This is a genomic window from Cryobacterium flavum, from assembly GCF_900103805.1.
Taxonomy (GTDB): Bacteria; Actinomycetota; Actinomycetes; order Actinomycetales; family Microbacteriaceae; genus Cryobacterium; species Cryobacterium flavum.
This window is the reverse complement of the sequence record NZ_FNIB01000012.1, coordinates 1-57,671: the sequence shown is the minus strand read 5'-3', so window position 1 is coordinate 57,671 and position 57,671 is coordinate 1. Positions and strand designations below refer to the sequence as shown.

The following is a 57,671-nucleotide window of genomic DNA, read 5'->3' as shown; positions in this document are numbered from 1 at the left end:
CTCGAAATCACCTGGATGACGCCGGCCGAGGCCGCCTCGCCGGGGGTCTCCGCCGAGATGGAAGGCGGTCGCGGCACCCTGCTGCGCGCGGCCCTGGCCTCCGTGGGTCAGCTGTACTGACCCGCTGAGCGGATGCCGCGCGCGGCATCCGCTTGGTTACTGCTCCAGCGCCGATCCGAGGCCGAGCGTGTTGAGGAACAGGCGTACGTAGCGGTCGACGTCGACGTCGAGGGCTACCTCGGCGGCCTCCCACGCGGTCGCCAGCCCGTGCACGATGTCTTCTCCCGGGTGGATGCGCTTGTCGACCAGCGTCTGTCCGCGCCCGTAGCCGGCGAGCTGCACCCGCAGCGGCAACATCTCGATGGTGAGGGCGCAGGGATCGACGAGGGCACAGAGGGCTCCGGCGTCACCAATGAGGCCCGTGTATTCGGCGTTGCGGCCCGACCCGAGCGCGATCCGGTTGCCGAGTAGTCGACCGACGACCTGGGCGAGGTTGGAGTCGCTCTGCACGAGGGCACCGGCGACATACTCCGGGATCGACACCTGGTTGAACACGTCGAGACCGTACATGAACGTGGGCACGCCGGAGTCGAGCACGATGGCCGCGGCTTCCGGGTCGTGCCAGACGTTGAATTCGGCGACGGCGGTGGCGTTGCCGACCGTGGTGGATCCGCCCATGAACACGATGCGCTCGATGTTGTTCACGACGTCGGGGTACTGCCGCAACAGCAGTGCAAGGTTGGTCTGCGGCGCCAGCCCAACCAGGGTGACCGGGTGCGGGCTGGCCTGGATCAGTCTGTGCATGAGCTCGATCGAACTGATCGTCTCCGGCTGGCGGTCGGTCGGCGGAAGCTGCAGCGTGCCGAGGCCGCTTTCGCCGTGGACATGCGCGGCCGATCGGGCTGGTTCGAGCAAGGGGCGGCGGGCTCCGGCCGCGACCGGAATGTATGGGGCCTCCGCTACGTCGAGAATACGCAGGGTGTTTTCGACGACGCGCTCGAGGGAGGCGTTGCCGGCCACGCAGCTGATGCCGAGCACGTTGATGCCCGGGTGCGCGAGGGCAAACAGAATGGCCAGGGCGTCATCGACCCCGGTATCAACATCGAGGATGACAGGGATCGCCTCGGGGGCTGCGGAAGGACTCATCCGCTCACCCTATTGCTTTGAATATGCCCAAAACCCCCGTTGGGGGCTTTTGGGCTGCATTCGAGCGCTGTACGGCGAACTTTGCACTTGTGAGCGGGACCTAGCGAACCAGACGCACCTCGTGCAGCTTTTCGCCGAGCACCTCCTCATTACGCTCGAGGCCGTCCGCGACGTAGCCGTTGCGGGCGTAGAAGGCGTGCGCCCGGGGGTTGTCGGCGGCGACCCACAGCGACGAGGCACCGGGGTCGACCACGGAATCGAACAGTTGCTGGCCGACACCCGAGCCGTGGTTCGCCTCCAGCAGGTACATGAAAAATAACTCGTGCGGGGTGGGACGGTCACCGTCGCGCGTCGGTCCGCTGCCGGCGAATCCGACGATCTCGCCATCGACAAGGACGACTTTTTGACGGTATTCCGCGCCCTGAGTTGTGAAACGGCGCCAGAGGGCCGCGAGGCGCTGGGGCCGCAGCTGTGATAGGGCGGCCTGGCTGAGCAGGTGATCGTACGTTTCATGCCAGCAGGCGGCGTGTACGCGGCCCAGGCTTTCGGCATCCGCTTCTTCAACGGGTCGAACGACAACTGTGGTGTTCATGATTCGACACTAACCGTGTTTGCGGGTGCCCCGTGACGCGGGGCACGCAAAACGGGCCGGCCTCCGAGGAGACCGACCCGTTTTAGTAGGCGGATGCTGCGGCGGTTTAGCCCTGCGAGCGGCGGGGAGCAGAACGGCCGGCTCCACCCGAGCCGGGTCCGCGAACGAGTCCGCCGACCTGGAGGCTGCCGACGCGGGCTCCGCCGGAGCGGCCGGCGGCCGAACCGGAGCGGGGCGCGCTGGTGGCAGCGCCGGCCGGACGACCGGTGCGCTCACGACGAGCTCCACCGGCGGGAGCCGAGTCGCGGCTGCGGCCGCCGTCGTTGCGGTCAGTGCGAGCGCCGTCGCGGCCTCCGCCGGAGCGGCTGGCGCCGGCATCGCGACCGCCTTCTGAACGGCCACCCTGCGAGCGACCGCCTTCTGAGCGACCGCCCTGTGAACGGCCACCCTGCGAGCGACCGCCCTGTGAACGGCCACCCTGCGACTGGCGCTGTTGCTGCGGCGCTTCGACTCGGGGCGCCGGCTTGACGTAGGCGGCGACATCGCCGACGAGGGCGTCGACGGCGGGGGAGGCGGCATCGACGCGCTGCGGGGTCACCTTGATGGCGGCCTTGCGCAGAAGCGCGTCAGTGTCGCGCTTTTGCTCCGGCAGTACGACGGTGACGACGTCACCGGTGCTGCCGGCCCGGGCGGTACGGCCCGAACGGTGCAGGTACGCCTTGTGCTCGGCCGGCGGGTCAACGTGAATCACGAGTTCGATGTCGTCGACGTGCACGCCGCGAGCGGCGACATCCGTGGCGACGAGAACCTTGACCGTGCCGGCACTGAAGGCGGCGAGGTTACGGTCACGAGCAACCTGCGAGAGGTTTCCGTGCAGGTCGACGGAGGGGATGCCAGCGTCGGTGAGGCTCTTGGCGAGCTTCTTGGCCTGGTGCTTGGTGCGCATGAAGAGGATGCGACGGCCGGAGCCGCTCGCGAGCTTCTGCACGAGCTCCTTCTTCGCGTCAACGCCGGAGACCTCGAACACGTGGTGGGTCATGGCCGAGACGTGGCTGTTGGCCTCGTCGACCGAGTGCATCACCGGGTCGTGCAGAAAGCGCTTGACGATCTTGTCCACGCCGTTGTCCAACGTGGCGGAGAACAGCATGCGCTGGCCGTTGCCGGGGGTCTTGTCGAGGATGCGGGTGACGACCGGAAGAAAGCCGAGGTCGGCCATGTGGTCGGCCTCGTCGAGCACGGTGATCTCGACGGAATCGAGGTTCACGAAACCCTGCTTCATGAGGTCTTCGAGGCGGCCGGGGCAGGCGACGACGATGTCGACGCCGGCCTTGAGCGCGGTGACCTGACGGCCCTGCGAGACGCCGCCGAAGATGGTGGTGGTGTTGAGGCCGTAGGCCTCGGCGAGCGGGGTGATGGCGTTGGTGATCTGCGTGGCGAGCTCGCGAGTCGGCGCGAGAATCAGGCCGAGCGGGCGACCGGGGCGACGCTTGCCGCCGGCGAGGTTGCCACCGAGGCGAGAGACCATCGGGATAGAGAAGGCCAGGGTCTTGCCCGAGCCGGTCTTGCCGCGGCCGAGTACGTCGCGGCCGTTCAAAGTGTCAGGAAGGGTGTCGACCTGAATGGGGAAAGCGGTGTCGATTCCCTGTGAAGAGAGAACCTTGACCAGGGGAGCCGGCACGCCGAGCGTACTGAAAGTTGTAGATAAAGCTGTAGACAAAGTGGTGCCTTTCGGGGCATCAGTCTCCTCGCCCGTTTGTTTACCGCGCAGCGATAATCGAACCAGGAGGATTCACATGGCGAAGGTGCCGAAGGGCACATCCGTTCGCCGTAAGAATGTTTCATTCGAAAAATCAGGTCAGCTTGGTGGGCCGCCGGATAGAGAAGAGGGCGTTCTACGACGCAGCGAGCACAACTACGCACTCGCAAGTACTCCCACTCTAGCGGATGCTGTCAAATCGGCTCCGTGCCCACCCGTTTTTACCCTCGTATCCGGGGTGCTGGACCGAACTGCGGAGCTTTTCGGAAAATTCGGACAATATCGCACCCGGAGGCGCGCGAATCGGTGAATTCTCCGCAGTTATGAGCGGGCACCCGGATAGCTAGGAGTGGTCGCCGTGGTAGAGCTCGCCGACGGGCACCGGGGTGTCGATGATGTTGCCGACCTGCGGCAACGGGCAGGCCCACATCGGGTCGTACGCGCAGGAGGGATTGTAGGCGAAGTTGAAATCGAGAATGAGGGTGTCGTCGCCAACACCCGGGCCGAGATCAGCGCCCTTCATGGTGTCGAGCAGGTAGCGCCCGCCGCCGTAGGTTCCGTCGTTTTTGCCGGCCAGGGCGTCTTTCAGCGGCAGGAAAAGTCCGCCGCCGTAGCTGGCGAGCCGCCACACGTCGAGCGAGCCGAGGTACGGCAGCCGCACGGTTCCGACCAGATCGAACGGCACGGTGCCGTCGGTTCCGGTCTCCACCTGCATGCGATACGGCTGCTCGGCGCGGTGAACCTCGACCTCGAACCGCCAGTCCGGGTCGTAGGCGGCAATCGGAAGCCCGGTGAATGCCGAGCGGTCATCCGGCAGTAGCGGCGACGACGGATGCCCGGCGAACAGTTCGTCGCGCCCGGAACGCCACAGATCGTGCCCGCTCTTCGGGCTGCTCGCGCTCAGTTGCCGCACCCCGGCATACAGTCCGGTCACGCGACGGCGCCAGTCGGCGATCTGCAAGGCTCCGAGGGAAGAACTCATACGGGCTACGCTACCGCCGCCGGGCGCGGCGCACAGCAGGCATCCGCTAGTCGCGGGCGGTTTCGGCGGTGCCGGTGGAGTCCGCTGACTGCGCCGGCGGCACGAAGTTCGGGTCGTCGATGCCGAGGTCGTGCTGCCAGGTGGGGGCGAGGCGCTTGAGCCGCAGCAGGCGCCACTGCCAGAACGCCCAGAAGGTGGGCCAGAGCGCGAGCGTGGCAGGCCGCCCGCGAAAGATGAGCTGGTCGCGGTAGAGCGTTTTTCCGGTGCCGGCCGGGTCGGGCGCGATGGCCATGCGGTGGTCCCACAGCGTGACCGCGCTGAGCGCACCGGATACCCCGCGGCCGGTGTCGCGCAGAATGCGCACTCCGTCGGGTCGGTGCGTGGAGTCAGCGAGTCGAATGACCTGGGTGCCCATCGGTACGAGGCCGAGCGCGGTGAACACGGCGGGGTGTTCGCCGGGCTCCCAGCGGGTGGGAAAACCGTCGGCTTCGAGGGACTCGACCGCCATGAACGGGCTGCTCACCTCCCGAAACACGGCGGGGCTGTGAATGGCGTGCCAGGCGGCATCCGGTGTGCAGTCGAGGATCTCTTTCAGCAGTACGCGCATGGTTCTAGTTTGGTCTGACGACGGCATGCAGTACAACTAGACAGGTGGCAATTCGGTTCTGGCTGGGCGTTGTGCATCGCGAGCATGTGCTGCGCGGTGTTGATTTGGGAATTGCCCGCGCCAACCGTGGTGCCGGCGACATGATCGCGCAGATGGGCGAGGCTGACGGTATCGTCTACTACTCGCCGAAGACCGCGATCGAGGGCGAACCGCTCAAGGAATTCACCGCGATCGGTCGCATAGCGGATGCCTACGCGTACCAGGTCGGCGACCCGGGTAACGAATTTCGTCCGTGGCGACGCCGGGCGGACTACGACCTGGATGCCTGGCCCACCAGCATCCGCCCGCTGTTGCCCGTGTTGCAACTGACCCGCGACAACCTCAGCTGGGGTTTTCAGCTGCGAGCCGGCGTGCTGGAGATCTCGCGGCACGACTTCGAGATGATTCGGCAGCAGATGCGCCGGCCCTCCGCCGACGACCGGTAGGGCGTTTGGTCAGTAATCCCTTATTAGACTCAAGCCCATGAATGGCGATCTCTGGTGGGTACCCTCGGTCATCGTTATCGGCCTCGTTGTGGCCGGAGTCTGGGCGCTGGTGGGCGCCTCGCGGCGGCGCACCCGGGCCAGGCTCTGGCAGGTGAGAGCAGTGGCCACCGAGCTGGAACGCAACGCGTCGAGCAGCCTGGTGCGCGCCGACGACGTGGTGCAGGACGCCACCGACGAACTCAGCTTCGCGATCGCGCAGTTCGGGGAATCGGCAACGCGGGAGTTCGCCACCGCGCTCGCGACCTCGAGGCGACAGCTCAGCGATGCCTTCGCGCTGCAGCAGAAACTCGATGACGCGGTGCCGGACAGCGCTCTCGAGCGCAACCGCTGGAACCACCAGATCGTGCAGCTCGCCGACGAAGCGACCGGTCGGCTGACCAACCAGGCCCGCGATTTCACGGCCAAACGTGGTGTGGAGCGCAATGCGCCGCAGCAGATCGACGAACTGCGCCGTCGACAGGGCCGGGTGTCCGACCGCGTTGCGGGCGGAGCGAGCACCCTCACGAGGCTCGGCCTCAGCTATTCGGCCGCCGCGCTCGCGCCGATCAGCGGCAACGTCGACCGGGCCCGCACGGCTCTAGACGCTGCGCGGGCGAGCGCCGATGCGGCGGCGGCGCGCCTGGCAGCTACTGAGCCGGTCGGCGAGCAGCTGCAGGCAGCCGAGCACGCCCTGTTCCAGGCGACGCAGCTGCTCGACGCGATCGAAACCGGCGAAGACCAGCTCCACCGCGGCTTCGCAAACCTGCAGAAGGCGCTGGATGCTGCCGGTACGGAACTCGCCGAAGCCCGTGCCCTGCGCGATGGCCACGAAGAGTCCGACACGAGCGCGTCGCTTAACCAGGTCATCGCCGACGCCGCCTCCGTGCAGGCGTCTCTCCGCGAGCCCGGGCGGCCGAGCGACCCGGCCGCGGATCTGGTGACCCTCGAGGCCGCGATGAACGGGCTGGACAGCATCCGCTCGGAGGCGCGCAACCGCCAGCTGCGCCTCGACAACGCGCGCACCGCCCTGGCCGGGGCGCTGCTCACCGCGCGCAGCCAGATCACCGTCACTCGCGACTTCGTGGCCGCGCACCGCGGACGGGTGCAAGCTGCAGCCCGCACGCGCCTGGCCGAGGCCGAGCGGCAGCTGGCGCTCGCCGTGGCCGAAAGTGACCCGGTGACCGCGCTCGACACCGCGCGCCGGGCGATGACCCTCGCAACGGATGCCGACGCCCTCGCCCGCTACGACACGCACTGAACCCGGCCGGTGACGCACTAGGGCCCAGCGGATGCCGCGGCCCGGCGCCGGATCGCCGGTGTGATCTCCCGCCTGAGCCAGGTGATGGCGTGCGCTTGGTCGAACCGGCGGGCGCAGAGCCCGCAGGCCAGGGGCCGGGTGGGCTGCCGGTACCGAAAGTGGGTGTGCCCGGCGGGGCAGGTGCCCACCCACGGCGCGAGCTCATTGGCGATCTCACCGTCGTGGGTGCGCTTGCCGTCGTAGCCGAGGTCGTGTGCCATCTTCTTCCACCGCGGGCCGTGTCCGGCGCGCGGGCCGGCCAGGGCATGCGCGAGCTCGTGCAGCAGAATTTGGTAGACGTCGTCGTCGACGTAGCGCGAGGCGAGGTAGCGCGACACGGTGATGTGCTTCTTGCTGAAATTGCAGAGGCCCGCCCGCTTCTTCGCGTTGTCGAAGCCGAAAGTCCAGCTGGGGTCGAGGTGCAACACGATGAGTGCGTCAGCCCAGCGGCGCACCTGAGCGAGGTCGGCCATTAAGGACCAACCTGAACTTGGCGCAACTCGACTTGGTAGAGCCGGTCGTCACCGGCCGCCGGCGAGCCCCGGCCATCCGTGTTATTACTCACAAACCACAGTGTGCCAGCAGGCCCGGGCACCACGTCGCGCAATCGACCGAAACTGTGCGCAAACCACTCGGTGGGGGTGGCTGTGGAGGAGTCCGTCGTGATCGGGATGCTCCACAGCCGTTCTCCGCGCAGGCTCGCCATGAAGATGGTGTCGTTCACGATGGTGATGCCGCTCGGGCTGGCCTGGTCGGTCGACCACTGCTGCTCCGGGTCGATGTACGCCGAGTTGCCGGCCTGGCCTTCGACCAGCGGCCAGCCGTAGTTGCCACCGGGAACGATGCGGTTGAGCTCGTCCCAGGTGTTCTGGCCGAACTCACTCGCCCAGAGCTGTCCGTGCGAATCCCACGCCAAACCCTGCGGATTCCGATGCCCGAACGAGTACACCAGCGTGCCGAACGGGTTGTCGTCGGGTACCTGCCCGGTCGCGGTCATGCGCAGGATCTTGCCACCGAGGGCATCAAGGTTTTGGGCGTTGACGGTGTCTCCCGCGTCGCCAGCGGTCGCATAGAGCAGGCCGTCCGGGCCGAACGCGATGCGCCCTCCGTTGTGGTTGCCGGCCCGGGGGATACCGCTCAGAATGACGGTGGGCGCCCCCAGGGTGTGGCTGCCGGGGGAGCCGGCCAGCGGCATCCGCTCGATGCGGTTGTCGTTGGCCGTGGAGAAATAGGCGTACACCCAGCCGTCTCCGCCGGGGGCTGCTTCGTCGGCCAGAAAGGCCAGGCCGAGCAGGCCGCCTTCACCGTTCGGCTGCGCGGCCGACACTTTTCCCGCCTCACGCAGGCTGCCGTCGGTCAGCAGCTCCCGCACCCGGGTCGTGTCGCGTTCGCTGATCAGCGTGGCGCCGTCTGGCAGCCGCAGAATCGACCAGGGCGCCTCGAGTTCCGAGGCGATGACGACCGGTTCGCCGAGCGGATGCACCGGCGCGAGCGGGCCGGCGTCCGTCGCGGTCGGTGCGGGCCCGGCTGGTGTCGAGGTCGACGGAGTAGCGCTCGGCGCGTCCGCGCTGCAGGCGGCCAGCACGAGAACCAGCAGGGTTGCAGATGCGACGGCCGCCGCTCGCCCAAAAGTCACCGTTCACCTCGCCTTCGTGGTGAACACAGCATGCCGTAGAACTCGCTCGGGGGCCACTGTCTCCGGCCGACGGGCAGCACAACTCCTGCAATTTCTGGCTGAGCGCATCGGGCGCCGCGTATTTTCGGACCTGTATCGAGCGCCCGCTGCGAATTGCAGGAGTTTTGCGCGGCAGCCAAAGTGGAAGGTGGTCAGGCCGCGGACCCGCGGGCCGCAATGTGCGATTCAACGACGGCCACGGCGAGCAGCGAGCTGTCGAGTTCGTCGGCGTCGGCGCCGTCCTTCTCCCGAAGAAACACGGCCGCGGTGAAGTCAGCCAACGCGACCTCGAGGTTGCCCTGGTCGAAGTACACCTTGCCGCGGTGCTGCCGGGCATAGGCGGCGAGGCGGGTCCACTCGTGCACCTCGGAGTCGAGTATGCAGTGCGTCAGCTCGCTCGCGGCCTCATCGAGCTTGCCCTGAAATTGCAAAACCTGCGCACGACGGATGCGACTGGCCACCGCCTGCTCCCGGTTGCCGGTAAAGCGGGACTGCCGCAGCGCCTCATTCGCGATCTCCCAGGCCTCATCGAGCCGCCCGACCAGCCGCAGCAGGGCGACCTTTTCGTTGAGGGCGGCCAGGCTGCGCAGATTGCCGAGTTCGACGAGTCGCTCGCCAGCGGCCAGCAGGTCGACTTTTTCGCGCAGGGTGATGGGATCGTAACCGATGATGAAGCTCAGGGTGTGTTCCTGTATTGACGAGGGCGGCCGCGGCCGCAGGGGAAAGAACGGGTGTGCCCAGAGTACCGCCGCCGGTGAGAAACCGGCCGAAGCCGGGGCGGTGTCGCGCCGGTGGGGGTCGCATCGGGGGAGTTATCTAGGGCAACGTTCACAACTGCGGAGATCTGGGCTGATTTGTCAAACCAAGGGGTGCGGTGACCCGAATTGTGCAGAATCTCCGCAGTTCGGAACGGATGCTCGGCTAGTGCCCGATCTGGAAGACCGTGCGGCCGGGCAGCGGCGACTGCGTCGAGGTCTCATCGGTCGCCACGAGCGAACCGGCCATGAACGCCTTCAGCTCGGCGCCCTCGATCACCTTCGCCGGGTGCGGCCCGTTAGCGAGCAGCCGCGGAATCCAGTTGAGGTCGATCGGCGTGTGCGCCGCCACGAACACGATGTTGCCAAAACGGCGGCCCTTGAGCACCTGGGTCTCGGCGAATCCGATCACGTGCGGGAACACCGCGGAGAGGGTGGCGGCCTGGCCACGCGCGAACGCGAGGCCGGGGCCATCCGCTACGTTGACTGCGAGCACGCCGCGCGGCGACAGCAGCGGGGCGGCGAGCGCGAAGAACTCACGGCTGGTCACGTGCTTGGGGGTGCGCGCGCCCGAGAAGATGTCGACCACGACGAGGTCGACCGCGCCGTTCAGCCCGGCCGGCAGCTTGCCGAGCACCTCGCGGGCGTCGCCGTGGCGCACCCGCAGCTGGGCGCGCTTGTCCCAAGGAAGAACCTCGCGCACGAGATCGATCAAATCGCTCTCGATCTCCACCACCTGCTGGCGCGAGCCCGGTCGGGTCGCCTCGACATAGCGGGGCAGGGTGAGGGCGCCGGCTCCGAGGTGCACGGCGGTGATCGGCTCGTGCGGCTCCCCGAGCAGATCGATGACATGCCCGATGCGCTGGATGTACTCGAAGAAGAGCTCGTCGGGGTGGTCGATGTTCACGTGCGACTGCGGAGTTCCGTCGACCACGAGTTGAAAGCTGCCGGGGGTGAACCGGTCCGGTTCGATCACCGCCGTGTGTCCGCTCAACTTCAATACGACAGAGGGATACCCGTCCGTCGCCACTTCGCCCTTGCGCCCAGTACTCATCCCCCCAGTCTGCGCCCTCTGTGTGTGCGGTACCGGCAACATCCGCTTTCGAGCGACGGGGAAGAGTGGGTTATACCTGAGAATCTGCTCGATCGCAACAATGAGGTGGACACATCAGTCAGGAAGGCATATAGTTAGCCCTTGCGCTCCCAGACAAACTATGCCTTCATATTGCGGTCGGCTTTGCGTGTTCAAGCCACCTTGAGGCACACCTCTTTCGAGGGTCTGCGGAGTCATCACCAATAACAGTAACTAGACCTGACGGGGTCCACGGAGGTTATTTCCTTGGCTGCTGCGCGCAACGCAACCACCAACTCACCCAAGAACGGCCGCTCCCACGAGCGTCTGTCGTTCGCAAAGATCAGCGACCACTTGAACGTTCCGGATCTGCTCGCTTTGCAGACCGAGAGCTTCGACTGGCTCGTCGGCAACGACATCTGGAAGGCTCGCGTCGCCGAGGCCCAGAAGGCCGGACGCCAGGACCTGCCGAATCGCACCGGGCTCGATGAGATCTTCGAGGAGATCTCTCCCATCGAGGACCTCGGCGAAACGATGCAGCTGTCCTTCACCAACCCGGAGCTCGAGCCGGAGAAGTACACCATTGACGAGTGCAAGGAAAAGGGTAAGACCTATTCAGCACCCCTCTATGTGAACGCCGAGTTCATGAACCACCTCACCGGTGAGATCAAGACTCAGACCGTGTTCATGGGTGACTTCCCGTTGATGACCCCCAAGGGCACCTTCGTGATCAACGGCACCGAGCGTGTCGTCGTGTCGCAGCTGGTGCGCTCCCCGGGCGTGTACTTCAACCGCGAGCAGGAGAAGACGTCTGACAAGGACATCTACTCCGCCCGTGTCATCCCGAGCCGTGGTGCCTGGCTTGAATTCGAGATCGACAAGCGCGACCAGGTTGGCGTGCGCATCGACCGCAAGCGCAAGCAGTCCGTGACCGTGTTCCTGAAGGCCCTCGGCCTCACCAGCGAGCAGATCCTTGAGGAGTTCAAGGGCTACGCGTCCATCGAGCTCACCCTCGAGAAGGACAACATCCTTACCAAGGAAGAAGCCCTCAAGGACATCTACCGCAAGCTTCGTCCCGGCGAGCAGGTTGCCGCCGAGGCTGCGCGTGCGCTCCTCGACAACTTCTTCTTCAACTCCAAGCGCTACGACCTGGCCAAGGTTGGTCGTTACAAGATCAACCGCAAGCTCGGCCTCGAAGCGCCGCTGAGTGACTCTGTACTGACGCTGGCGGACATCCTGGCCACCATCAAGTACCTCGTCGCCCTGCACGACAACCAGACCACCCTTCCGGGTCTGCGCGACGGCAAGATGACCGACATCAACATCGACATCGACGATATCGACCATTTCGGTAACCGCCGTATTCGTGCCGTTGGCGAGCTCATCCAGAACCAGGTTCGCACCGGACTGTCCCGCATGGAGCGCGTCGTTCGCGAGCGCATGACCACGCAGGACATCGAAGCGATCACCCCGCAGACTCTGATCAACGTGCGCCCCGTCGTCGCCGCGATCAAGGAGTTCTTTGGTACGTCGCAGCTGTCGCAGTTCATGGACCAGAACAACCCGCTCGCAGGCCTCACGCACAAGCGTCGCCTGTCCGCGCTGGGCCCTGGTGGTTTGTCCCGTGACCGCGCTGGCGTCGAGGTGCGAGACGTTCACCCCTCGCACTACGGCCGCATGTGCCCCATTGAGACCCCTGAGGGCCCGAACATCGGCCTGATCGGTTCGCTCGCCTCGTTCGCGCAGATTAATGCGTTCGGTTTCATCGAGACGCCGTACCGTCGTGTGCAGGGCAACAAGGTCACCGAGACGATCGACTACCTCACCGCGAGTGAGGAAGACGACTTCATCGTCGCCCAGGCCAACGCGCCGCTCACTAAGGACTCGCACTTCGCCGAGGCCCGCGTGCTCGCTCGTAAGAAGGGTGGCGAGGTCGACCTCGTTCCCGCTGAAGATATCGGCTACATGGATGTCTCGCCGCGCCAGATGGTGTCGGTCGCGACGAGCCTCATCCCGTTCCTGGAGCACGACGATGCAAACCGCGCGCTCATGGGTGCCAACATGCAGCGTCAGGCGGTGCCGCTGCTTCTCAGCGACAGCCCGCTCGTCGGAACCGGCATGGAGGTCTACACGGCCATCGACGCCGGTGACGTGCTCACCGCGCTGAAGCCCGGTGTGGTCTCCGAGGTGTCGGCTGACGTTGTTACCATCCAGCTCGATGAGGGCGGCACGCAGGACTACTACCTGCGCAAGTTCTCGCGCTCCAACCAGGGCACGAGCTTCAACCACCGCGTGATCGTCAACGCCGGTGAGCGCATCGAAGCCGGCGAGGTCATCGCCGACGGACCCGCCACCGACCAGGGAGAGCTCGCCCTCGGAAAGAACCTGCTCGTGGCATTCATGCCGTGGGAAGGTTACAACTTCGAGGACGCGATCATCCTGAGCCAGAACCTGGTGAAAGACGACACCCTCTCCTCGATTCACATCGAAGAGTACGAAGTGGATGCCCGCGACACCAAGTTGGGTAAGGAAGAGATCACCCGCGACCTTCCCAACGTGTCTCCGGACTTCCTCGCCGACCTCGACGAGCGTGGCATCATTCGCATCGGAGCCGAGGTTCGCCCCGGCGACATCCTCGTCGGCAAGGTCACGCCCAAGGGCGAGACCGAGCTTTCCGCCGAGGAGCGCTTGCTGCGCGCCATCTTCAACGAGAAGAGCCGCGAAGTTCGCGACACCTCGCTGAAGGTTCCCCACGGTGAGCGCGGTACCATCATCGGTGTCAAGGTGTTCGACTCGCAGGACGGCGACGACGAGCTCGGCTCGGGCGTCAACCAGCGCGTGGTCGTGTTCATCGCCCAGAAGCGCAAGATCACCGAGGGTGACAAGCTCGCCGGCCGTCACGGCAACAAGGGTGTCATCTCCCGCATTCTGCCGATCGAGGACATGCCGTTCCTCGCCGACGGAACCCCGGTTGACATCATCCTCAACCCGCTCGGTATCCCCGGTCGTATGAACTTCGGTCAGGTGCTGGAAACCCACCTCGGCTGGATTGCGAAGCAGGGCTGGAACGTCGAGGGCAAGCCGAAGTGGGCTGCTCGTCTTCCGGAGCACGCCTTCAGCGCCGCCCCCGGCACGAAGGTCGCTACCCCGGTATTCGACGGCGCGCTCGAGATCGAGATCGAGGGTCTTCTGGACTCCACGACCCTGACTCGCGACGGCGAACGCCTCATCGGTTCCTCGGGCAAGACTCAGCTCTTCGACGGCCGCTCCGGCGAGCCGTTCCCGATGCCGGTGTCCGTTGGATACATGTACATCCTGAAGCTCCACCACCTCGTCGACGACAAGATCCACGCACGGTCGACGGGTCCGTACTCCATGATCACGCAGCAGCCGCTGGGTGGTAAGGCGCAGTTCGGTGGACAGCGTTTCGGTGAGATGGAGGTGTGGGCGCTCGAAGCATACGGAGCCGCTTACGCCCTGCAGGAACTCCTGACCATCAAGAGCGACGATATCCTCGGCCGCGTCAAGGTGTACGAAGCCATCGTCAAGGGTGAGAACATCCAGGAACCCGGCATTCCCGAGAGCTTCAAGGTTCTTATCAAGGAAATGCAGTCGCTCTGCCTGAACGTCGAAGTACTTTCGGCCGATGGCACCGCAGTCAGCCTGCGCGACACGGATGACGAGGTGTTCCGCGCTGCGGAAGAACTCGGCATCAACATTTCCACCCGGTTTGAGTCGTCGTCCATCGACGACATCTGAGCTTGTCAAGGCAGGGCCCGCCCCGCAATCTTCGAAAACTTTCCAAGGAGAGAAATTGCTCGACGTAACAACATTTGACGAGCTTCGTATTGGCCTGGCTACCGCAGACGACATCCGTCGTTGGTCGCACGGTGAGGTCAAGAAGCCCGAAACCATCAACTACCGCACGCTCAAGCCGGAAAAAGACGGCCTGTTCGGCGAGCAGATCTTCGGACCCTCACGGGACTGGGAATGCTCTTGTGGCAAGTACAAGCGTGTTCGCTTCAAAGGCATCGTCTGCGAGCGTTGCGGTGTAGAGGTCACGAAGTCATCGGTGCGCCGTGAGCGCATGGGCCACATCGAGCTCGCTGCTCCGGTCACGCACATCTGGTACTTCAAGGGTGTGCCCTCGCGTCTCGGCTACCTGCTGGACATGGCTCCGAAGGACCTCGAAAAGGTCATCTACTTCGCCGCGTACATGGTCATCACGGTGGACGAAGACGGTCGCCACCAGGACATGCCTGGCCTCGAGAACGAGCTTCGCCTCGAACTCAAGACCATCGAGTCCAGCCGCGACTCGCGCATCGCCGATCGCCTGCAGCGCCTTGAAACCGACCTCGCAGCACTGGAGGCCGAAGGCGCCAAGAGCGACCAGAAGAAGCGCACGAAGGACGCCGCCGAGAAGGAAATGGGCCAGGTTCGCAAGTCCCTGGACGAGCAGATCGCGCACCTCGAGCGCGTGTGGGAGGACTTCCGCACCCTCAAGGTCGGCGACCTGAAGCCGGAAGACTCCGTCTTCCACGAGCTCCAGGACCGTTTCGGAATGTACTTCGAGGCCTACATGGGCGCCGAAGCCATCAAGAAGCGCCTTGAGGCTTTCGACCTGGTCACCGAGAGCGAAAACCTGCACCTGCAGATCGCTGAGGGCAAGGGTCAGAAGAAGATCCGTGCCATCAAGCGTCTGCGCGTGGTCAACGCCTTCATCATGACCGGCAACTCGCCGGCCGGAATGGTGCTCGACGTCGTACCCGTGCTCCCGCCGGAACTGCGCCCGATGGTGCAGCTCGACGGTGGGCGTTTCGCCACCAGCGACCTCAACGACCTCTACCGTCGTGTGATCAACCGCAACAACCGCCTGCGTCGTCTGCTTGACCTCGGTGCTCCCGAGATCATCGTGAACAACGAGAAGCGGATGCTGCAGGAGGCCGTCGACGCACTGTTCGACAACGGTCGTCGTGGTCGCCCGGTCACCGGTACCGGTAACCGTGCCCTCAAGTCCCTGAGCGACATGCTCAAGGGAAAGCAGGGTCGTTTCCGTCAGAACCTGCTCGGCAAGCGCGTGGACTACTCTGGCCGTTCGGTCATCGTGGTCGGCCCGCAGCTCAAGCTGCACCAGTGTGGTCTGCCCAAGCAGATGGCACTCGAGCTGTTCAAGCCGTTCGTGATCAAGCGTCTGATCGACCTGAGCCACGCTCAGAACATCAAGGCTGCCAAGCGGATGGTCGAACGCTCACGTCCGCAGGTTTGGGACGTGCTCGAGGAAATCATCCGCGAGCGCCCGGTCATGCTCAACCGTGCACCCACCCTGCACCGCCTCGGCATCCAGGCCTTCGAGCCTCAGCTCGTTGAAGGTAAGGCAATCCAGCTGCACCCGCTCGTCTGCGCGGCGTTCAACGCCGACTTCGACGGTGACCAGATGGCCGTCCACCTTCCGCTCTCGGTTGAGGCCCAGGCCGAGGCACGCATCCTGATGCTCGCCTCGAACAATATCCTCAAGCCGTCTGACGGCCGCCCGGTGACCCTGCCCACCCAGGACATGATCATCGGTCTGCACCACCTCACCACGATGAAGGAAGGTGTGGTCGGAGAAGGCCGCGCATTCTCCACCGTGTCCGAGGCCATTCTCGCGTTCGACCAGAAGTCGCTCGACCTGAACGCCAAGGTGCGCATCCGCTTGACCGACAAGTACTTCACCGAGGGCACGCAGCCCGAAGGCGTCGAGCTGGTCAACGGCCAGGCCGTCGGAACCGTTCTCGTCACCACGAGCCTCGGTCGCGCCATCTTCAACGAGGCGCTCCCGGCCGACTACCCGTACTTCGAAGACGTTGCCAACAAGGTCACCATGTCGACCATCGTCAACGACCTCGCGGAGCGGTACGTCAAGGTGGAGGTTGCTGCAACCCTCGACCGGATCAAGGATGCCGGTTTCTACTGGGCAACCCGTTCCGGTGTAACCGTTGCGCTCAGCGACATCCTCACCCCGCCGAACAAGCCGCAGATCGTTGCCGGCTACGAGAAGCAGGCCGCCAAGGTTCAGGCACAGTTCGAGAAGGGTCTCACGACCGACCTCGAGCGTCGCCAGGAGCTCATCCAGATCTGGACTCGTGCCACGGAAGACGTCGCCGCAGCGATGCAGGCGAACTTCCCGGCCGACAACACGATCAACCGCATGGTCACCTCGGGTGCTCGTGGTAACTGGCTGCAGGTGCGAAACATCGCCGGCATGCGAGGCCTCGTGAACAACCCGAAGGGTGAGATCATCCCTCGCCCGATCATCTCGAGCTACCGCGAAGGCCTGTCCGTCGCCGAGTACTTCATTGCTACTCACGGTGCTCGTAAGGGTCTGGCCGACACTGCTCTGCGTACCGCTGACTCGGGTTACCTCACCCGTCGTCTGGTGGACGTCTCGCAGGATGTCATCATCCGCGAAGACGACTGCGGAACGACGAAGGGCCTTGAACTGCCCATCGCCGGAACAGACGCCACGACCGGTGCGCTCCTGCGGGGCGAAGACGGCGGCCTCCTGGTCGACTTCAACGTCGAGAACGCGGTCTACGCCCGCAGCCTGGCCGCAGCCGCGGTCAACGCTGCCGGTGAGGTCATCGCCGACGCCGGAGACGACGTCGGAGACGTGCTCATCGCGAAGCTCATTATCGGTGGTGTCGAAACCATCAAGGTGCGCTCGGTACTGACCTGTGAGTCGGCTGTCGGTGTGTGTGCGGTCTGCTACGGCCGGTCGCTCGCTACCGGCCAGCTCGTCGACATCGGTGAGGCCGTCGGTATCATTGCCGCACAGTCCATCGGTGAGCCCGGCACCCAGCTGACCATGCGTACTTTCCACACGGGTGGGTCGGCATCCGCTGACGACATCACCCAGGGTCTGCCGCGTGTTCAGGAGCTGTTCGAGGCGCGTACCCCCAAGGGTGCATCGCCCATCGTCGACTCTGCCGGACGCATCACGATCGAGGATTCGGACAAGGGCCGCAAGGTCATCCTGACCCCCGACAGTGGCGACGAAGCTATCGCCTACCCGGTGCTCAAGCGTTCAACCCTCCTCGTTGAGGATGGCCAGCACGTTGAGCTGGGGCAGCAGATCATCATCGGCGCCGTCGACCCGAAGGAAGTTCTTCGCGTCAAGGGCGTTCGCGCGGTGCAGAAGCACCTCGTCTCCGGTGTGCAGGAGGTCTACCGTTCGCAGGGTGTACCGATTCACGACAAGCACATCGAGGTCATCGTTCGTCAGATGCTTCGCAAGGTGACCGTCGTCGAACACGGTGACACCGGACTGCTTCCGGGCGAGCTCGTTGACCGGTTGAAGTACAACGACCTCAACCGCACCGCGCTCACCGAGGGCAAGAAGACGGCATCCGCTCGCCAAGAAGTCATGGGTATCACCAAGGCATCGCTGGCGACCGAGTCCTGGCTGTCGGCCGCTTCCTTCCAGGAGACCACCCGGGTTCTGACCCAGGCGGCCATGGAAGGCAAGAGCGACCCGCTGATGGGCCTCAAGGAGAACGTCATCATCGGTAAGTTGATCCCCGCTGGCACCGGCCTTCCCCGCTACCGCGACGTCACCGTCGAGGCCACGGAAGAAGCCAAGGCTGAGCGTTACCCGAACCGCATCTTCACCGAAGATGCAACGTTCAATGAGGGTGACCTGAGCTTCGTCGACTTCGACAGCTTCTCGTCGGACGACCTGGCGCCGGGTACGTATAACTAACCCGCAGTTCTAAACGGATGGCCCCTGCTTCGGCAGGGGCCATCCGTCGTTTAAGCACTCGAGCGCGGTGCCGGGCAGCGGATGCCGCGTGCTGGCTTCGCGCGCCCGCCCCGCCGCCCGGGCCCACCGTAGGGAACCGGGCCCATGATCTATCCTGGTCCCACTTTCCGGGCCCGGGCCCGGAAAGTAGACGGAGGGCGAAGGGGAGAGGACGGGAAACGGGGTGAAGAGACGTATACTCGGGTTCTACTGCAATTGTGCCCAGTTTGGGGGAGCCGTGTGTGGCAACCCTGACTGAGATTCTTATTCTGCACGGTCTGCTTCCGATCGAAGCTCTCGACACCCTGTTGGCGGGGGATCCGGCCGATGAGGGCGCCGTTCGGCGGCTTGTCGACAGCGGAATTATCACCGAGCTGCAGTTCGCGAAGGCACGAGCCGCCCAGGCTAATCTTCCCTTTGTCGAACTGCTCGAGTATGCGGTCGAGGCGAGTGCCCTCGCCCTCGTGTCGCCGCTGGTCTGTCGACGACACGAAGTGCTGCCAATCGGAATTGAGGGCGGCCGGCTCGTGCTCGCAATGGTGGATCCCGGTAACGTGTTCGCGCTCGACGATGTCGGTGAGGCCTCTCGCATGCGAGTGTCTGCGGTGGTGGCCGAGCGCAGCGATCTGCTCGCGGCGATCGCTCGGTTCCATCGCGCCGACGACGAGCTCAGCAACCTCACGACCACGCTTGAGGAAGAACACGACTCGATCCTGTCGACGCCTGATCCGAGCGATGAAGCCAGCGACGATGCTGCACCCATCGTGCGCTTCGTGAACCTGCTCGTGAGTCAGGCCATCCAAGACAAGGCCAGCGACATCCATATCGAGCCCGGGGAGGTCAGCCTGAGGGTGCGGTATCGCATCGACGGAGTGCTGCACGAGATGCCGAGCGCACCGAAGAGCATTCAGAACGGCGTCATCAGCCGCCTGAAAATCATGGCCGACATCGACATCGCGGAGCGTCGCAAACCGCAGGACGGCCGTATGTCGGTCAGTCACGGCGGCCGCAAGATTGACCTGCGCGACCTGTCACTGCTCGACCACAACTACGACGCCTTCAAGGCGGCTTACTCCAAGCCCTACGGCATGATCCTCGTGACCGGGCCGACCGGGTCGGGTAAATCGACGACCCTGTACACCACCCTCTATTCGGTGGCCAGACCGGAGATCAACGTGATCACGGTCGAAGATCCGGAACGCCTGGTGCTCCACCCGCGCCTCGGCCAGCCGCCGAGCCGTGACATCCTTCAACTGGTAGAGCAGCCCGGTGGCGAGTTCACCCTCGTGGATCTCGGCGATGCTCACATTGACCCAGATCTCTTCGCCTTCGCTGCAGCGTATCTGCCGCTCGGAGCGTTGGCGGGCGTGCTGCTCGGCGCGGAACGGTGACGGGGCTGCATCGGGTTCCTCGATGACACAGAAGATATCCTCGACCGGCTTGTTGAGCACGCTGGCGGGAGCGCCGGTCAGCTCGAACAAACGCCGATTGCCTTCCAGAACGCGGCCGTCGAGGGTCACGATGGCGGTTCCCAACGGGGATGACGCGAACGCCGCTTCGAACCTGGCCTGCATGGCTGTCACTCTCTGTTCAGCCAGCCGCAGGGCCGTGACGCTGGCCAGGTGGCCGACCAGAACGCCGTTGTCATAGGTCGGCGCTGAATGTACCTGCACCCAGTTCACCTGGCCGTTCGGTGTGCGAAACCGCAGACTGGTCTGGTACGCCGTGCCGTCGGCCGCGTGCACGGCCCATTCGCTGCCCACCCGCTCAGTGTCATCGGGGTGCATGGCAGCGGCCCATCCGGAGCCCTGGGACTGCTCGGGGGTGAGTCCGCTAAGCGCCAGCCACTGGTCGTTCGAGGTGAGCAGGCCTCCGGTCGAATCCAGCTGCACGATCCCTGGAGATCCATGGTGGCTGCCTCGTTCGTCGACGCGCACGAAGACAAGGCAAGCGTGATGGCGAGCGGGACGCTGATGGCGGCGATTCTCCCGCCGAGACTCAGAAGTGGAGCGGCATTTTGCCGCGTCAATACTCCATGCCGGGCTTGAGACCGTCCTCCATCTCGAAACAGGGCGAGAAGGAGTCGATTTTCAGAGTCTTCCCAGAGTCCCAGACCCCCGCGCTGTAGGAGTCTCCCTGTGTCGCGATCATGTCTACCCGGAGTGTGCCGCCGCGAACGGCTTTTCGTTCCACGGTCACCCCGGGCTTTTGCTCCCACGCGGATGCGATCGCTTCGATGAGCTCCTCGCCATTCACCTCACCGATCAAAGTGAGGGTCGTGAGGCCGGGCCAGGTATATCCGCCCGCCGAACATCCCATGAGGTGTGCCGTCGTGAACTGAGACTGATCGCCCACATTTTGCGCTGGGACAAGGGCCGCAGCCTCGTCCGCCATCGCCACTGCGATGCCCTTAGCTGTCTGCAGATCCATCATCGCCTCACTTTCCGGGTCCGTCGACGTATACGACGCCAACACTGCTGCCAGCGCGACAATCCCGACGATGGCCGCCCATTTTCCTGTGGGATTCATCCGTAAATCAGCTCCTCAAGATCTACAAGGACCAGTCGATTGTTCACATCCGGAGAGGCCTAGGTTGTTGCTGTCAATCGGAAAGCCCTGCCTCATGGAGGACCCGGACGACTCAATCAATACTTCATGCCAGGCTTCGTGCCGCCCTCCAGCTCGAAACACGGCGAGAAGGAGGTGATTTGAAGTTCGGTGCCAGGAGCCCAAATCGACGCACTATAAAAGTCTCCCTGAACGCCCGTCATGTCTACCCTCGGTGCGCCCTGCCTGGTCTTGCGTCGCTCCACGACCACTCCGTCCTTCTGCTCCCACGCGGAGGCAATAACATCGATCATCGCCTCCGCATCGACATCACCGACCAGAGTGACAGTCGTTCGACCAGGCCAAGCCAACGTGTCATTCGCGCAGCCCAACAAATAGGTCATCTGCAACTGAGACTGGTCGCCCACATTCTCGGAAGGAACGAGTGCAGCGGTCTCGTCCTCTAATGCCATCGCGATGCCCTTCGCTGTCTGGAGATCCATGGTCGTCTCGCTTCCCTGATTTGTCGGCGCACATGAAGTCAGCACGGCTATAAGAATGAGCAATCCAGTAATTGCCGTCGTCTTTCCCTGGCGATTCATCCGTAAATCAGCTCCTGTAGGTCCACAAGAACCTCTTGATTATTCAAATCGTCGGTGGCGACGAGGTTGTGATTGTCCAACGGTACGCTCGGGTTCAATATCAACGCCCCTTCCCTATCCATTGAGATGAAGGGCTTCGGGCCTTGGTAGAACGGCCCGGCATCGAAGGCGCCGTTGGAGCGCGGGTTGTTCCCGTCTCCGACGACGCCAAGGCCTTGCGCGGATTGCAAAATATCTTCATAGGAGAAGTCGGCGTAGTTAGTGTCGGGATGGGGCTCCCACTCTTCTGGCATCCACGCTCCGGACAACGAGACGACCGAATCGTAGTGGGCTCCGGCGACCTCCGCCGAGGTGATGTTAGCGAGCCCCCAGCTGTGGCCGATAGCTATCGACGCGGTATCAGTGAGCCAGGGATCTAACGCCAGACCCGTTTCGAAGGCGGCGAGGGTCTTACCCGTCTTGTCTGCGAAGGCTGCGGAATTCGCGTCCGCTACCCCCACCGGTGTCCTTAACGCCGACTCTCCGAAATAGCCAACTTTCTCGCCGAGAGGACCATCCGTGTCTCCCGGAAATAGCCCGTCCTTATAGACGAATGCCACGGTGTCAGGATGACTAACGACGAACCATTGAGACAGTCGTTGAACCGAACCGTCATAGAACATGCCCATCTTGCTCATGGTGCCGGGGACATAGGTGATGCGGTGGCGTGTCTCGTCCGACGGCGTCCCCAGCATTTCCACGATACGCGACGCATCACGGTCGTACAGATACAGCTGGATATCGCCGTCCGCAGCGGCTTGCAAGTAGTCGCGCTCCAACGCAAGCTCCTTCAGGAGCGCCACGGCTTCGAAATACCCTTCGACAGACTCCAGCGAGGACCCGAGCTTGGCGGATTCGGCGTCGATTTCGGTGATTCTGGTGCTGGCGTTGAGGCGGTTGGCGGCGACGCGGGCGAGGGCTGGTAGTCCGTTCAACGATCCGAGCAGGGCCGGGGCCCCGGCGATGAGGGCGAGCTGAGCGGGTTCGCCCAGCTGCTGCCACCGCTCGGCGACGGTTTCGGGGGTGGCGGTCAGCATCCGCTTCATCAGGTCGGGATTGGTGGCGATCAGAACGGCCAGATCGGCTTCCGACAGCGTATTCATGCGGACGATCAGATCGTCGACCGACGACCCTGCTGCCCCAGACGAGCCAAACCAGGCGGTCGCACCGAGCACCTGATCCGACTCCAGATCGCGCACGCAGACGTCATCGGCGGTGCGGCGCCTGGTCGCCAACTCGTCCCACACCACATCGATGGCGGCGATCGCCGCGTAGGCGACCTCGAACGCTTCCTCCCGGCGAGTCTGGAGAACTGTGGTGGGCATGAAGATGAAGGTGTCACCCGGCTGGGCGAAGTCGGTCTTGCCGAATTGCAGGTCGTAGAGATCAGTGTCGGCGGTAATCCGCCGCGCTTCCAGCAGACGCTGCTCGCCCTGAATCTCATCGACCGTGACGGAATACGTTTGGAGCGCGGCGGCCTGGGCGTCCAACCCTCGAATCAGCAGGTCGATCTCCGGTACCAGCGCCACGAGCCGGTCAACAAAAGCGTCACGCGAGAGCGCGGTCCACCCGGTCGTTTCGGCGCAGGAATGCGCGCTGGTCAGCGTCGTCTGCAACGTGCGCAGATTCGCGGCCTTGGCGGAGCGAATTCTGGACTCGGACAGGATACTGTCCGGCTCGCCCAGCCCCGGATTCGCGACGGTCCACACGGTCAGTTCAACTTTCGGCCGAGGGCGCTGTCGGTGGCCCGAAACGTCTCGGCCACGGTTGCCGGAAACGCGCTCAACTCGGTCAGCGTGAGCGCGGCGAGTTCGGCGCGCTCAACCTGTTGCGCTGTGCCATCGCGCAACGCGGCTGCGACAGCGTCGCTCTGCAATCCGCCCTGTGGCCACCGAAAAGTCCAGTCTGAAAAGCTCAACTGCCCGGCCGCCCCCGACAACGTCGACGACAGATCGTCGAGCACCGAATCAGTCACGCGTAAAGCCGCCATCAGCATCCCCCGGCCAGATTCGACATGCCCCTTGTTGAACCGTACTGGTTCGAGCTTAGCGGCGGAAGGCGCTGACCTCGGTGGCCGGGGATTTGCTGACGCCTTGCCGTGCAGGCAGACCCGATTGCTGGATCGCCTTCCGCTTGGCGTTCCCACCGTAGAGGTCTGTCACGCGGGGTACGCTCGAGGAACGGGTTTGTCGCCGATGCGCCTGAACTCGATCCTGGGGGCGCACGTGCGGTTGAAAGTTACGTTGGCTCGGTCCAACGGTCAGAATGACGACATCGTCGTCACAACGGATGCCGCGGCCAGCATTTCCGACGTGGCCGGCACGATCGCTCGGGTCGATCCGCGATCGCCGCTGACACCGGGAACCACCGCGCAGCCGCTCACCCTGCGCACCGTCGCTCCCGGCGGCACCGACTGGCTGCTGCTGCCTCCCGACGCCCTGATCGGTGAGGACTGGGTCGGTTCCGGCGCCAGCGTTGCTCTGGCCGACTCGGATTTGTTCTACCTGTCCCAGGAGCACGGTGCCGCTCCGACGCTGGCCGTGATCCACGTGCTGACCGGGCCCGACGCCGGAGCCCAGATCGCTCTTGGGCGCGGTACGACCATCATTGGTCGCGGCGCCGACTGCGACGTCGTGCTCAGCGACAAGCTCGTCTCGAAACGCCATGTGCGTCTCGAAGTCGCTGCGGGTATCGACCTGATTGATCTCGGTTCGGCCAACGGCGTTGTCATCGACGGCGGTCTGGTGACGCGGCTGCGCATCGAGCAGAGTGAGATCGTGCAGATCGGCGACACCCAGCTGCGCATCACCGTCGTGGAGACGGTGGCCGCGACCGGCGACGAACACCGCGACGGTCCGGTGTATTTCAACCGGTCGCCGCGCGTGGAAGGTCGGTATGCCGGGCAGGAGTTCGCGGCGCCCGAGGTTCCGACCGAGAAAGACGACCAGCCGTTCCCGTGGCTCGCCATGGTGGCACCGGTGTTGCTGGGCGTGAGCATGTGGCTCATCTTCGACCGCCCGGCCGCCCTGTTGTTCGTGTTGATGAGCCCGATGATGCTCATCGGCAACTTCTTCATGAATCGCTCCAAGGACAAGCGGCTGCTGAAGCGATCGATCGGCCGGTTCGACACCCGTCTGGCCGCGTTGAGCGCCCAACTGCTGACCGAGCGCACGCTGGAACAGCAGGCCCGGCTTGGAGAATCGCCCTCGACCAATGAGACCCTCACCCAGTCGCTCGAGCGGGCCGCGCTCATGTGGACGCGCCGACCGGAGCATTGGTCCTTTCTCAACGTGCGGCTCGGCCTCGGTACGATGCGCTCACGCAACACGATCGACGCTTCCCTGCGCGGCGAGCTGCTGCCCGAGTTTCAGGAGCGTCTCGACGCCGTCATCACCGAACACGCCACGGTCGATCAGGTACCGCTCATCGACAACCTGTTCGATGCCGGCGCCCTGGGGATCGCCGGCAGCGCCCCCGCCTGTGTGGGCACCGTCAACTCCCTGCTCGTGCAGCTCACCGCACTGCACTCGCCGGCAGAATTGGCCGTCGCGTCGCTCGTTACCCCGCAATGGTCGAACGAGCTGGAATGGCTCAAATGGCTGCCGCACACCTCGTCGCCGCAGAGTCCACTGGCTGGCGGCCACCTGGCCGACAGCGCGTCGAGTGCCGCATCCGTTCTCGCTGCCCTTGAAGAGGTCATCGCCCAGCGGAATAAGTCCACGAAGTCTGCGCGGCGCGGCGCGATGGAGCAGGAGCGTGCCGCCCTCGAGCGGGGCGAAGAAGTCGGGTCGAGTAACACCGGCGAGGGCACGAAATCGCCCATCCCGGCGATCATCGTGGTCATCTCCGACGACGTCGCCGTTGACCGGTCACGTCTCGTTCAACTCGCCGAGAACGGTGCGGATGCCGGTGTCTACCCGGTCTGGATCGCTCGCACCGTGGCCGCGCTGCCCGCCGCCTGTCGGACCGCTGTCGAAATCGACGAGAGTACCGGGCTCGGCACCGTCTCGTTCGTGCGACTCGGTGAGACGATAACGGATGTCGCGGTCGAGTCGGTCGATTCGCCTACCGCCCTGCACTTCGCCCGCCGCCTCGCCCCGGTCATCGATGCCGGCGCCCTGATCGCCGACTCGAGCGACCTGCCCCGCTCGGTGTCGATGGTCACGCTGCTCGGCCACGACCTGGTCGAGGCACACGACGTCGTGATCGATCGGTGGCGCCAGAACGCTTCGATGCACGATCGTACCCCCGGTGCGGTGCCGCGCTCCAAACGCGCCGGAACCCTGCGCGCCATTGTCGGGTCCACCGGGGTGCAGGCGATGCACCTCGACCTGCGCACGCAGGGCCCGCACGCCCTGGTCGGCGGCACCACCGGCGCTGGCAAGAGCGAGTTCCTTCAGGCCTGGGTGCTCGGCATGGCCGCCGAATACAGCCCCGACCGGGTGTCCTTTCTGTTCGTCGACTACAAGGGCGGCTCAGCGTTCGCCGACTGTGTGTCGCTTCCGCACTGTGTGGGGCTCGTCACCGACCTGAGCCCGCACCTGGTTCGGCGGGCGCTCACCAGCCTGCGGGCCGAACTGCGCTACCGGGAACACCTGCTCAACTCCAAAAAAGCCAAGGATCTCATCGAACTCGAGAAACGCGGCGATTCCGACAGCCCGCCGGCGCTCGTTCTCGTCATCGATGAATTCGCGGCCCTGGTGAGCGAGGTGCCGGAATTTGTGGACGGCGTCGTGGACATCGCGCAGCGCGGTCGATCGCTCGGCATCCACTTGATCATGGCCACGCAGCGCCCCGCCGGCGTCATCAAAGACAACCTGCGGGCGAACACCAACCTGCGCGTGGCGTTGCGCATGGCCGACGAATCCGACAGCAACGACGTCGTCGGGGTCAAGGATGCCGCCCACTTCGACCCGGGGCTGCCCGGCCGCGGCATCGCCAAGACCGGGCCGGGGCGGTTGCAGCAGTTCCAATCCGGATATGCCGGCGGTTGGACGTCGCGTGAACCCGAAAATGCCGAAATAGGCATTGCCGAGTTGCGTTTCGGTGGAGAAACCGCGTGGGAACCGCCGAGCGACCCGCTCGCCGGGCAGGAGCGTGAGCTCGGCCCGACCGACCAGCAGAAGCTCGTTGCGGCACTGGTCGGTGCCGCCGGTGCGGCGCAGATCCCGCCGCCTCGGCGCCCGTGGCTCGACGAGCTGCCCCTGCTCTGCGATCTGGGCCCTATTCTTCAGCAAACGGATGCTGCACTCGTGCTCGGCCTGGCCGACGCACCGACCGAGCAGCAGCAACGCCCGGTGCGTTTTCTGCCGGACATCGACGGGCACATCGGCATCTACGGCACCGGTGGCTCCGGCAAGAGTGTTGCGTTGCGCACCCTCGCGATCGCGGCCGGCAGTACGAGCGACGGCGGGCCCGTCGCGGTGTACGGCCTCGACTTTGCCGCTGGCAGCCTGCGCATGCTGGAACCGCTACCGCACGTGGGCAGCATCATCGGTGGTGACGACACCGAGCGCATCATTCGGCTGTTCCGGCTACTCAAAGCCGAGCTGGAATCGCGTGGCAACCGCTTTGCCGAGGCCACCGCATCGACCATTGCCGAATACCGCACACTGGCGAACCGCCCGAACGAGCCGCGCATCCTGCTGCTCATCGACGGGTTTGGGGCGTTTCGCGAAGACTGGGAAGTGGCCAGCGGCCGGTCGAATTGGTACGACGTTTTTCGCAGCATCCTCTCCGACGGTCGTCAGCTGGGCATCCACGTTGCGTTCACGGCCGACCGTTCCGGCACGGTGCCCAGTTCCGTGCGTTCCAGCGTTCAGCGCCGCGTGGTGCTGCGGCTCGCTGACGATACCGGTTACAGCCTGCTCGACGTGCCCGGCGACATCCTCAACGCCAAATCGGCGCCCGGCCGCGCCATTTTCGACGGACTGGAGACGCAGATAGCGGTCTGGGGCGGTTCCGCCGTCGCCGCAGAGCAGGCCGCAGCGGTGCGTGTGCTGGCCGACACTTTGCGGGCGCAGGGCATTCAGGCCGCCCTGCCCATCGGAAGCCTGTCGCGAGATTTTCCGGCGAGCGAACTGCCTGACCGAGTCAAGACCCGACCCGCTCTGGGCCTCAGCGACGAGACGCTGTCCCCGGTGGGTTTCGAGCCGCGCGGCACTCTGCTCTTGTCTGGGCCGCCAGCCAGCGGGCGCAGCAACGCTTTGCGCGCACTCATGCACGCCTTCGAACGCTTTGACCCCACGATCGCCCGGTACTACATTGGCAACGCACGGTCAGGGCTGGCCGGGCTGCCCGGCTGGGTGGCGACTGCGACGACCGTCGCCGAGGCCGTTGACCTGGGCAAAGAAATCACCCTGGCGGTGAGCGCCGACCTGGCCACACCCAGAATCGTGATCGTCATTGAAAACCTCGCCGATTTTCTGCAGACCCCGGCCGATGCAGCGTTGGTCGAGCTCATCAAACAGGTCAAGCGCAGCGACCATTTTCTGGTCGCCGACGGTGAGACCGCGTCGTGGAACTCGTCCTGGCCGCTGTTCGCCGAGATGAAGAACACGAGGCGCGGTCTGCTGCTGCAGCCCGACACCATCGAGGGCGACATCCTGCTGAAGACTCCGCTGCCGCGCCTGAACCGCGCCGAATTTCCGCCCGGCCGCGGCATGATGGTATCCGGCGGCAAGGTTGTACGCGTGCAGCTGCCGCTCGTGGAGTAGTTGGGACTAGACCGAGGGTTCACCCCCCACTCGACCCGACGGGGTATTGCAGCTAGGTTAGGATCACACGCAGCCCGTTCGGGCTCATATCTTCTGGGGGACATCATGGCCAATCTCAACGTGACCTATTCCGACATGACGGATGCCGCTGGTCGGCTGACCTCGGGCAAGGACGACGTCATCACCAAGCTCGGCGAGCTGCAGACGCTCGTGAACAACCTGGTCGGCTCCGGCTTCGTGACCGACTCCGCATCCGGCGCCTTCCAGACCGCCTATGACGCTTTCACCCAGGGCACGACCCTCGCGGTCAACGGCCTTGATGGCATGAGCCAGTTCCTCTCCGCTGCTGCCGACGCACTCAGCAACGCGGACACCGAGCTCGGCAACGCCATCCGCGGCTAAGTATCCGTCGTACCACAGGGTTGGAAGAGAACTATGTCTGATTTGCTGGTTGATACAACCCTGCTCCGAGACATGGCGAGTGACGTCTCGCTGATTCGAACCGAGTTTGATACAGCGAAGACGACGAGTCAGAATTTAGCGGATGCCGTGGGTCACGCCGGTCTCGCCGACCGCGTGACCGCGTTCGCCAGCAACTGGGATCACCGCCGCAGCGAACCTGCGTGCATTGTCTGGCTGCGAGGGTATGGTCAGCGAGGCTGTGTCGGCTCTCGCTGAGCAGGCTGACGCCGTGGCTGAGCGCATTGAGCGCGCCCAGGAGCGCTATGAGGGTGTCGGCCTGGCGCTGATCAACTATGTGACCCCACTCAGCGAAGCGCAGGCAACGTCGGTGCAGGCGCTGAGCAATGCGAACACGGCCGGTCAGGCCAAAGCGGATGCCTATGCCGCCCAGACCAAATATCAGTATCAACTCTTTGATCCCAGCCTTAGCGCGGAAGACCGCCGCGACTACGAAAAACAGCACGACGACGCTGAGACTGACTGCGCCGACGCGGCCGGCCTGCTCGATGCCGCCGTCGCGCTGCTGCAGACTGCCATCGACCAGCGCGATGTCGCCGCGACCGTCGCCGCCGAGGCCATCTCTGACGTCGAGAACTCCGGCGACCTCAATGACACATTCTGGGACAACGTCGACCAGGTCTTCGACCAGCACGCCGCATTGATCGACAACTTGATTCTTGCGGCGGGGATCCTCGCCGCTGCCTTAGTCCTCGTCGCGCTCGCCATCCCCATCGCCGGGTGGGTGATCGCCGGCGTGGTCATCGCCGTTACGACGGCCACCATTGTGAATGCTGCCGCTCAGACCGCCACCGGGCACAAATCACTCACCGAGGGCATCATCGAGGTCGTTTTTGCGATTCTCCCGCTCGGGATGGGCAAGATCGCCGGAAGGCTGATCAGCCGGCAGGTGACGGCCGTGCACAGTGCCACCGCAGACGCCGCGGCCAACGCGCTCATGAAGAGCAAGGCCGGCCAGGGGATCTCCGGGTACACCAAGGCTGTTGCGAAAGCCGAGATTGATCAGATCGCAGCGAGCACTGCGCCGCGACTGCTCGCCCCTCCCGTAGTCGAATCACGTTCGGTGCCCCGCGCTCTCGCAGAGTGGGACGCAGTGTCCCGCCTCGAGTTGAAGTCCGGCCTCGTCTCCGAAAAGGTCATCGCTGCCGCCCAACCCGGAAAAATGTGGACACTCGGCGGCGCGTGGGCCCTTAACGAATTCGGAGCATCCTTTGCGGAAGAGGGCGTCAAAGCCGTCGCCAAGCCGTCGTACGTCGAAACATTCACGGTTCGGAATGAGGATTGGTGATGAGTCTCGCGCAGATCGAAGAAAAAGCACGTGACCGACTGATCGCCGTGCGCAGTTCGTATGCCCTCGTGGTGACGCTGTTCGTGATGGTCGCTGTTATTCCGCTTGGACTCGCCTTCAACGTGATCATGGTGGTCGTGCTGAAGATTCCCGGGAATATGGAGCCGGGTCCCGGTGTGACTAATGTTGATCGCCTCGCGGGAACTTTGCCATACCCGATACCGGCGTGGACGGCCCTGCTGTGTGCGCTCTCTCTTGCTGCGCTTCTGAAGATCTGCTGGAAGCGGAGTCGGCAACAGATGGTTTCCGCCCCCGGTGCCAAACTCATCTTGCAGATCTCTCCGATGTTCATCGCCCTGCTGTCGATCATCGGCTCCTTTGGGTCCGCAGCGTGCGCAATGTACTATCCACCTTCTGACGGATGGTTCTCCTGGTGGTGGGTCAACATCGCGGCTTTCGCCGCGGTGGCCGCGGTCGCCTTCTGGCACGGTAATCGTCGGCCGCAAAAGAAGAAGAAACGTCGTGGCGCCCCACGAAAGCCGCAGAATGCCTGACCTCGTCGACTATCTTCTGGTGCTTCCGCCGGGATGGGCCAGAATTCCCCTGGACGAACGTGCGAGCGCCGCGAGCAGCGCGATAGTGGACCGCGCCGTTGCCAACGCCCCCGCTGACGCCCAGGCCAACGTGCGTCGGTTCGTGACTGCACGACTGCGTGAAGTGGTGCGCGGTGCCCAGATTGTTTCGGGAACCGACCTGTACCTTCCGACGGAACTCATCCACGGTGCGCCGGTACCGCTGTCGATCATCGTGTCAGCCCCCCAGCTCGCCGCTGGCGAGAACTCGGCGGCAGACGCCCTTCTGGCCTTTGCGGCTCGTGGCGGTGCGACGGCGGTCGAGGTGGGTGGTCGACTCGCCGTACGCCAGGCCGGTGACGTACCCGTCGTCCTCACTGCCAACGGTGAGCTGCAGATTCCCGCATCGCGGCGCATCAGCTACGCCATCGTTCCCCCGACCGGGGATCGATTGCTGGTCGTGACGGGGAGCATGCTGCGGATGGACACACCGGAGGCCGACGATTTGCTGGATGCAGTCGAGCAATTGTTCGACGCGATGGCGCTGACGATCAGGTTCGCTCCGACGGCTGCGCGAGCCGCAGTGGCCGGAATGTTATGAGCATCTTCGTCGACCATCCGGATGACTGGATCGGGGTGCCGACCTTCGGCGTGGACGACCGCTGGCAGCGCCGGGAGGACTGGGCCCGAGAACTGGTCGACGCGATTGCTGACGGCGAGGGCGTTTCTCGTGAACAACGCGACCGCATCGAGAGCGTCTTCGCGATGCTTGCGAAATCCGTGGAGGAGCGCGGGGCCTCAGCATCGTTCCTTCGCCTCGGCGACTGGGACGGCCCGCTCGTTCTGGCGGACCTTCGGGTCGAGTCACGCCGGTCGGCGGGAACGATCTCGGTCGAGGACTATGCCGGCGCAGCGGACCCCGACGCCATCGATCCCCCCGTGGTCGAGCCGTTCGTCACCACGAGCGGCCTGGTGGGAGTTCGGTGCACGCGGTATCTGACCCCGGACACGTCCGTTCCGGGGGTCGTCGCGACCCGGGACTACGCCTGGGAGGTTGGTGAGACCCTGGCGGCGTTGCGCACAGCGACCTACGACCTGATCGAATTCGAAAAGTCCCTGCCGCAGGTCGATGCCCTTGCCAAGACCGTCTATTCCCAGTGACGCGCACGACTACTTAGCTAGGCACCCCCATTTTGGGGGTGTATCATTTGCCCCAGTGTGTGTCGAGGTCGAGTGTCGCCGTTAAGATTGAATCTGAGACCAGCTGCGTCTTTGCGAGTGAACACAAAGATGCAAGACAGAAACAATGCAGGTCGGGGGAGCGATGGGCAGGCGACTTCCTTCTGCTCCGCCCGTTTTGTCGGGCTACACCTACGTGCGCCCCCTCGGCACCGGTGGATTTGCCGACGTTTTTCTGTTCGAACAGAACATGCCCCGCCGTTCCGTGGCGGTCAAAGTGCTGCTGCAGGACATCGTCGACGCCGACGTACTGCGTTCCTTCAATGCCGAAGCAGACGTCATGGCGCGCCTCAGCTCGCATCCGTCCATTCTCACCGTCTACAACGCGAGCATCTCGGCCGATGGCCGCCCCTACCTGGTTATGGAATTCTGCCCCGGCTCCTATTCATCCCGGGAGCGTACCCAGCCGCTGCCCGTAGCCACCGTGCTCAATATCGCCGTGCGAATTGCCTGCGCCCTCGAGACAGCGCACCGTTCCAAGGTGCTGCACCGCGACATCAAACCGTCCAATATTCTCACCACGACCTTCGGCGGCCCGGTGCTCGGTGACTTCGGCATCGCCGCGTCGCTGGCCAGCGGTGCCCGCGACGAGATGTTCGCCATGTCGCTGCCGTGGAGCGCTCCGGAGATCGTCGACGAACGCACCACCGGTACGATCGCCACCGAGGTCTGGTCGTTCGGTGCCACGATGTATTCGCTTCTGGCCGAACGGGCGCCGTTCGAACTGCCAGCCGGTTCCAATGGGTCGCGGGTACAGCTGAAACAGCGCATTGGCCGCGCCAAATACACCAGCATCGGGCGAGCGGATGTTCCCGCCTCCTTTGAAAGCGCCCTCGCCCGCATGATGAGTCGCGACCCGGCAGCCCGCCAGGGGAGCATGCTCGAGTGTGCCTACGACCTGCAGCGGGTGGAACGCGACCTCGGCCTGCCCCTCACCGCGCTGGAGGTCGCCGACGAGGCCTGGGCATCCGCTGGTGCGCCGGTGGATTTTGATAACCACGAATCGCGTGGCGCTGTCATCTCGAATGTCTCTATTCCCACCCTTCGCCCCGGCCCGCGGCGCAGTACCCGCCGCCCCGCCTCGCAGACCCGCGAGGGCACCCTGCCGGACTCGAGCGACACGGCTCGCACCCGATTCACCCCGCTCACACTGAGCCTGCTTCTGTCCAGCGCTGTCATCGTCGGGATCGGCGCCACCGTGGGCGTGCTCGTGATCACCGGGCTGCTCTGATGGCCGGCAAACGGACTCGCCGCCGCCTGCCCGTGCTGTCAACGGCTCGTCTCGGCGTCATCCGCATTGCCGCTGTGTGCGCGATCGGCGCGCTGTTGGCCACCGTGGCGATCGTCGTCGATGGTTTCGACGTGAAGCAGACGCCGGTGAACGCGAGTTCGATCTGGGCTTTGCAGAGCGGCGACGGCAACCGGTACGCCCGCGTCAACACCGACCTCGGCGAACTCGACACCGTGAAAACCGTGCCGTCGCCGAGCGAACTGGTGCAAACCGATTCCACCGTGCTGCTCTACGCGCAGAACAACGAGAAGGTCGTCGACGTGAGCCTCGCGGCACCGATCGACCTCGGTGACGACGCCGGCGACTACGACAGCACGCCGGCCGGCACCCGAACCATCGTGTCGTCGGGTTCCTGGGTCGGTTATCTCACGAGCGCCGGAACGGTCTTCGCCGGAACCGTGGGCGCCGCGGAAGCACCGCGCGCGGTCAATCCCTACGCCGACGACGAGATAGCCGAGGGCGACACCCCGCGCGTCTACCGCTCCGACGCCATCGCGATCACACCGGACGGGGTGCTCTACAGCTACTCCAGCGAGGCCGCAAGCGTGCTGCGCTATTCCATCGTCGACGACAAGATTCGCAATAGTGACGACGTGACCGACGGCCCGGCCGAGCCCGGAAGCCAACTGAGCGTTGTCGGCGACAGCTGGGCGCTGCTCAGCGTGGTCGGCGACGAACTGTGGCTGGCCGGGCAGAACGCTCCGACCCCGACCAACCTCAGCGAACTGGCCGTGCTGCAACGCCCGAGCACCACCGCCGACGACGTGCTCGTCGCCGACCAGACCGGCCTGATCTCCTTCGCGCTCGCCGACGGGGCCCGCACCGAACTGGTCGGCAACTCTGAAACCGTGCTCGGCGCCCCCGCCGCGCCGACCCCTTTTAAAGGAGAACGCTACGCCGCCTGGCTGCCCGCCTCCGGGGTCGGCGGCACCCTGTTCAGCGAGAGCGACGGCGAATCCGCCCTCAGCTACGGCGCAGCAACTCCGACCGGCGACGCCGCCCCCGCCTTTCGCGCCAACGAATCGCTCATGATTCTCAATGACACCCGGAGCGGATGGGTGTGGACCGTTCCGGGCGGCGCCCTGGTCGCCAGTTCCCAGGACTGGACCCTCGCCGCGGCGGAAGAACCCCAGCGCCAGGACGACGTGGAGGAAGCTTCAGAGGTCGTTGAACCCAAAGCACCCATTGCCGTGCCCGACGCCTTCGGTGTGCGCATCGACCAGCTGGTCACGCTGCCGGTACTGCTCAACGACCACGACGCCAACGATGACGTGCTGAGCGTCGTGCCCGCCTCGGTCACCGGCCTCGACCCCGATTTCGGCACCGTCACCGTCACCGATCAGAACCAGGCTCTCGCCGTGCAGGTGGCTCCCGGCGCTCGCGGCTCTGCAACGTTCAACTACGCCATCACCGACGGATCGCGCGCCGACGGCCTCGACTCCGCGCCGACCACGGTCACCCTCACCGTGCATGGCGACGAGATCAATTCTGCCCCGGTCTGGTGCGGCACCGACGGCTGCCTGCAGGACTGGCCGAGCCCCGAGGTACAGCCCGGCGGCACCGTGACCATTCCGGTGCTGCCCGGCTGGGTCGATCCCGACGGCGATCCGATCTTCGTCGCATCCGCTCTGAACACCACCGCTATCGGCTCGGTCAGCGTGACGCCGGCCGGCGTGCTCGTCTACAAGCACCCGAACGCGGCCGAACAGGCCGCCCAGTCGGCCACGATTCTGGTGCGCGTCTCGGACATTCACGACGCTTCGACCGAGAAGGTGCTCACGATCGTGGTCACGCCCACGCCACGGCTCACCGTTGAACCGTTCGCACTGCTCGCTTCGGTGAACGAGCGCCTCACGGTGAACCCCGCCGAGTACATTTCGGGCGCTGCCGGGCTGTACCGCATCACGTCGGCGACGACACCGTCGAGCACCGAGGGCGGGGCCGTGAGCATCACGGCGAACGGTACTGCCTTCGACTTTTCCGCGACCGTCGTCGGTAACTACACCGTCAGTCTCACCATCGCCGACGACGTGAGCGAGGTCGTCACGCTCGCGCGCATTTCGGTGGTGTCAGCGGATGCCCAGGCACTCACGACCTCCCCCGTGACCGTTTTCGTGCGGCCCAAGGCCGACACCAGCGTTGACGTCTTCACCGCCGTCTCCAACCCGGCCGGCCGGGTGCTGCTGCTCGGCGAAGCCATCCCGGAGACCGTTCTGGGCGCCTCGCTCAGCGTCGATGTCGTCGGGCAGAACATTCTGCGCGTACGCGGTTCCACCGCTGACGAACGACCGGGCAAGCTCGGCACCGTGCGTTACACGGTGTCGGACGGCACCGAAAACCCGCTGTACACCGTGCGCGGTGAGGCCACCGTCTACCTGCTTTCGGCATCCGTTCCGCAGACGCCGATCGCCATGAACGACAGCGTCTCGGTGCGCGTTGGCGCCCAGATCGACATCCCGGTGCTCGCCAACGATGTGGCCCCCGACGGCAACATCGTGATGCTCAACGCCGAATCGGTGCAGAACCGCAGTGACCGTGGCCTCGCTTTCGCGGCCGGCGCCGAGGTGCGCTACCTCGCCCCCGACGAACCGGGCAGCTACGAGGTGGCCTACAGCGTCTACACCGCCGGCTCGCCGGAACTCATCGACTCGGCCGTGGTCTCGGTCGAGGTGCTCGCCGACGGGGAGAACACGGTGCCCCAGCCGCACACCCTCTACGGTCGGGTGCTGTCGGGCGAGACCATCGAGATTCCCTTTGACAGTTTCGGTACCGACCCCGACGGTGACACCGTCGTGCTCGACCGGGTGCTCACCCAGCCGGCCCGCGGAACGGCCTCGCTCAACGCCACCGGCGACGCCGTCGTCTATTCCAGCCCCCGCGACTATCACGGCGCCATCGAATTTCAGTACCGCGTACGCGACACCGCCGGAACCACCGGCGTCGCCCTCGTGCGCATCGGCGTACTTGACCAGCGCTCCAATCCGAGCCCGATCACCTTCAGCGACTACGTCGAGGTGCAGGCCGGGCCCGACAACCAGGTCGTCGTTTTTCCTGCCGCCAACGACATCGAACCCGGCGGCGGCAGCCTCACCCTGAGCCAGGTCACCCCCGACGCCGCGGCTGGCACCGCTGAGTACGACGCGCTGGCTGGGCGCATCGACTCCGTCACCGACGCGCGCGTGGTGTTCACGGCCGGCGACGAGCCGGGCCTGCTCACCTTCGTCTACTCGGTGACCAACGCCAACGACGACGTCGGCCAGGGACTCATCGTGGTCAAGGTGGTGCGCACCTCGGTTCCCGACTACCCGGTCGTGATCGATACCACCCTGACCCTCGACGAACGAGACGGGTTTCCCAAGGGCATCGACGTGGTCACCGACAAGGTGTCCTGGAACTCCGGGGATGTCTCCGATCTCACCCTGACCCTGTGGGGAAACCACCCCGGCCTTGACGTGTCGGGCTGGAAGATCCGCGGCGACGTCCCCGACGAGGGACTTCTCGCCCCGTTCGCCCTGACCGGCCCGAATTTTCAGGGCGCCCTGGTGACCACCTACGGGTTCCTGCGCATTCCGGCCAAGGATGCGATCATCATCGCGCTCAAGAAGGGGAACGTCGACCAAAACGTGCGGGAAGATGCCTCGGTCAGTTTCGATCTGACGAGCCTCGTGTCGATTCCCGCCGGGACCACGCTGGAACTGCAGCGCACGGGCATCCGTTCGTCGGGGGAGCGCGGCAAGGCGACCTGCACCTTCGACTCCGGCACGACGGTCACCTACACGGCCGGTTCCGATGCGCCCTGGACCGACTCCTGCACGGTGCCGGCACGCATCGATGGACAGGAGGACTACACGCAGCTGGTCGTACCCATCGTGGTCGAGCCGCTCGACCCCCAGCCGGAACTGCGCCCGGCCGCGCTGACCGAGAGCCCGGGAGCCGACGCCGTTCGCTACGACCTCAGCCACATGGTCGAGTGGCAGGGCAAGGGCGACGTGCCGGCGCTGACCTTTGCGATCGAGTTCTCCTCCGACCAGTTCACCGTCACGCAGGACGGCTCGATTCTCACGATCTCTGTCGCCGACAACGCCGTGGCCGGCCGGGAGGCGGCGGTCACCGTGAGCCTGTCGAGCCACCGCGAGGCGATTCCGGCGGTGCTCGCGCTCAAGGTAGGCCCGGCACCGAGCGAACTGCCTAAGGGCGGCACCGTCGCGACGACCTGCACCCAGTCGTCGGGATCGAGCTGCTCGATTGCCGTCGTCGGCACCCCCGGCGAGGTCAACCTGTACCGCGGAACACCGCTTGAATTGGTCTCGGTCACCGCCCCGAGCACCTGCGTTGGGGTGTCGTTCTCGGTCGAGAATTCCAAGAATGTTCGAGCCAGCTGGTCGGGCGACACCGCCGGCGGTGTCTGTGAGGCGAGTTTTGTGGTGCGCGACGCGCAGGGCAAGCTCAGCGCCGGCACCCGCAATGGGTCGATCACGGTTGACCTGCAGGGCTACCCGAAAGCGCCGAACGCCGTGGCCCAAATCGCCTACGACGACCGGTCGGTGACTCTCTCGGTGAGCCCCGGCGGCGCTAACGCGGCCTACCCGGCCCTCGAAGGCTTCAACCTGTACCGCAACGGCGCTTCGGTGGCGAGGTGCGACACGTCGGGCGACTGCGGCAACATCACGACGTCGGCGAACGGTGACAAAGCTGACTACGAGGCCAAAGCCTTCAATGCGGTCGGGGAATCGCGCACCGCGGTGAGCGTGACGGCCTGGTCGTATGACACTCCGGGCATGGGCACACTCACTGCGGAGCCGGTCTTCGACGAACGAACGACGACGGCGCAGGGCGTTGTGACGGTGACGATCGAGAACGACGACCCGTCAACCAACCGTTACAGCGTAAACGGTACCGAAGAACCCGTCGCCGTTCCCGGCGTGGGAACGACAGAATTCAGCCGCACGCTGCTCGTCGGCGAGCAGACGATCACTGTCACCCCGCTCAGCAAGGATGACCAGCCGGCGGGCAGCGGGCCCACCAACCGTTCGGTCGATCAGACGGTGACTGTAGCGGGAAGTCCCTCGATCACGGCTGGCACCCTAACCTCCGAGAACACCTCGATCACGGTGTCGGGCACCGAGCCAAACAAGAACTTCAGCGCAGAGCCCGAACACATTCTGTACGTGGCATCAACCACGCCGGATCCTGTCTGCACGTTCACTCGCGCGGCAATCACTTCGGCCGGCAACCGCACCTCACCGGACTCCACGATCGGTGGCCTTACCAAGCACACCAGGTACTACGTGACGGTCTGCTATTCCAACGGATACGGCGAGGCGGTGGGCAGCGCGGGCTCCGTCACAACGTGGGTGAAGCCCTCCGCTCCGGGCGACGGCTCGTACACCTACGGTATGGCGACGCCAGCTAACGGACAGAGCACTGGCCAGTACCTGCTCACGACGCCCACGTCGAAGGCAACCGTTCCCGATGATTTCGTGGTCGACTTCGATGCCTACGACGTTTCGACCGGCTCGACCGTCTTCGGCGCCGACCCGGGCATCACGGTGCGGTACTGCACCGACAACGATGACTCGCTCTGCAGCGACTGGTCGGCGGTCAAGGCAGCGGATTCCGGTCAGGCGTGGCAAGTCAAGTACGAGGTCACCGCGCTCACCAACACAGGGTGCGTCATCGGCGGCACCCTGAAGGTCGCAGTAGACGCCACCTCGGTCGGACTCGCTGAGGGAACTGTGACGAGCGCCCAGTACGACGTGTCCGACGGAAACGGCGGCCGCACGTGGGCTTCCCGCGACGGAGCAGCGGTTCCCGCCGACGCGACCCAGACCAGAAACGTGAACTGGACCATCGCCTGGACCGCAGCCGCAACCAAGAACCTCCCCGCCGTCTCCGGTACCCTCGCTGGCCCCTTCCGCTGTAGCGCAGCATCCGCTCCCACCAACTAATCTTCGCCCCACTGAAAGAGCCATATACATGACAATCACGACGGAGCAGTCAGACTGGTTTTCCGCGACCTTCGCGATGATGGTCGACAATGTGGAGCAGGTCGTTCTCGGCAAGCGCCACGTAATTGAACTCGCCTTCACCGCGATGGTCAGCGAGGGCCACCTGCTGCTCGAGGACTACCCGGGTACCGGCAAGACCTCGCTCGCCCGCGCCATGTCGCAGACCGTGCAGGGAGTCTCCACGCGCATCCAGTTCACCCCGGACCTGCTGCCCGGCGACGTCACCGGCATCACCGTCTACGACCAGAAGACCGGCGAGTTCGAGTTTCACAGCGGACCGATCTTCGCCAACGTCGTGCTCGCCGACGAGATCAACCGCGCCAGCCCGAAGACCCAGTCCGCGCTGCTCGAAGCGATGGAAGAGGGCAACGTGACCATCGACGGCGTTACCCGCTCAACCGGTGTGCCGTTCCTCGTGATCGCCACCCAGAACCCGATCGAGCAGGCCGGCACCTACCGGCTGCCCGAAGCGCAGCTCGACCGGTTCATGATGAAGGCGTCGCTCGGCTACCCCGACCTCGCCTCGACCATTCGCATTCTCGAGGGCACCGCCGACGTGCGCCACGAACTCGCCCCGGTGATCACCCCGCAGGCGCTCGTGAGCATGAGCGACATCGCCCGCGGAGTGTTCGTGAACCCCCTGGTCTACGACTACATCGGCCGTCTGGTCGAGGCCACCCGGGATGCCCGCCAGGTGCGCATGGGCGTCAGCGTGCGTGGCGCCCGCGCCCTCACCAAGGCCGCCAAAACCTGGGCCGTCGCCCACGGCCGCACCTTCGTGACCCCCGACGACGTCAAGGCCCTCGCCGACCAGGTGCTCGCGCACCGCATGGTGCTCGACCCGGAGGCCGAGTTCGACGGCGTCACCGCGAGCGCCGTCATCGGCCAGATTCTGCTCGACGTCGTACCGCCCAGTCGGAGTGACCTGGCGTGAGCTTCCACACCGAATCGCGGCGCTCCCAGACCTCAAATCTGGCGCGAACCAGCACCCAGACCAGGTCTGCAACGCACACCCGGTACAGCACCACGCGCACGAACCAGTCAACAACGTTGACCCTCGTGGGCGCCGTCGTGCTCTGGATGCGGGTTTCGCGAATTGTGCGAAACGGTGCGCGGGTATCCGTCGAATGGGTGGGCGAAACGGTCACGCCGGCCGGCTGGGTCGTCGTCGCCACGGCGATCGTGCTGCTGCCGCTCGGCCTCGTTTTCGGCTGGACCGAACTGATCGTCACCGGCTGTGTGGCGGTCGCCCTCATTCTCATCTCCCTGCCCTTTCTGGCCGGCGGGCGCGCCTACAGCGTCGACTTCGTGCTGCCGGTCGACCGGGTGGTGGCCGGCTCCGAGGTTTTGGGCACCCTCACCGTCACCAACGTGTCCAAACGGCTCGAGCTGCCGGGTCGCGTCGACGTTCCCATTGGCAAAGGCCTGGCGGATGTCTACGTGCCGCTCCTCCGCAGCGGTCAGGTTCACGAAGAGCACGTTCGCGTGCCGGCCTACCGCCGCGGTGTGATTGACGTGGGCCCGGTCACGACCGTGCGCAGCGACCCGCTCGGTGTGCTCGGCCGTGAAGTGGCCTGGGCCGACGTCAACCGCCTGTTCGTGCATCCGGTGACCGTATCGATTCCGAGCACGAGCGCCGGGTTCGTGCGCGACCTCGAGGGCAACCCCACGAGTGACATCGTCGACTCCGACATCTCCTTTCACGCCATTCGCGAGTACGCGCCGGGTGACGGGCAGCGGCACATTCACTGGAAATCCACCGCGAAGACCGGCAAGCTCATGGTGCGCCAGTTCGAAGAAAGCCGCCGCTCCCGCCTGGCCATCGTCTTGAGCCTCAACGATGCCGAATACGCGTCGGAGGACGAGTTCGAGATGGCGGTCAGCGCCGCCGGTTCGCTCGGCGTGCGCGCCATTCGCGACGGCCGCGATTTGGCCGTCGTAGCGAGCGAGGAAATCCCCGATATCGTGCGGAAGAGCATCCGTTCGGTACGCAGCCTGAGCGTCGTGTCGACGCGCACTCTGCTCGACGACCTCACCGCCATCGAAACCAGCTCGCACGCGATGCACATCGAAGACGTCTGCGTGCTCGCAGCGCAGGTCGTGCCCGACATCTCCATCGCCTTCGTGATTTGCGGTTCGGCGATGACCGCTCGGCGTCTGCAGGCTCTCACCCTCAAATTTGCCGGCAACGTGCAGGTCGTCGCCGTATTGTGCAACCCCAACGAACAGCCGAGCTTTCGTGACCTGGCCGGCACCAGCGTGCTGACCATCGGTGTGCTCGACGACTTGCAATCCCTGCTGAGTCGACGAGCAGCATGAGCGCGCCCGAAGTTCAGCCCATGCGACCTGCGACCGGTGCCGTGCCGACCACCCGCCCGCGCCGTGGGCCGGTCCCACGCCGGCGTGCCTGGGTGATCAACGCCGTGTTCATCGTGGCGATGATGCTCGTTGCCGTGTGGGCGGCCTGGCCGATCTACCAGGACGTGAGCTACCTGATCATGGCGGCCGGAGCGATTCTCACCGGCCTGGCTCTGGCCTGGCTCGGCGCCCGTCGAGGCTGGAGCTGGTTCACCGTGCTGCTGACCGTGCTGGGCGCTTACCTGCTGCTCGGCGTACCGCTCGCGGCGCCGACCGCCCTCACGAGTGTGCCGAACGCCGTCGGCGGGCTGCTCGACCTGGTGACCGCGACGGTCTTCAGCTGGAAAGAACTCGTCACCATCCAACTGCCGGTCGGCTCCTATCAGTCGCTGCTCGCCCCCGCCTTTCTGCTGTTTCTCGGCGGCACCACTGTGGCACTCTCGCTGGCCTGGCGCGGCGGCCGGCTCATGGCCCTGGCCGTGCCGCTGATCTTTGCCGTGCAACTGTTCGGCCTCGTCTTCGGGTCGAGTGCCGTGAGCGTTCCGCTGACTTTTTTTAGTGTGAGTTTGCCGGCACCACGCGAAAGCCTGATCGGCCTGGCCGCCCTGCTGCTGGCCTTCGGCTTTCTGGCCTGGCGCACCCACCTCGCCCGCAGCGAGGCACTCGACCTGGCTGCCCGCACCACCGGGGTGCGGCGCACTCCCGGCGGCCTCGGCGGTCGCCTGCGCCGGGCCATTCTCGCCGGCGGGGTGCTCGTTCTCGCCATCGGCGTCACCCTCGGCGGGCTGTCGGCCGTTGCCGCGACGCCGACCCGTGAGGTGCTGCGGAGCAGCATCGACCCGGCCGTCGAACTGCGCGAATACGTCAGCCCGCTCAGCCAGTACCGCAGCTATTTCAGCGCCGAGCAGTACGACGCCGAGCTGTTCACGCTATCCGGCCCGGCCATCGACGACGGCACCGACTCCCGCGTGCGCCTCGCCGTGCTCAGCTACTACGACGGAGAAGTCTTTCGGGTCGTCGACCCCGCCGCGGGCGAGAGCGACCAGGCCACCGCCTTCGCCCGGGTGCCGCACGCGCGCGGGGCGAGCGCGGACAGCGTCACGACCCGGTTCGACATTGCCGGCTACAGCGGCGTCTGGATGCCGGGGGCCGGCGCGCTGTCGAGCATCCGCTTTGCCGGTGATCGCGCGGCTGACCTGAGCGACGGCTTTTTCTACAACGCGGGTACGGCATCCGGAATTCAACTCAAAGCCCTCGAGCGCGGCGACCGCTACACGATCGTCTCCGACTCACAAGCGGATGCGACGGACCTCGCCTCTCTCGCCAGCCCGGCCGGTGACGCGATCGATGAAACGCTGATTCCGCAGAGCCTGGTCGACTGGGTCGACGCCCAGGCCGTCACACGCGATGGCACCGGCCTGGCCGAACTCGTCACCCGCCTGCGCGAGCGCGGCTACCTCAGCCACTCCCTGACCGTGCCGGCGGTGGACTCCTGGACCGCCGACCTCGGCGACTACCAGTTCTCGCCGAGCTTGTCCGGACACTCGGTCGCCCGCATCGACGCTCTCTTCACCGCGCTGCTGGAGAAGCAGAACAGCACGACCGCCACCGAGAATTCCCAGCTTGTGGCAGCTATCGGCGACGACGAACAGTTCGCCGTCGCTACCGCACTGCTCGCTCGTCACCTCGGCTTTGAGTCCCGCGTGGTGCTCGGATTCACCCTGGGATCCGGCGCTGATTCGGGCGCACCCGGGGCGTGCCGGGGCGGAGTCTGCTCGGGCCAGAACCTCGCGGCCTGGGTCGAAGTGGCCAGCGGCGACGGCGGCTGGATCACCCTGGACGCGACCCCGCAGTTTCAGAACCCGCTGTCACCCATCGACGACACGACCCGCGACCCGCAATACAATACCGAGGTCATCGCCGAAGGTGCAACCGAGCAGCGCGCGCCCGAGGCGAACCCGACCAACGGTGAAGACCAGCCGGAGCAGGACCCGGTCACCGGCACCGATCTGGCCTGGCTGTTCGCGATCCTGAAGGTCGGCGGCATCAGCCTGGCCGCGCTGCTCGCGATCAGCACCCCGTTCCTGGTCATTCTCGGTGCCAAATTCAAGCGTCGACGTGACCGGGCCCGCGCGGCCGACGTATCGGCCAGGTTCGCGGGCGGCTGGGACGAATACATCGACGCCGCCGTCGACCGCGGTTTCAGCGACCAGGGCAGCATGACCCGGGTCGAGACCGCCTCGTACTACGAATCGGCGGGCGGTTCCCAGCTTGCGACCCTCGCCGACCGGGCTGTCTTCGGGCCGGTGTCACCTCAGGTCGACGAGAGCGACGCCTTCTGGGCGCTCGTCACGGCCGAACGCGCCGGCCTCGCTGCCAGTGGAACCCGGCGGCAACGCCTGCGCGCAGCCATCTCGCTGCGCTCCTTCTCTCGACTGGCGGATGCCCGCCACCTGTTCACTTTTCGCCGACGCTCAGCTCGATACGACGTCATCACCGTTCGCCCGAACCGGCGCGACACCAGCAGATTGGGGGAGCGGCCGCCGATCAGCGGCCGTGAAGCATAAATGGATGAATCATCTGGAGCGGCGATAGCCGTAGTTGTGGTGGCCGTGCTGCTCGGCCTCGGCCTGTATGTGTTCTCGTCGATCGCCCTCGGCAAGGTCTTTCTGAAACTCGGCGAGCAGGCTTGGAAGGCCTGGGTGCCGATCGTCAACACCATCACCCTGCTTGAGCTCGGTCGGTATTCGGCCCTGTGGGTGATTGGCATGTTCATTCCGGCCGCGAACCTGGTAGCCCTCGTCGTGTTCATCATGGCGGTCAACAACGTCAACCGACGTCTGGGGCACGGCGGCGGGTTCACCCTGCTCTACCTGATCTCCTTTCCCATCTGGGCCGGCGTGCTCGGGTTCGGAAAGTCGGTCGACACCGGCTGGATGCCGGGCATAGCCGCGACCGGATACGTACCGTTCGCCCCCGTGACGCTGCTGTCACTGGCGCCGGCACAGCCGGCCGTTCCCACGCCGGTCGGCCACAACGCTGCACCTTCGATGCCGCTGGCCTCCATGCCGCCGGCGCCCCCTGCACCGGCGGCTCAGTTTGCCGGACCACCACTGCCACCCTCCCCGCCCGCAGCGTTTGCGGCGACCGCCCCACCGGCCCCGCCGGCCCCGCCGGCACCAGCAGCGCCGCACGGTCTGCCGACCAGCCCGCCGCCGTTCTACGTGAGTGCACCGCCGGCGCCGCCGGTATTCTCCGCCCCGCCTGCCCCGCCTGCCCCGCCTGCCCCGCCTGCCCCGCCTGCCCCGCCTGCTGTGCCGGTGCTGTCGGCTCCGGCCGTTGTTCCAGCCCCGCCTGCCCCACCCGCCCCGCCGGTATTGCCGGCACCGCCGGCACCGCCGGTAGCCTCTGCTCCGCCGGCGCCGCCGGTTGTTGCGGCACCGCCCGTTGCGGCCGCCGCACCGGCCAACCCGTGGGCTCCGCCGGCGCCGGTCGTTCAGGTGAGCGCCGCACCGGTCGCTGCTGCGGCTAGTGGGCCAGGGACCGCGGAACTCCCCATGGCCTTGCCCGGCGAGCTCGCCGCAGCCGCCGCCGAGATCGCCGCCGGGGTAGCCGTCGCAGCGGTCCCCGCCGCACTTCCCGCGCCAGTCGCCGCTGAAGTCGACGACGAAGCCGGCGACGACCTCGACGAAACGATGATCGTGGCGCGCCGCATGAAGCCGTGGACGCTCGAAACCGAGCACGGTCTCAAAGTGTCGCTCACCAAACCGGTCGTGCTGCTCGGGCGCAACCCCGCACGTGGCGGCGCACACACCGACGCACAGTTGGTTCCGCTGCACGACCCCGGCAAGACGGTGTCGAAGACGCACGCCCGTCTGGACTTTGTCGAAGGTGCCTGGGGTATCAGCGACCTGCACTCGACCAACGGCGTCGTGCTCATTGATGGGGGCGGACTGGAGAATGAACTCGATGCGGGTGCGAGCGCGCCCCTGACCGATCGGTTCCTGCTGGGGGAGCTCGCGGCGCGCATCTACCTGGAGGCCTGAGTCGTGACGCACCTCGCCGAACAGCGAGCGACCAGTGCTGGGGTGTCGCTGCAGTGCGGCTCGCGCACCGATGTCGGCCGCAAACGGCACGAGAATGAAGACTCGCTGCTGGCGTCCCAACCGGTGTTCATCGTCGCAGACGGCATGGGCGGGCTGGAGGCCGGCCAGCGGGCCAGCTCCGCTGTGATCGCCGAGTTCCGGGGCTGCGTCGGCCGCACCTATGTTGCGGCCGGTGACGTGGTGGCCGCGGTCGAGCGCGCCCACACCAGCGTGCGCGCCGTGTCGGATTCGACCGGGCGCGGCGCGGGTAGTACTCTCACCGGCCTGGTGCTCATCGACCACGAAGATGCCCCACACTGGCTCATCGTGAACGTCGGCGACTCGCGCGTCTACCGCCTGCACGGCGGCGACTTTCAGCAGCTCACCGTCGACCATTCCCTCGCCCAGGAACTCATCGAGGAAGGGTCACTGCTCAAAGCGGATGTCGCCAGCTTCGCCCGCAAAAACGTCATCACCCGCGCGATGGGTGCCGACAACAGCAGCGCCGACTACTGGCTGCGACCGGTCGTGACCGGCGAACGACTGCTGGTGTGCTCCGATGGCCTCAGCGGCGAGCTCTCCGACGAAGCGATCAAGGCCGGTCTGACCCTCGGCGGCAGCACCCAGCAGACGGCCGACGCGCTGCTCGCCGGGGCCCTCGAGCACGGCGGCCGCGACAACGTTTCGGTGATCGTGATCGATGTCATCGCCGGCGGGGTCAGCTCCTGGCACGGCGTCGCGATCGGCGACGACCACTCCGACACCATCGATACCCGCACCGAAGACACCCGACCGGTGCAACGAGTGGCCCGCAATGCAGCCCGCTGACCCGAGCGCGCCACCCCCGGAACCGGTGGCAGACCTGCCCGACATCGACGACACCGATGACACCGACACCGATGACACCGACGACACCGACAGCGACGACACCATTATCGTTTCGCGCACGATGGACGAACACACCCGCATCGTGCAACGCGGCAGTGATGAACACACCCGCCGTGTGCTGCGACCGGCCCGTACGAAGGCACCAGATGCGGCCGACCCGACTGATGACCCGACTGATGACCCGACTAATGGCCCGGACGACGAGGCCACCGTGCGTTCCTCCCGGGGCAGCACGGCGGCCGATACCCTCCTGAACGGACGGCGAGCGGCCGCCCCCCTGCACACACCGGTCGTGGATTCCCTGCAACGGCGCTACCAGCCGCCGCAGGTGCAGAGCGGTGAGAGCGTGCGCTACGCGGCGCGGCCGACACCGGCCATCATTCCGCCAAAGAACCCGCTGCCCCTCGCCGACGTGCAGCCCGACCTGGCCCGTCTCCGTCTCGCCGACGCGGCCGCCGAGATTCGCGAGCGTGCCGCGGTCACGAAGCGTCGCCGTCGCCGAGTGACCCTGACGTTGATCATCTCGATCACCGTTCTGGTCGTTCTCGCAGCCGCCGCGTACACGGTCTTCACCATTCTCACCTGGTAATGGCGACCGCTACCCGCTACCGCCCCCTCACTTCGTACCCGTCTACCAGCACTGACCATCTAGGAGCATTTCTCTCGTGACAGATTCCACCTCCCCCCTCTATCGGGAAGCCGCCGACCCGGCGACCTCGCAGGCCCGGCTCGCCGAAATCGCTGCCGCCCACCACGAGCTGCACCCCGTCATCGCCGGAAATCCGTCGTGCTACCCGGCCCTGATTGAGTGGATGCTCCAGCTCGGCACGATCGCGCCCGTGATCGCGCCGCCCGCAGTCGCGCCCGCCGTTATCGCGCCGGCGACCGAGCCGGCGGCATCCGCTTTGGTGAATCCCTATGCCCAGCCGGGTCAGGCTCAGGCTGGCCAGGCCCAGCCGGGCCAAACACCCAAGAGACCGCGCAAGAAACTGCTGATCTGGGGCTCAATCGGGGTCGTCGTGCTGTTGGTCGCCGGCGGCGGCATCTGGGCCTACGGGGCCATCTTCTCGAAGCTGGGCGGGGCATCCTCACCGACTGCTGCGGTCGAAAAGCTGCTCGAGGGCACCGCCGATATGGACTTGATCAGCCTGTACGGCTCGCTGTCTCCCGCTGAGATCGAATCGTTCAAGGCTCCGATCGACCAGCTCGGCACCATCGCCATGGACGACGAGAACGGCGACCCGGTTGATATGCCGGAGCTCATCAACACCGTCGTCGACAGCCTCAACATCACCCTGACCGGGCTCGAACTCGAGTCTGAAGACATCGAAGAGGGCATCGCCGTCGTCACTATCACCGCGGGTGAGATGACCATGAACGGTGATGCTGAAACGATCACCGACGCCTACCTCGAGGTCGTCGCGCCGCAGCTGCGCCTGCAGCAGGAGTCGTGGGGCTACGACGACAGCGACACCGATTCCATGATCGCCGACCTGCGCGAGTCGTCGATCGACGAACTGAACGACATGCTGCCGTACACGCAGACCGCCGCCGACCTGGCCGACTCGCTCGGACACGACGCCAGCATCGTCACCGTTCGCGAGGGTGGCTCCTGGTACGTCAGCCCGCTGCTGACGACCGGCGAGAACATTCTGCAGAGCGGATCGAACGCCCGAGGCAGCCTGGTCCCCGAAGGCGACGTGGCGTCGTTCGACACCGCCGACGCCGCTGCCGAAGGATTCGCCGAAGCCGTGATCGCGTTCGGCGAGAACGGCGACTACGGCGACCTCGCCGCGGTTCTGCCCGAGGCCGAACGTCGCTTTCTCAGCCTCTACGGTGACGCCCTCATGCCCACCGACGGTGACGGCGACTACGACAACCTGCAGATCACCGATTTCGCTGTGACTCCGCAGATTGAGGGCAATACGGCGCGCCTCGACATCGACAGCATCGTGATCGAGGGCGACGGCTACAACTGGCCGTACCGCACCGAATTCAACGGAGTCTGCGTCACCACCGATTCGGGCTACTCGTCGTTCGACGGATGCCTCGACGACGCGTCCTGGATGAAAGAACTCGGCGCCGACAGCTGGCGAGTTCTCTCCGTGCAGGAGAAAAGCGGATGGTTCGTCAGCCCCATGCGCACCGTGGCCGACGTGACCGGCATCGCCGTGGACAACCTGGTGCGACTCAGCCAGGACGGCAAACTCGACCGGCTCTACCAATAACCCCCGCGCAGCACCGTGACACGAAACCAGAACGAAGACAGAGGACTCAGATGACCTTCGACCCGAACGCCCCCCAGCAGCCGCCGGCAGTTCCGCAGTATGCGGCGCCCGTCGCGCCGCCACAGTACGCGGCCCCGCAGCAGTACGCCGCGCCCGCAGCTGCGCCACAGTACGCCCCGGCACCGACCCGACCGAACCCGTTCGCCGGCATCCCCGCCTCCGACTGGGCGCGCGACGGCGGAGCACTGCTGTTGCTCCTCATCTCCCTGGCCCTACCGTGGATGAACAGTCCCGACACCTACAACATGAGCGAAACGATCGGAGCGACCGGCCGCATCGAGGTCATCCTGATCACGCTGCTGTCGCTGTTCTCGCTCAGCCTCACCTACCTGCTGCGCGCCGGCGTCTTCGGGCCGGGCGTCGGGCTCGCCCAGATCTGGTTGATCCGACTGTTGGTCAACGTCCCATACGCGCTCCTCGTGCTGGGGTTCATGCTCATTGACGCCTTCTCGAAGGATCAAACGACCGGGCTCGGCTACGCGGCTGCCTTCGGACTGGCCGGCGCCTTCCTCGCCGCCCAGCCTCGTTCCGCCGAACTGGTCGGCATCGTCGGCTACCACCCGATCGCTCGAATCTGGCACCGCATCGTGATTGGATACGGCGCCGTGGTGGCATTGACCGTGCTGGGCGCGCTGGTTCTCGGACTGGTCGCGTCGACATCCGCTCAGGTCAACGCCGTGGTGCTGCTCACCGCGGTCGTGGCCGTGCTGGCCGGCGTCGCTGCCGTGCTGCTGCCGATCTATGGGATCATTCGCGGCAGCGCGATCTGGCTCACCGTCGGCCGCACGCTCGGCGGCATCGCCGTCGCCGTCATCACGATCGACGCATTCACCGATTTTGCTCTGTCCGTGGGCGGTATCGAGTCGCTCAGTTGGGGAGGCTACCCGCTCATTCTGCTCGCCGGGCTGCTCGGCCTGGCCTCGGCACCGGCGCTGCGTTTGGCGATGGTGCCGATCGAACCGATCGCCAAATGGTTCGGCGTGGCCTCGCTCACTCTCATTCTCATCATCAGCGCCGCGGGTCTAAGCCTGCTGCTGGTCATCGCCAACCTCATTGGGAGCGGTACCAATACCGGTTCCACCGGTCTGAACATCGGTGCCACGATCGTGCTCTCCATCATCATTGTGGTGGCCATCATCGCCCGCACAACGCTGCGGTCGAACCCGGCCGGCAGCCAGTGGCTCGTGCTCGGGCTGACCGGCGTCGTCACCGTGCTCGGTATCGTCTTCGTCGTGCTGCGCGCCCAGACCCTCAGCTACGAGAACGTCGGCGAGCTCTATTCCTGGATGTTCGATGGCGCGGCGTACAGCTCCTTCTCGCTGATCATCCTCACGACCGCGGCGACGCTGAGTCTCGCCCTCGCGTTCGGACTGCCAGCCCTGGTGTTCTACTCGCTCACCGCCCCGGCCGCCGTTCGTGGCTACTTCACCCAGTACGGACCGGTTCGGGCCCAGGCTCAGGCCACCTACACGGGCTATGCGCCGGTTCCGCCGGTTGCGCCCGTTTCGGCTGTTCCGCCGGTTCCGCCGACCGCGCAAGCGGATGCCGCGGCGCCGGTCGTGCAGGCACCCGCCGCTGTCGCAACCGTGACTCCGGCGGCCTTCGTTGCGCCCGCAGCACCCGTTGCTGCCGCAACCGTGACTCCGGCGGCCTTCGTTGCGCCCGCAGCACCCGTTGCTGCCGCACCCGCAGCGGCTGCACCTGTCGCGCCGCCGGTACCCCCGGTCGCGCCGCCAGCTCCGCCGGCACCGGTCGAAGCGCCAGCCGAGCCGGCACCCGAACCGGCAGCCGCAGCGCCCGTCGCAGTTCCCAGCCCGGCCAGCCTCGCGGCCGGCGATCCGGCGACCTCGGCCGCCGAGCTCTATGACCTGGCGCAGAAGCACCCGGAGGTCTGGCCGCAACTAGCGGGCAACCCGAGTGCCTACCCCGACCTGCTCACCTGGTTGGCGCAGTCGCCCGACCCGCTCGTGCAGCAGGCGCTGCGCGCCCGCGGCCTCTAGCCCCACCGAACACCTGCGACCGCACCCCACTCATCCCCAACCCGGAGCCAGCCCGTGAATCCCACGCTTATCGCCCTGCAGAACCTCGCAGCTGACCCTCAGAGCAGCCCGGAGCGGCTCGCCGAGCTCGCCCAGCAGCATCCGGAACTGCGGGAGATCATCGTGAACAACCCCGCGAGCTATCCCGGGCTTCTGCAGTGGATCGCCGATGTGACAGCGGCAGATCTGGCTGCAACAGATCTGGCTGCGCCCGACCCAACGAGTACCGATCCGGCTCCCGAGCCGGCCGCTCCAGAGACCAAAACGGTGCCGCCGGAACGCAAGGCGCGCTGGTGGATCGCCGTGGCTGCGGCATCCGTTCTGGCACTCATGCTCGCGAGCGGCGCCGGCGGAGTCTTCGCCGGTTGGGCCGTCGCCAACCATCTGGTGGTCGCCGAGGTCTCCCGCACGAGCCCGGAGGTGATCACCGTAGCGCTGCCCGAATACCAACCGGGCGACGTGGCCATCATGCCCGATGTGCGCGGACTCGACACCGAGCGGGCCATGCAGGCCATCGTCGACGCGGGGGTGCCGGCCGAACTCATCGAGGTCGCCACCCGCCCGGCCGCTGGCGTGGTCGGCGTCATCGTGCAGCAGACGCCGGTCTTCGGCGCCGAAAACCCCACGAGCGTGACGATCCTGGAATCCACGCCCGCCATTGTGCCCGACTTTGCCGGCCGCCCAGCCGCCGAGATCATCGATGAGCTGCAGGGTATGGGCGCCCGGGTCGAGCAGACGCGCCAGTATGTTCCCGGCGCCGTCATCGGCACGGTCACCAGCATTGTTCCGGCGCCCGGATCGGCCCTGCCCGAATCGGTCGCCATCGTGATTGCCGACAGTGCGTCACGTGTCTCGCTCGACGACATCGATCCGACCAAGGGATCGACCAGCTTCGGCAGTACCCAGTCGGTCGGCGGCCAGGACTACGACGACGCGGTGACGGTGTCGGCCAGCCCAGACACCGAGACGGTCACCTGGACGCTCGGCGGCCACGTCGCGGAGGTTACCGGCTCGCTCGGCCTCGAAGACGACCAGTACAGTGACGAGTCCATCACCGTTGTGGTGCTCGCCGACGGTGCCGAAATCGCCCGCTACGCGCTCGCCGAGGGGCCTCCGGTGGCGTTCAGCTGGCTCGTCTCCGGCGTGACAACCCTGTCGGTGCAAGTCACGAGCGCCGAATCTGATTACGGTTCGTACCTCGTGCTCATCACCCCGGAAGTCCTCGGCAGCATCGACGAACTGGGAAAACTCTAAGTGAGCGCCTCGGGGGCCGCTCCTAAGCCGCGTCGCCGCGCGGCACTCATCCTGATCGCCGCCGGAGTCGTCGTCACCCTGGTGCTGGCGATCGGCGTGGTCTGGTTTCTCATCGACGGCCGAAACAGTGCCGCCGCGGGCACCCTTGATGGCCTCGACGACGCCGGCTCGGCCGGAAGCTGGCACGCCGTCGAACCGTTCGACGTCGGGTCAGACGACCTGGTGGCGAATGCCGGGACCGAGTTTTCCATTGACCGAGCGGATGCCGCCCTCCCGAAAAATACCACCTCCGTTCTGCTCCAACTCGAGATCGTTCCCGGCACCGAACCCGGCGCCATCGTCATCGGCTCACAGCCGACCGTCACCCCCATCGTGAGCTTCAGCGCCAACGCGCCGGGCACGACCTCGCAGCTCGTACGGCTCGACGACACGGGCTCGTTCACCCTCACCGCCGACCAGTCGGTTGCCGTCACCCTCACCCTGTTCGCCTACCTGCAGGTGGCAGGCAAGGGCGAGCCGGCGGTTGCACCGGGCGGCAGTGCGGCCATCGAGCCTCGCCTCGTGATCGACACGAGCGCCGGTCTCGGCGGCACGCTCGCCGCCCTCAACTCACCGATCATGCTGAGCCCCCAAGGTCTCGGCGCGGTACCGACCGACGACGTGGCGGCCGTCTGGCTGCAGGTTGCCCTGCTCGGTTCCGACGCGCGGCTCAGCCTGCCCACCGCGGGCACCGATGACGCCCCGGCGGTCGTGCACAGCCGCGGATCATGGAGCAACGCCCTGATTCTCGTTCCGCTCGATGACCGCGGCCTGTTCCAGTGGAGCTTCAGCGGCACTGTCGACGCCGTGCGCGCGAGCGTCACCGGCTGGGTTGCCGGCCAGAGCCGCTCGCTCGACGCCGCCACGATCGTCGGCGGGCTCGTTCCGGTCGCCACCACAGCCCTCGACACTGCCCTCGAATCGAATGGCCTCGCGCCGACCCTGCCGAAGGGCATCGCCACGGCGTCAGTCGGCTCCGCCCTCTACAGCGTCGAGGTCACCAGCGCCACTCCCGGTACCGTAAGCGCCGACGCCGGTGACAGCCTGGCCGACGACCGACGTGAGACGACCCTGCCAGTGCGCGGGGCGGCATCCACTCTGGTCATCGCCGGCCCCGGCGGCACCATCAGCCTGCCCGACGGCGCGATCGCCGACTCACTCACCCTGCTCGGCTACTTTCCCACCGCGCTGCCGGCCAACGACAACCCGCCCACGCTCACCATCACCGAACCGGCACAGGACGGCACGGTCAATCTCGGCGACGCCGGCGGAACCTTCGTCATTCACGGCACGATCGACGAAGCGGATGCCGGCGTGCAGCTCGTCGAGGTGCGCCTCGGTAATCGCCTTATCGGCAGTGCTCGCGTCGACACCACCACGACTCCGCCGCGGTGGAGCATCGAGACCTCAGCGACCCCCGGCAGCCACGAGGTGAGCGCCACGGTAACGGACTGGGCCGGCCAGACCGGGCAGGACGAGGTCGCGTTCACCGTGGAGGTACCGGCTGCAACTGAGGCGGTCGCCAACAACCGCACCGTCGTGCTCGAGGAGGCGAGCCTGGACGTGGCGTCGAACCTGACCGCCTCGTCGATCTCGTTTGCTGGGCTGTCTCCGGCCGTCGTCGGCGAGTTCATCGTTGCCGGGGTGTCGGAGGCGACGCCGGACGGCATCATGCGCGAGGTCATCGCGGTGGAACTCATCGACGGGCTCGTGGTCGTGACGACTCGGCCGGCGGCATTCGGCGACATCGTGCTGCAGGTGAATCATCGGGTCGTCGAGCAGGCTCTGCTTCCCGACACGGCCCTCACGCCGCCGGCCACTGCCAGTGGTGCCGCGAGTAGTTCCACCGAAGGCAACCGCCCGGTCGTGCTGCCGGCGTCGTACAACGCCGCCGCCGACCCGGCCGGCCTCCCCACGACGGACCTGGCGGAAACCAAGCGCATCGGTGTCGTCGACCTCAGCGCCACCGTCTCCGTCACGACCGAGCCCGAAGTCTCGGTGGAGTACGAGAGCAAGAGCAACGACCTCAAGATGAGCATCACCGCGTCCGCCGAGGGCGCCGATGCGAGCTTCTCGGCCGGCGACACCGAGCTGTCAGTGCCAGAGCCCGCCGCCAGCCCCAGCCCCACGCCGGCACCGGCGCCCAGCGCCGCACCGACTCCGAATAAACCCACGTTCAGCGGCGAAGCGAGCCTCGAGTTGGGTGTCGCCTTCGAACTGGTCAGCTACGCCACCCTGACCATTGAGATCGCACCGTTCTGGGAGTGGACCCGCGACGTGCGCACAGTGCTCGCCGACTTCGAATCGAGTGTCAAGCAACAACAGACCCAGACGATCGAGGTGAGTTCCTACGGCGAAATTGCCGTCGCTTACGGCTCGGGCAAGAAGCAACGCCGAGTGGGCCAGGTCGGCTCACCGCTGCAGGTGACCGCCGGCGACCTGCCCCACGTTTCGCTGGGGCGTCTGCTCGGAGTGATTCCGACTCCGGTCCCCATCCCCTGGGTGCTCACCTTCGACCTGAGCGCTGAGTTTGACTGGTCCCTGTCGCTGACCGGCACCACAACCTTCACGGCCGTTGAACGCATCACCCGCGAATTCGGTGTGCGCCTCGAGAACGGCAAGCTGCGGTCGTTCAACGACACCATCACCGAGACCGCCCCCACCGTGTGGAAGAGCGAACTCGAGGTCGCCCTCGGCGCCACTCTTGCCCTGCGGGTCGACGCGATGATCTACGACATGGCCGGGGTTTACTTTGGTATCAATATCAAGCCGGCCCTCACCGTGGGCTCGGTGGCCGAGGGCACCGTCGGCGAGGCGCCGGCATCCGTTGTCTTCTCGAGCACTTTCGACATCGTCGTGGAGGGTGTCATCGGCGTGAAACTCGAGGTTTTGGACAAGAATCTGCTCAGCTGGGAGGCTGAGCCGCTGCAGTTGTACAAGAAGGTGTTCTGGGACGAGGAGTACACCCTCGATGAGCTCGCCTACGCTCTGACCGGGGATGAGGCCTTTGCCCCGGACACCGAGCCCGACACGGCCACCGGAACGGGTAATCGCCCCCTGCTCGTGGTCGTTGACCTCTCCGGTTCGATGTCCGGTGAACGCATCGAGAAGGCGCAGGACGCCCTCACCGAGCTGGTGATGAGCCAGCCGCTCGGTTCGGAAATGGGAATCTGGACCTACGGCGGCGGCTGCGATGCGCCGGGGGATTACGCCATCGAGGTCGCCCCGGTGATGGGCACCGGCGACCTCGTCTCCGAGATCGCCGGCTTTACCGCGTCTGGAGGCACGCCCACCGCCGAGGCGCTGCTCGCAGCGACCAAACAGCTGCAGGAAGACGGCCTCAGCGGGGCCACCGTGGCCCTGGTCTCCGACGGGGAAAGCGGATGTGGAAACCCCTGCGAGGCTGCGGCGCAGATTCGCGCTCAGGGTTTCGACCTGCAGGTGCAGACCGTGGGTTTCCAGACCTCCGAACTCGGCGAAACCGAGCTCAAGTGCATCGCCGAGGAGACCGACGGCACCTACACCTCGGTCGACGACGTCGCTGCGCTCGCCGACAAGCTCGCCGAACTCGGTCGAGCCAGCATCGACCTCACGGTCGCGGCCGGCGACACCATTCTGGCCAACCAGCCCCAGAACGTTGACGTCACGGTGACGAACCCCTCGGGTCGAGACGCGGCCGACATCACCGTCGCGCTCACCTTTCCGAGCGGCGACCTGGTGCCGCTGGTCAGCCCGTCACCGCAACTTCTCTTCGGCAACCTGCCGCCCGGCGCCACCAGCACGCAGAGTGTGCAGCTCTACAGTGCAGTGCAAGACGCCGTCGGCACCACTGACTATCGGGTGATTGCCTGGGGTTCGGAGGTCGACGCCGTCATCGTCGAGGGCAGCTATGAGACCCTGCTAGAGCGCACTGATCCGATCGAGCCGGGAGCGATTTTGGCGGATGCCGCGGCGAGTGACTATCCCGCAGCTCTCGTCGGTGACGGCCCGGCCTCCGGCGGTTCAGACACGAACTGTGAGGCCGGTGAGAACAGCGGAGCCGTCGGGTACGCCGGCGCTCTCGCCGCATCGACCGACCTGGTCGTACTCGCCTGCGCCGCAACGTCGGGCAACAACCTGCTCGGCGCTGAGATGCCAGGTGGCGCAGACAACCAGCTTGAACGCCTCGCGGCCGAGCCCGCAGTGAGTGAGGTGGTCGTCTCGGTCGGCGCCGCCGACGTGGGGCTCGACGCCCTGCTCGCCCTGTGCGCGAGCTCCGGCTGCGCACTCGACGACCAGGCCGTTCGTACTGTGATCGGCAAGGTGCAGGAACTTGACCTCAGCCCGGTCTACCGCAGCATCTGGGCCACCGTGAACACCAAGCAAGCCCGCGAAGCTCGCGGCGGCACCCACGCACCGGTGATCGTGACGGCCTACCCGCAGCTGTTCTCGAGCGACCGCGGAATCGACTGCACCAAGGAATGGGGCCGCGCCGAAGCACGGGTGGGACACACCGTCATCGCCTACCTGAACGCGTCCCTTGAAACGGCAGCCCTGCGGGCGGCCGCTGACGGCTACGAGGTGTACTACGCCGCCGGGCCCGAAGATGCCCTGCAGCCCAACCACACCCTGTGCGACGACGACAGCTTCGTCACGGTGACCGATGAGGGGCAGCTCGCACCGGGCGTCGACGGCTTGACCGCGATCGGCGACACCCTGCTGCTCTGGAGCCAGAACCGTGCGCGTGTCGAACCGTCGGCATCCGCGCTGGCCAGCGCCGAGCTCTACGCGGTGCCGGCACCCGGACTGCTCAAGAGCGTTGACCGTGCGGTCTCCGGCCTCGCCAACCCCACGAAGCTGGCCGAGCTGGGGGTGAGCGGCCCAGCCGTGCACGTGTCGCCCGGGCAACAGGTGCGGGTGACCGGTTCCGGCTACCTGCCGGGCTCGCCGGTGGTCGTGACCCTCAGCGGTGACCCGAGCATTCTCGGTACCGCCACAGCGGATGCCGCCGGCCACGCCGAACTCACCGCCATCGTTCCACAGCACACGGCTCTGGGTACAGCGACCCTGACCATGAACGGTGCGGCTGAAACCGGAGTAGAACTGGAGCTGGTTCGCGAGCTGCGGATCGGCGCCCTGGTGCCGGTCTGGATCGTGGCCACGGTGTTCGGCGGTCTGATGATGCTATTGGCCGCGATCGGACTCGCGCTGTTCGCCCGGTGCCTGTTCGGTCAACGCCTAGCCGGCGGAGCTTCGCGTCGCAGCGCCAAGAAACTCGTTGGGCACCCGCGGAATCTCGCGCGCGGAGATGTCGGCGCCTGAAAGCACGGCCCTTTCAGGATGTGCAACCGAAACACTCTGGTGGACAGCGCGGTAAGGCTTAGGTGCGCCAGGGTGGTTCGGGGTTGGTGGTGTTGGCGCGGTGGCTGTGGGCGGGGCGCCAGGTTTGGGTGGGGTCCCAGAGTAGGGGGCCGCGTACTTGGGGTCGGCTGTTGATCATGCGGATTTTCCATCCGCTGGTGTCGATGGTGTGGTGGTGGAACCAGCAGAGGAGGGTGCCGTTGTCGATGTCGGTGCGGCCGTGTTGTTGCCAGGGGATGACGTGGTGGGTTTCGGTCCAGCGGGCGGGGATGGTGCAGCCGGGGATGATGCAGCCTCCGTCGCGGGCGGTGATGGCGGCGCGTTGTTTGGGGGTGAAGCAGCGGACTGTGTCGCCGAGGTAGAGCACGTCGCCGGTGTCGCCGACGATGACTTTCTGGGCGCCGCCGGAGCAGAT

At 65.9% G+C, this 57,671-nt stretch carries 40 protein-coding genes and 1 pseudogene (1 of these 41 running past the window's edge); 26 read left to right on the top strand and 15 right to left on the bottom strand.

Annotation, left to right across the window (positions count from 1 at the left end; genetic code table 11):
- A protein-coding gene (locus BLS91_RS15570; RefSeq protein ID WP_092341678.1) for an NUDIX hydrolase family protein crosses the window boundary here: on the top strand, nt 1-120 show its final stretch. The gene continues 465 nt to the left of window position 1, outside the view; the window shows 120 of its 585 coding nt (coding positions 466-585); its start codon lies off the left edge, out of view; the stop codon is at nt 118-120.
- Between the two features lie 36 nt (nt 121-156).
- Here BLS91_RS15570 and BLS91_RS15565 read toward each other — a convergent pair whose 3' ends face one another.
- The 5 genes from BLS91_RS15565 to BLS91_RS15545 all read right to left on the bottom strand — a co-directional run bounded on the left by BLS91_RS15565 (nt 157) and on the right by BLS91_RS15545 (nt 5,083).
- Entirely contained in the window at nt 157-1,146 is a 990-nt protein-coding gene (locus BLS91_RS15565; protein WP_092341677.1) for a nucleoside hydrolase, read from the bottom strand.
- A 100-nt stretch (nt 1,147-1,246) separates the two neighbouring features.
- On the bottom strand, nt 1,247-1,738 hold the full coding sequence (locus tag BLS91_RS15560; RefSeq protein ID WP_092341676.1) for a GNAT family N-acetyltransferase: 492 nt from the start codon (nt 1,736-1,738) through the stop codon (nt 1,247-1,249).
- 106 nt (nt 1,739-1,844) lie between these two features.
- Nucleotides 1,845-3,455, bottom strand: coding sequence for a DEAD/DEAH box helicase (locus tag BLS91_RS15555; protein ID WP_092341675.1), 1,611 nt, complete (start codon nt 3,453-3,455; stop codon nt 1,845-1,847).
- A 382-nt stretch (nt 3,456-3,837) separates the two neighbouring features.
- Nucleotides 3,838-4,476 (bottom strand): DUF1684 domain-containing protein, encoded by a 639-nt coding sequence (locus BLS91_RS15550; RefSeq protein WP_092341674.1) that lies wholly within the window; start codon nt 4,474-4,476, stop codon nt 3,838-3,840.
- Between the two features lie 46 nt (nt 4,477-4,522).
- Nucleotides 4,523-5,083, bottom strand: coding sequence for a hypothetical protein (locus tag BLS91_RS15545; protein ID WP_174775010.1), 561 nt, complete (start codon nt 5,081-5,083; stop codon nt 4,523-4,525).
- A gap of 44 nt (nt 5,084-5,127) precedes the next feature.
- Here BLS91_RS15545 and BLS91_RS15540 point away from each other — a divergent pair, with 44 nt between their 5' ends.
- Both BLS91_RS15540 and BLS91_RS15535 read left to right on the top strand, forming a co-directional pair.
- Complete coding sequence (locus tag BLS91_RS15540) at nt 5,128-5,568, top strand: EVE domain-containing protein (protein WP_092341673.1); 441 nt, start codon at nt 5,128-5,130, stop codon at nt 5,566-5,568.
- Nucleotides 5,569-5,605: 37 nt separating this feature from the next.
- Nucleotides 5,606-6,865 (top strand): coiled-coil domain-containing protein, encoded by a 1,260-nt coding sequence (locus tag BLS91_RS15535; RefSeq protein WP_092341672.1) that lies wholly within the window; start codon nt 5,606-5,608, stop codon nt 6,863-6,865.
- Nucleotides 6,866-6,882: 17 nt separating this feature from the next.
- Here the strand turns inward: BLS91_RS15535 and BLS91_RS15530 are convergent, their stop codons facing one another.
- From BLS91_RS15530 to BLS91_RS20760, 3 genes are all read right to left on the bottom strand, one after another.
- Nucleotides 6,883-7,377: a SprT-like domain-containing protein gene (locus BLS91_RS15530; protein WP_092341671.1), complete on the bottom strand. Its 495-nt coding sequence runs from the start codon at nt 7,375-7,377 to the stop codon at nt 6,883-6,885.
- On the bottom strand, nt 7,377-8,540 hold the full coding sequence (locus BLS91_RS15525; protein ID WP_092341670.1) for a PQQ-dependent sugar dehydrogenase: 1,164 nt from the start codon (nt 8,538-8,540) through the stop codon (nt 7,377-7,379). The genes BLS91_RS15530 and BLS91_RS15525 overlap by 1 nt, the downstream gene beginning before the upstream one ends.
- 191 nt (nt 8,541-8,731) lie before the next feature.
- Nucleotides 8,732-8,944, bottom strand: a complete 213-nt coding sequence (locus BLS91_RS20760; protein ID WP_241983198.1) for a hypothetical protein — start codon at nt 8,942-8,944, stop codon at nt 8,732-8,734.
- On the opposite strand from BLS91_RS20760, the gene BLS91_RS20755 reads away from it, so the two are divergent.
- Complete coding sequence (locus tag BLS91_RS20755; RefSeq protein ID WP_233206061.1) at nt 8,939-9,277, top strand: hypothetical protein; 339 nt, start codon at nt 8,939-8,941, stop codon at nt 9,275-9,277. The two genes, BLS91_RS20760 and BLS91_RS20755, sit on opposite strands and share 6 nt — an antisense overlap.
- A 223-nt stretch (nt 9,278-9,500) precedes the next feature.
- Here the strand turns inward: BLS91_RS20755 and BLS91_RS15515 are convergent, their stop codons facing one another.
- A complete protein-coding gene (locus BLS91_RS15515) occupies nt 9,501-10,388 on the bottom strand; it encodes a spermidine synthase (protein WP_092341668.1) in 888 nt (295 codons plus the stop codon).
- Nucleotides 10,389-10,673: 285 nt separating this feature from the next.
- Between BLS91_RS15515 and rpoB the strand changes: the two genes are divergently transcribed.
- The 3 genes from rpoB to BLS91_RS20750 all read left to right on the top strand — a co-directional run bounded on the left by rpoB (nt 10,674) and on the right by BLS91_RS20750 (nt 19,574).
- Nucleotides 10,674-14,165 (top strand): DNA-directed RNA polymerase subunit beta, encoded by a 3,492-nt coding sequence (gene rpoB, locus BLS91_RS15510; RefSeq protein ID WP_092341667.1) that lies wholly within the window; start codon nt 10,674-10,676, stop codon nt 14,163-14,165.
- A gap of 55 nt (nt 14,166-14,220) precedes the next feature.
- Complete coding sequence (locus BLS91_RS15505) at nt 14,221-18,144, top strand: DNA-directed RNA polymerase subunit beta' (RefSeq protein ID WP_092341666.1); 3,924 nt, start codon at nt 14,221-14,223, stop codon at nt 18,142-18,144.
- A 257-nt stretch (nt 18,145-18,401) separates the two neighbouring features.
- Nucleotides 18,402-19,574 (top strand): ATPase, T2SS/T4P/T4SS family, encoded by a 1,173-nt coding sequence (locus BLS91_RS20750; RefSeq protein ID WP_420838510.1) that lies wholly within the window; start codon nt 18,402-18,404, stop codon nt 19,572-19,574.
- On the opposite strand, the pseudogene BLS91_RS21200 reads toward BLS91_RS20750, so the two are convergent.
- The 5 genes and pseudogenes from BLS91_RS21200 to BLS91_RS15475 form a co-directional block, all read right to left on the bottom strand.
- Nucleotides 19,458-20,075: pseudogene (locus tag BLS91_RS21200) on the bottom strand (PAS domain-containing protein); the annotation flags it as partial. The gene BLS91_RS20750 and the pseudogene BLS91_RS21200 sit on opposite strands and share 117 nt — an antisense overlap.
- 133 nt (nt 20,076-20,208) lie before the next feature.
- On the bottom strand, nt 20,209-20,712 hold the full coding sequence (locus BLS91_RS15490; protein ID WP_092341664.1) for a hypothetical protein: 504 nt from the start codon (nt 20,710-20,712) through the stop codon (nt 20,209-20,211).
- Between the two features lie 116 nt (nt 20,713-20,828).
- Nucleotides 20,829-21,332 carry a hypothetical protein gene (locus BLS91_RS15485; RefSeq protein WP_092341663.1) on the bottom strand — a complete coding sequence of 168 codons (504 nt, stop codon included), beginning with the start codon at nt 21,330-21,332 and terminating at the stop codon, nt 20,829-20,831.
- The gene (locus BLS91_RS15480; RefSeq protein ID WP_092341662.1) at nt 21,329-23,080 is read right to left on the bottom strand and encodes a hypothetical protein; all 1,752 of its coding nucleotides are present in this window, start codon (nt 23,078-23,080) and stop codon (nt 21,329-21,331) included. Before BLS91_RS15480 ends, BLS91_RS15485 begins: the two co-directional genes overlap by 4 nt.
- Nucleotides 23,081-23,082: 2 nt before the next feature.
- Nucleotides 23,083-23,346, bottom strand: a complete 264-nt coding sequence (locus BLS91_RS15475) for a hypothetical protein (RefSeq protein ID WP_134505369.1) — start codon at nt 23,344-23,346, stop codon at nt 23,083-23,085.
- A 220-nt stretch (nt 23,347-23,566) separates the two neighbouring features.
- Here BLS91_RS15475 and BLS91_RS15470 point away from each other — a divergent pair, with 220 nt between their 5' ends.
- The 19 genes from BLS91_RS15470 to BLS91_RS15365 all read left to right on the top strand — a co-directional run bounded on the left by BLS91_RS15470 (nt 23,567) and on the right by BLS91_RS15365 (nt 57,217).
- Complete coding sequence (locus tag BLS91_RS15470; protein ID WP_241983202.1) at nt 23,567-28,087, top strand: FtsK/SpoIIIE domain-containing protein; 4,521 nt, start codon at nt 23,567-23,569, stop codon at nt 28,085-28,087.
- A 105-nt stretch (nt 28,088-28,192) separates the two neighbouring features.
- A complete protein-coding gene (locus BLS91_RS15465; RefSeq protein WP_092341660.1) occupies nt 28,193-28,489 on the top strand; it encodes a WXG100 family type VII secretion target in 297 nt (98 codons plus the stop codon).
- A 33-nt stretch (nt 28,490-28,522) separates the two neighbouring features.
- Entirely contained in the window at nt 28,523-28,765 is a 243-nt protein-coding gene (locus BLS91_RS15460; protein ID WP_092341659.1) for a hypothetical protein, read from the top strand.
- A 13-nt stretch (nt 28,766-28,778) separates the two neighbouring features.
- The gene (locus tag BLS91_RS20015) at nt 28,779-29,855 is read left to right on the top strand and encodes a hypothetical protein (RefSeq protein ID WP_158252742.1); all 1,077 of its coding nucleotides are present in this window, start codon (nt 28,779-28,781) and stop codon (nt 29,853-29,855) included.
- Complete coding sequence (locus BLS91_RS15450) at nt 29,855-30,409, top strand: hypothetical protein (protein WP_092341657.1); 555 nt, start codon at nt 29,855-29,857, stop codon at nt 30,407-30,409. Before BLS91_RS20015 ends, BLS91_RS15450 begins: the two co-directional genes overlap by 1 nt.
- Complete coding sequence (locus BLS91_RS15445; protein WP_092341656.1) at nt 30,402-31,028, top strand: hypothetical protein; 627 nt, start codon at nt 30,402-30,404, stop codon at nt 31,026-31,028. The genes BLS91_RS15450 and BLS91_RS15445 overlap by 8 nt, the downstream gene beginning before the upstream one ends.
- The gene (locus BLS91_RS15440) at nt 31,025-31,588 is read left to right on the top strand and encodes a hypothetical protein (RefSeq protein WP_092341655.1); all 564 of its coding nucleotides are present in this window, start codon (nt 31,025-31,027) and stop codon (nt 31,586-31,588) included. The genes BLS91_RS15445 and BLS91_RS15440 overlap by 4 nt, the downstream gene beginning before the upstream one ends.
- Nucleotides 31,589-31,733: 145 nt before the next feature.
- Entirely contained in the window at nt 31,734-32,897 is a 1,164-nt protein-coding gene (locus BLS91_RS15435) for a serine/threonine-protein kinase (protein WP_241983200.1), read from the top strand.
- On the top strand, nt 32,897-38,905 hold the full coding sequence (locus tag BLS91_RS15430; RefSeq protein WP_092341654.1) for an Ig-like domain-containing protein: 6,009 nt from the start codon (nt 32,897-32,899) through the stop codon (nt 38,903-38,905). The genes BLS91_RS15435 and BLS91_RS15430 overlap by 1 nt, the downstream gene beginning before the upstream one ends.
- Nucleotides 38,906-38,933: 28 nt before the next feature.
- Nucleotides 38,934-39,899: an AAA family ATPase gene (locus tag BLS91_RS15425; protein ID WP_092341653.1), complete on the top strand. Its 966-nt coding sequence runs from the start codon at nt 38,934-38,936 to the stop codon at nt 39,897-39,899.
- On the top strand, nt 39,896-41,284 hold the full coding sequence (locus BLS91_RS15420) for a DUF58 domain-containing protein (protein WP_092341652.1): 1,389 nt from the start codon (nt 39,896-39,898) through the stop codon (nt 41,282-41,284). The genes BLS91_RS15425 and BLS91_RS15420 overlap by 4 nt, the downstream gene beginning before the upstream one ends.
- A complete protein-coding gene (locus BLS91_RS15415) occupies nt 41,281-43,890 on the top strand; it encodes a transglutaminase domain-containing protein (protein ID WP_092341651.1) in 2,610 nt (869 codons plus the stop codon). Before BLS91_RS15420 ends, BLS91_RS15415 begins: the two co-directional genes overlap by 4 nt.
- Complete coding sequence (locus BLS91_RS20355) at nt 43,891-45,369, top strand: DUF5684 domain-containing protein (RefSeq protein ID WP_159433876.1); 1,479 nt, start codon at nt 43,891-43,893, stop codon at nt 45,367-45,369. It begins immediately after the preceding gene.
- 3 nt (nt 45,370-45,372) lie between these two features.
- On the top strand, nt 45,373-46,236 hold the full coding sequence (locus BLS91_RS15390; RefSeq protein ID WP_241983007.1) for a PP2C family protein-serine/threonine phosphatase: 864 nt from the start codon (nt 45,373-45,375) through the stop codon (nt 46,234-46,236).
- Entirely contained in the window at nt 46,223-46,885 is a 663-nt protein-coding gene (locus tag BLS91_RS15385) for a hypothetical protein (RefSeq protein WP_092341647.1), read from the top strand. The genes BLS91_RS15390 and BLS91_RS15385 overlap by 14 nt, the downstream gene beginning before the upstream one ends.
- A gap of 76 nt (nt 46,886-46,961) precedes the next feature.
- Nucleotides 46,962-48,524, top strand: a complete 1,563-nt coding sequence (locus tag BLS91_RS15380; protein ID WP_092341646.1) for a variant leucine-rich repeat-containing protein — start codon at nt 46,962-46,964, stop codon at nt 48,522-48,524.
- 50 nt (nt 48,525-48,574) lie between these two features.
- Complete coding sequence (locus BLS91_RS20350) at nt 48,575-50,584, top strand: DUF7937 domain-containing protein (RefSeq protein ID WP_092341645.1); 2,010 nt, start codon at nt 48,575-48,577, stop codon at nt 50,582-50,584.
- Nucleotides 50,585-50,638: 54 nt separating this feature from the next.
- The gene (locus BLS91_RS15370; protein ID WP_092341644.1) at nt 50,639-51,877 is read left to right on the top strand and encodes a variant leucine-rich repeat-containing protein; all 1,239 of its coding nucleotides are present in this window, start codon (nt 50,639-50,641) and stop codon (nt 51,875-51,877) included.
- Nucleotides 51,878-57,217, top strand: a complete 5,340-nt coding sequence (locus BLS91_RS15365) for a VWA domain-containing protein (RefSeq protein WP_092341643.1) — start codon at nt 51,878-51,880, stop codon at nt 57,215-57,217.
- A 58-nt stretch (nt 57,218-57,275) separates the two neighbouring features.
- On the opposite strand, the gene BLS91_RS15360 is transcribed toward BLS91_RS15365, so the two are convergent.
- On the bottom strand, nt 57,276-57,671 hold a 396-nt coding region (locus BLS91_RS15360; RefSeq protein ID WP_139165822.1), incomplete at its 5' end, for an HNH endonuclease signature motif containing protein.

Bases quoted from the DNA above. Each gene is read 5' to 3' on its own strand.
- BLS91_RS15485 (WP_092341663.1), bottom strand. From the start codon at position 21,332: ATGAATCGCCAGGGAAAGACGACGGCAATTACTGGATTGCTCATTCTT.
- BLS91_RS20355 (WP_159433876.1), top strand. From the start codon at position 43,891: ATGGATGAATCATCTGGAGCGGCGATAGCCGTAGTTGTGGTGGCCGTG.
- BLS91_RS15565 (WP_092341677.1), bottom strand. From the start codon at position 1,146: ATGAGTCCTTCCGCAGCCCCCGAGGCGATCCCTGTCATCCTCGATGTT.
- BLS91_RS15550 (WP_092341674.1), bottom strand. From the start codon at position 4,476: ATGAGTTCTTCCCTCGGAGCCTTGCAGATCGCCGACTGGCGCCGTCGC.
- BLS91_RS15470 (WP_241983202.1), top strand. From the start codon at position 23,567: ATGCGCCTGAACTCGATCCTGGGGGCGCACGTGCGGTTGAAAGTTACG.
- BLS91_RS15465 (WP_092341660.1), top strand. From the start codon at position 28,193: ATGGCCAATCTCAACGTGACCTATTCCGACATGACGGATGCCGCTGGT.
- BLS91_RS15445 (WP_092341656.1), top strand. From the start codon at position 30,402: ATGCCTGACCTCGTCGACTATCTTCTGGTGCTTCCGCCGGGATGGGCC.
- BLS91_RS15515 (WP_092341668.1), bottom strand. From the start codon at position 10,388: ATGAGTACTGGGCGCAAGGGCGAAGTGGCGACGGACGGGTATCCCTCT.
- BLS91_RS15430 (WP_092341654.1), top strand. From the start codon at position 32,897: ATGGCCGGCAAACGGACTCGCCGCCGCCTGCCCGTGCTGTCAACGGCT.
- BLS91_RS15385 (WP_092341647.1), top strand. From the start codon at position 46,223: ATGCAGCCCGCTGACCCGAGCGCGCCACCCCCGGAACCGGTGGCAGAC.
- BLS91_RS15530 (WP_092341671.1), bottom strand. From the start codon at position 7,377: ATGGCCGACCTCGCTCAGGTGCGCCGCTGGGCTGACGCACTCATCGTG.
- BLS91_RS15435 (WP_241983200.1), top strand. From the start codon at position 31,734: ATGCAGGTCGGGGGAGCGATGGGCAGGCGACTTCCTTCTGCTCCGCCC.
- BLS91_RS15560 (WP_092341676.1), bottom strand. From the start codon at position 1,738: ATGAACACCACAGTTGTCGTTCGACCCGTTGAAGAAGCGGATGCCGAA.
- BLS91_RS15450 (WP_092341657.1), top strand. From the start codon at position 29,855: ATGAGTCTCGCGCAGATCGAAGAAAAAGCACGTGACCGACTGATCGCC.
- BLS91_RS15440 (WP_092341655.1), top strand. From the start codon at position 31,025: ATGAGCATCTTCGTCGACCATCCGGATGACTGGATCGGGGTGCCGACC.
- BLS91_RS15490 (WP_092341664.1), bottom strand. From the start codon at position 20,712: ATGAATCCCACAGGAAAATGGGCGGCCATCGTCGGGATTGTCGCGCTG.
- BLS91_RS15535 (WP_092341672.1), top strand. From the start codon at position 5,606: ATGAATGGCGATCTCTGGTGGGTACCCTCGGTCATCGTTATCGGCCTC.
- BLS91_RS20350 (WP_092341645.1), top strand. From the start codon at position 48,575: ATGACCTTCGACCCGAACGCCCCCCAGCAGCCGCCGGCAGTTCCGCAG.
- BLS91_RS15460 (WP_092341659.1), top strand. From the start codon at position 28,523: ATGTCTGATTTGCTGGTTGATACAACCCTGCTCCGAGACATGGCGAGT.
- BLS91_RS15415 (WP_092341651.1), top strand. From the start codon at position 41,281: ATGAGCGCGCCCGAAGTTCAGCCCATGCGACCTGCGACCGGTGCCGTG.
- BLS91_RS15425 (WP_092341653.1), top strand. From the start codon at position 38,934: ATGACAATCACGACGGAGCAGTCAGACTGGTTTTCCGCGACCTTCGCG.
- BLS91_RS15545 (WP_174775010.1), bottom strand. From the start codon at position 5,083: ATGCGCGTACTGCTGAAAGAGATCCTCGACTGCACACCGGATGCCGCC.